Source organism: Streptosporangium sp. NPDC002524 (assembly GCF_040295985.1).
Taxonomy (GTDB): Bacteria; Actinomycetota; Actinomycetes; order Streptosporangiales; family Streptosporangiaceae; genus Streptosporangium.
In genome coordinates, this window is record NZ_JBEOWK010000038.1 from 1 (window position 1) to 57,671 (window position 57,671).

Genomic DNA, 57,671 nt, shown 5'->3' on the forward strand with positions numbered 1-57,671 from the left:
ACCGGCACATGCCCCACCTGCCACCGCGACATACCCGCCACCGCCGTACGACCAGAACACCACCCACCCGAACCAACCTAACGAAGTACTACTAGTACATCGAGATCTGATCCGTCATGACGGCTGACCTGCGGTGATCTCCTGGAAGGCCTTCTGAGCTGGGCTTTTGGCTTTCGCTGGTTCTCATCGTTTCGCGCTGCTTCTCGTGCCCATGTGCCCTGGATGTGCCCTGCGCTTCCAGATCTGCTGGGCTGTTACCGCCGGGCCCCGGCTGCGCGAAAACTGCTCGATCATGAGACTGAGCGATGGCTACGCTGGCGAGCGTCTCGCACTACCTGTCGCTGTCTTCGGTGCTTTCACGGCACAGAGACGAAACAAGGCAGGAGGCCGGTTCCGTGGCGATCCCCAAGAAGGGCTCCAGGCTGATCAGCGTCGACGGCACCGTCTATCGCTGGCGAATCCGCCACAACCCCACGTACTCCCAGGCAAACAGTTGGGGACCGCTGACCTATGCGGTGGAGCCGGCTGAGGGACATGGGCGGGTTCTCGTGGTGGAGCTTCCCCGCTCTCGACCGGACGCCTGGCTCGGGGAGCGAACGATGACCGTACGGCCGGCTCTCGTGGCGGCGACCATACGCGGAGCCCTTGACCGCGGCTGGGATCCCTCGCAGGCAGGCAGCGCCTTCACTCTCAATCTCACCGAAGATGAGCTGAGCGACGCGATGAACGGTCATCCGCCTTCTCGAATAGTCCCCTTCGTGCCCGTGTGGCCGATTTAAAAGACACCCGCTTTAGGAGAGCGGCGCTTCTGTGGTCCGGTGCGCTGGGTGACCTGCGGGGATGCAAGCATCGATAGAACCATGCTTTGATCATCTCGCGTATGTCCCACACCTGGAGGTTATCGGGAGGAGCAGCTCTAGCTTTGTGCTGCACGTGCAGCCGCCACTCGAAACGGGGACATCTTCTTCACAATGAGTGCCCAGTACGCATGGTCTGAACACTTCCCCGCAAGGCATCCGTGTGGAGCTGCAGCCGAGTTACCGGCAGTGTCTCCTGTTCGCCAACGGGTGGGGCAGTGACGATGCCTGCTGCCTGTTGCGTGTCGAAGAAGTCGGCTGACTCCGTGATGTCGACCCTCCGGTCACCGAGAGCTGGTCGGCACCCAAGCTCGAGAGCTCCTGGAGCGTGCCCGACGAGCTCTACTTCGTCTACGGACAGGAGCAGGAATCCATCTATTACAGGGGAGTATGTGCCCGACACCCTTCTGATCGGATACTAGGGTGATGGGGTGGCTCTCCTCAATCCCTACGTCAGCACCGGTGAAGGTGAGCGGGAAGCCTGGTATCTCGAACCGGGGCTGCCTGGGGCCAACCGTTACAGGTCCTTCGGGGACCTCGCAATGGGCGAGCTGCGAATGCGACATGCACGCTGATATCCCTTTCATTGTTGCAGTGCGACCTGCGCTCCGCATAACTCGTACTTGCTGGATCCAAAGCAGCCCTTGATCGATCATGGCCGATCGAGGCTTACACTGTGGCCGTCTGCCAGGCCGAGTACGCCAAGATGGCGTTAGCTGCGCGGGAGCATGATGGGTGTATGAGGGGCAAGCTTGTGTAACAGCGGGCGGCTGCATCGTCAGCGCGAGATCATCAATATTGCGAAGGTAATGCGGCTGCTCTGATCGCAGGAGTGGTGGGTTAATTCGTGCATTGCGTAGCACCAGCCCCAAGTGAGCGACGCATTTTCGGGCACCTACAGGTCTGAATAGGCCCAGGTCGGGCCAAGAATCGCAGTTTTCGTACGCTATATTCTCCTTTCCCGCGCCGATTTGTGCCAAGCCACCTGACCGCCGCCTAGTGAAGGTCGTCAGCGTGACGCTTGAAGGAGGCTTCTAGTTAACAAAGACTCTGGTGCTTCCGCGAGGATCGGAGGTTCACGAACACCTGAGTAGCAAAAGTAAAGTTCGCTCCTTGCGCGCGTGGTAAGCACGTAATACATCATTCTGATTTCAGCGGAAGTCGGGTCGTCTCGATCTAGGTGAGTATCGGGAATGATCACAGTGTCGAATTCGAGGCCCTTGATGCTTGCCCGATTAATTAACCGAATACCGGAACGGGTAGGATCGATGGTGCGGTGGCGGTCCGTGGGCGCTCCGCCAACATAGATCTGTGGGCGTAGTCCATGCCCTATTCGCTCAAGATCGGCAAGTAGCTCCTGCTGCATCCTCGTGTGTTTGAGGACGACTCCGACGCTCAGCCTTCGACGTGCAGAGGCGTAATCTGCAAGCCATTGAACAAAGGGCCGTCGCTGGTCGGGAAGATGGAGAAGGACAGGCGTGGGCCCGTTGCGGATTGGCAGAGGTAAGGTGTGGAAGCCGACGGAGTACCGTATCGCTAATTCTGCCACTGGCCTGGGGTTGCGTAAGTTCTCAATGATCTCGTGGCGGGTGCAGCGCCCGAGAGCGGTCTCGATCTCGTTAAGAGTGCTCTGAGTATCGGTAATACGCTGATACTCATCCGCGAACACGATGATTTGAGCCCCGATGAGACGGCACAGTTGATAGAACTGTGGCGGTAAGTCTTGCCCCTCATCTACGACGAAAGTCTGTTCACGGCGGCCAGCGTTCTGCAGCGAGGCTCTGACGAGTTCTGTCCAGTCAAACTGGCCTGATCGCACACTTAGAGAGCTTCCGGTCGATTGGCGATACCAGGCATGGACCCAGGCGTGGAACGTTAGGACCTCGATATCGGCCCCGAGCCCGGCCGCATCTGCATTGAGATGCTGCTTTAGCAGCTTGGAATGGGCGAGCAGAGTGGTGGGCTCGCCCATGAGGCGTGCTTGAGCCGCATGGTGCACTGCGAGAAGACTCTTGCCCGAGCCAGGAGGCCCGCTCACCACATGATGGCCGGGCTCCTTCAGCCGCTTCAAGAGGAGCTGTTGTTCGACGGTCAGGTCGAGGAAAGGGATGGTCATCGGCCGTTCCCGAGCTGATCCGCTATAACTGCGGCCTCCTTTCGGGCCGCCTCGACGACTAGTTCGAAGAACCCAGGAATGCCTGCACCGCCGACCACGAGCATCCGATCCAAGAGGACGTTCCCTACCTCGCAACTCGTCTCCGGGACGAGGGCGCACGCGTGGCAGGCAGCCAAGTTGAGTCCCGCGAACCCCTGGCCGGTGTGTTCGGAGCACAGTGGATCTGCGGAGCACCACGCCGCCTGTTCGAGCAGCCGCAGCAGGGTTTCGGCGAGTCGGTCGGATTCGCCTTGCCGAGCCAGGCCTCCTAGCGTTCCGTCCGCGTCGCCGGACGCCGTGTAGATCAAGAGGCCGTACTGAGCTTCGCCTGCCGAGGAGGATCTCGCGTAAACACGTTCACGCAGCGACGCCGCACTGTACCCCGATTCGAAAGAGAGCTGGCGGATCAGAAGATGCCCGAGCGTGTGCAAGAGCGGCAGCCTAGGCAGAAGGTTGGGCCCGGTGAATGCCGCGAGCCGGTCCTTCTGAAAGGAGGTGTCCAGGGCGTACGCTAGCCCGGCGGTACGCGCCCGAACGGCGTCTTGGTTTTCCCACGTCGTCAGCAGGCTTTCCTCAAGAGTAAGGAAGACGCCCTCGCCGAAGACCTCGACGGCGGGGAGCCAGCGCCGTGTGCGGGTGAGGTCTACCGGGACGAACTTCTGGTCTGGGGACAGCCGACTGAATCCGCGGAAGGCTCTGACCTCGCGCAGCCTGTCCGCCACGATGACTCGTGTAATCCGCGACGAGAGGTCCGTCCACGGGTGTTCATGGCCTTCGGCGAACTCGACCTCCCGGATCGCGAAGTGGCGGATCGGGTCAGTCAGCTTCCCGGTAAAAGCCTCCCACTCCTCCCAGCTCAGGTCGACGACGTCTGACGCTTCGGCCGAAGGTGCTGGATTCGCCGCAGAGCTGAGCACCTGGCCGGTTTCCTCTTCGATTAACGCGTGCATCAAGGCGAGGTCGGCCCCTGTTACCTCCGCGATCAGGTCGATCAGCGCCGACGCGTTGGAGCTGTTCAGGTTTTGGCAGAGCATCGGCCAGAAGTCATGGTTCCGGACCTTCTCCGCAATCTCCCCGTTGATCGACGATGGTGTGATCGGGGTAGGAATGTCGAGAGCAGAATGAACGACGGCGTAGTGAACATTGCCGGCGGTCCTCTGCACGACCTGAATACGTTGGGGACAGTTCACGCGGTCCTGCAGTCGTTGCCAGGGGTTGCGGCCGCCGCAGCGCATTGCCTGAGCGCCGAGAATGTCGAGAAGGTCACGGCGCGCGGCCTTGCAGGTGTCGTTGCGGCAACGCACCGCGAGTGCTTCGAGGCCGGTCGCGTTCTCACCCGCCTCGAAGCTCAACCGCTGTCTGTCGGGGCAACTCTCTCGCTCTTCTGGGCTGAGCATCGAATGCGCCCAATACCACCAGCTGACGTCGCCGAGATGCCCGTCGGCGCAGATCTGCACGAAGCGCATCGGGCTGAGCTTGTGCTTGGGATGGCAGAATGGACAGTTTGGCGGAGAGCCGAATTTCTCCATCTCGATGCGCCACCGTGTCATGCGGCGACACGCCCCGCAAAACAGCCAGCCGGGGAACCTGATGAAGGCCGGGCCGAATGCGTCAGGGACGTCGAAATCGGCCACTGGAGCTGATGGCGCCGAGTAGAGTCCTGTCGCTTTGAGCCGCTGGGCGAGCCGCGGAGCCGAGATCGTCTGGAGTTTGCCAGGGGCGGGCCAGTTCTCGATACCGGCTGCGACGAAGGACTCTCCCTGAACGTCGATGATTGCGCCTGGGCCGAAAGGGTGGATGGTCTGAGCTTGACGTACGCGCAGCCGACGCTCACTCATCAGCCAGCACCTTTCACAATCATTTGGCAGTCGGGATCGACGCTCCGCATGGAATGGTGGGTCACCCACACGCCGCCGACCCGGCCGAAGTCCTTGAGAAGGCTTAGGTGCTTCTTGCCAGCTGGCTTGTAGTAGAGCGACAGGCCCTTCTCTCGCGCTTCTCTAGCCCGCTCTCGCCAGTCTCGTAACAACTCATCAAGGTCGGCTTCGACCGCCGCCGCAGATTTCCGGTCGCAGCGTGCCGCCCAGTCAGCGATCTTCGCTGCGGCGTCGGCGAACTCCGTCGGGTAGTCGAGGATCAAGCCCGCCTGATTGTCGAGGGCCAGGCCCATCCCGTGCCGGACGAGAATCACTAGTACGGCGTGTAGTGCCCGACGGCGGGAGGGGATCGACCACGGAGTGACACTGGTCGGCTCGACGTTGCGGTACAGCGCACGGTGGAAGGGGCCGAATCCTTCGTAGTAGGAGCGGTCCCGCGATCTGGTCGCGTTGTAGAACGTGACGATGAGGCCCGGAACATCGTGGCGGCCGACTCGGCTGGTTGCCTGAATGTACTCGGTATTGGCCTTTGGCTGGCCGAGCATGAGCATCAAGGCTAGTCGTTTGCGGTCGACGCCGACTGAGAGCATGTTCGTGGAGACGACCAGCGACAGGCTTCCCCTGTCTGTGTAAGGAAGCTCCAAACGGTCCAAGAGTTTGGGCTGTTCAGCCCGTTCCATATTGCTGGACAGCTCCTCGACCTGGTTCCCGGGCAGGTCGCGGTGCTTGCCGTCCGAGCCGAAGGCGGCAAGCTGGGCGGGGATGTCGTCGCCCGCGGCGGTGTGCGTCCTTCCAAGCTCACGCATGCTGTGGTGGTAGGCGATCAGTGTCCAGTAATCATCCCTGTGTTCCTCCGACAGCTCCATCGGCGCTTGCAGGAGAGCTGCCGCAGCCACCGCAGTGGCGCGTCCGGCGGTGTGGCCCTGGGCCATCAGACCCGCATAGCTGCGGCCCGGAACACTTAGGTCCGGTTCAGCGAAGTAGGAGTACCGGGCGTCCAGACCGGCCGAGGGGAAGAGCTGAACGTCGCGGCCATAGATCTGGCGGACCTGTTCCCCGGCTCTGCGAATTGTAGCCGTGGAGGCGATAATCTTCGGCCCGCTGTCTTCGGTCTTGCAAAGCTCCACGACCGCAGATTCGTAGAGACCGGCGGTGGTGCCGAGTGGGCCGGTCAGCAAGTGCAGCTCATCTTGGATGACCAGTGACGGTGGCCGCCGACCGTCGGCACCGAACAGGCGCCCTGCCGAAGGTTCCCAGGCCAGACGGGCGAACTTGTCGACCGTGCCGAGAAGGAAGGTCGGCGGATTGTCGTAGATGTGGTCGTCGACGACCGCGACTGGCAGCTCATCGTGAAACCGGCAGTCGTCGCGGGGGCAGAAGAACTGGAATGAACTGTCCGAGGTTCGCACTCCATAGTCGCTGATGTCGGGCGATTTCGCTTCGGGCATGATGCGTGTCCCGCACCAGGGGCAGCGGTCGAGAATGAAGACGTCCTTAGGATGGCTCTCCCCGCGCAGCTGCCGGAAAGCGGCATTTGCCTTGTCGTATCGGTTTTCGGTGGTGCTCTGGCCCACCCAGAGCCCGATGGTGAACGGACCGCCCGGAATCGCGCCGTGGTTCTCCTGCCGGAGCCACTCAAGCGCGCATACCGTGGTGGCCGCCCGCTGGAACTGCTGGGTGGTCAGCAGGCTCAGCGTGTAGCGGCTCAGCACTGCCGTGCCTTCCCCGGAGGTGCCATACCTGAGCCTGCGCAGCACCATTTCGAAACAAGCGAGGAACAGATAGGCCTCGGTCTTCCCGCCGCCAGTCGGGAACCAGATCAGGTCAACGACCGTCCGGTCGGAGTGCTTCTCATCGATGAGTCCGCGCACAGAGAGCAGGAAGAAGGCGAGCTGGAACGGATGCCAGGAGGCCGTTTCCTTCGGCTTTGGATCGACGGGCGCTGCCTTGGCTCGCGGACGACGGCGCCCAGCGAGATCTGCCTCCGAGTGTCGCATCTGCAGGTGCATCGCATGGTTAGCCGCCTTGAAAGCGCGCAATGCATCGCCGGTAGGATCGGTAAACAGCTCCTCAACCCCTGCTTCCATGCGCTCGACCGCGACGCGCAGCCGCCACAGAATGCGGTCGGCGGCGTCCGCTCCCCATGGCGGAAGCTTGATCTTTATTTGCGCCTCGTACCAGGCCCGATAACCAGCTACGAACTCCCTCAGCTCAGCTTTGAGCACGTGATCGGGAAGGTCGAGATTGTAGAGTCGGGCGAGCCGCAGAGTCGGTGCTTTAAGCGGGCCGGCGGGCTTGACCTTCGGCACATCGGCGACTGGCAGCACTTGGCTGCGTAGGCCGACAGTCCGGCCCTTGGCGTCGGCTAGTTCATCGACGGCGCAGCTGTGGCCAACCGCGTGGGTCACAGCATGCAGGTACTGGAGCCGTAGTTCTTGTTCTTCCTCATCACGGCTAGTGAGTTGGACACTCGGATAGGGCAAGATCTCACCGTCAACGGGTCCGGCCTCGAGCGAGACCTGGAAGAGCATGTCGTCCCACTTCGGTGGCGTACGCACTCCCGGAATCTGTTTGATGGCTTCGGCCGCGTTGACCAGAGCGACGGTAACCAGACGTCGGCCCGCGAACACCCGCCAACGCACTCGCACGAGACCCCGCCCCCCGAACACCGGGCGCTCCCTCGTATCCAATGAGACAGTGATCTCCTCGTCCGGCAGGGGCTCGCGTTGCCATGTGCGCCGGCTGCCCGGATGAGTGACGTACCGAGCGGCCCTGCACACCACCTGTAGCTGCGTGGCATCGGTGAACAACGAAATACCCAGCGAGGACGGAAGCCAGGCGTTGGCGCCGGGTAGTGGGTCGGCTCCGTCGGCTACGTTCTCCTCGTTCGGCATCTCCGGCCCGGTGCCATCGGGCTCCTCTGCCGAGAACAGCGAGAGCTCTTGTCGATCTTCATCCTGTGGATAGAGGGTCCCCATTAGGTAGCGGCGGTCGGGGGGTACCTCAATCAGTTCCCTGTCCCCATCCGCTGGTCCAACCAACTGCCGTCGCAGATAGTCGAGCACCTCGTCGCGCGCCAACATCGGCCTTCCCTCCCGCGCATGCCTGGATACGGGAGACTAACAACGAAAGGCTCGCACGGTGACGAAATGCCGCCCGATGCTAGTGAACTGTAACTGCCTTCTGGCACTGTGCCTTTCATGACGCATTCCCCCGAGGTTTCCGCGACATCAGCGAAGCGCTTGGAGCAGACGCTCGACCTCGTCAAGCAGTGCGCGGCAGACAGAACGGTCACCCGGGACGTCCTCGACCAGGTGGCCGTCATGGCAGGGCTGACGGACGAAGAACTCTCGATGCTCCCTCAGACTGTACTGAGCGACGGCATCCTCATCATCGAGGCCGCAGTCGGCTCCTCGCCTGCGGAAGAGGCTCGAGAGCCTGCGACGGCTCCCCCTGCCGTGCTCGATCTAGAGGCCGCCGCGGCCGCAGCCTGGCGTGTTATGGAACGTGACAGGACACAGCTGCATCCGGAAAGGCGCCTGCTCACGGCCGAACAGGAAGTGGGCTTGTGGTTCCTGTTGCGCGGAGGGCACGAGCGCCTCGAGGAGGAGCCGGATGATGCCGTGTTCGCGCGTATCCCCGTGGACGATCCGCGTCGCCGCGCCCGTGACGCGTTCGTTCTACACAATCTGAGACTCGTCCATAGCCTTGTGCCGGGTTGGTGCGATCAGGGCCTGGATTATGAGGATCTCTTCCAGCACGGAGTCCTGGGTCTTATGCACGCAGTCTGCAAGTTCGATGGTCGCCGGGGTCTGAAGTTCTCCACCTATGCGACGTGGTGGATTCGGCAGTCGTTGAGCCGGGCCGTCGCCGACACCGGAGCGGCAATTCGTATCCCGGTCCATCTGCACGACTCCATGCGCAAGGTCTCGGCGACGGAGTCCCGGCTACGTCGCGAGGGCCGGAAGAGCTCGGCCGTTGATGTCGCGATGACCTGCGGACTGACGGTGCCGGAGGTTGAGAAGATCCGCAAGCTCAGCCGAGTCACCGATTCCTGCGACCGGGTAGTCAGGGATGGTGTGGCGCTCGGTGAGCTCCTCAGGGGTAACAGTGTTCTCGGTCCTGAAGATGTGCTGCGCCACAAGTGGTCGAGGGAGGCCATCGAGTGCCTTTTGGTCGAGCTGCCTCCTCGTGAGGCGGACGTCTTGCGCCGTCGGATAGGTCTCGTTGACGGTGACATCGAAACGCTGGATCGGATCGGCGTTAGCTATAACGTCACCCGCGAGCGGATACGCCAGCTGGAGGTACGCGCGCTAAAACACATCCGGCAACAGCATTCTCGCCTCCAATGAGGCGATAAAGGCCCCGACAGGCGCCGGATTTCGGTAAAGTCCGCACGAGTCGGCCCGTGCCTGACTCCCCCTATAAGGCCGGGCATCAGCGAGGAACATGGAGCACAACAACCAGCAGGGTTCATTCGGCGAGTCGGTGGTTGCGGTCCTCGCCGCAGCGGGCGGCTACTCGCACGGGAAGCCGGTCCCGGACAACGGAATCGATCTATACGTGGCGCGTCACGATCCCGACCCTGAGGTCGATGCCCGCATCGAGCTCCAGATTAAGACCACTCGGGTCCCCGACCCCATGAACATCGGAGACGGGGTGAGTGTCCGTCTCGACTTCAAGCGGTTCCGGCAGCTTACCGGGCTAAGACAGGTACCTGCGTACCTCGTCGCCGTCGTCACTCCCCCGCAGACCGCTCACTATGTGGCGGTGACGGCCGAGTGCATCCGGTTGAACCACTGTGCTTACTGGGTATCGCTGGCCGATAGCCCGGTCACGGCCGAAATGGCAGGGCAGAAGACCGTCAGCGTTCTCGTCCCGAGTAAGAACCTACTGACCGTGGAAACCATCGGCCAACTCTTAGACTTGGGCATCGGCTGATGATGTCAGATGAATTGTCTCTCGCCGAGCTCAGTCGGCTCCAACCACGCGACATCGCGCGCTACCTGCGGACCAGCGGCTGGGTTGAGGCAGGACGCGTCCGGTACGCCATGCGCTGGACACTCGAGACCGCCGACTCGCCCGCCAGGGTCCTCCTCCCCGCGCTCATTACCCTGACCGACTACGCGACTCGTGTCGCGGACTTGCTGTACGCCGTCGCTAGTGTTGAAAACCGTCCGGCGCGAGCCGTCTACACCGACATGGCGCTCATCGATGCCGACACCCAGCGCGTCATCGTCCGCACCAACGCCCCACCGGGGACGGTCGCTGTCGCCGACGGCTTGACGACGACTGCCGGCATCAACCATCTCCTCCTCAGTGCCGCTACCTCCGAGGCCTTGGGCGAAAACCGTTTTGTTCTGCCGGGGAAGAAACCAAAACGGGCGAGGGATCTTCTTGCTCAGGCCCTTTTGGAACCCGGAAGTGAGGTGTTCACTATCCGGATCCCGCTCTCCCCGATATCAGGCCAGCTTCCCCTTCGCCACATGAGTCTGCCGGAGCCACCGTTCGGTCGACGTGTCTCTCAACTCCTTTACCGGGCGGCCTGGGCAGCACACGACGCCGCCGCGCGATCATTGGCCACGCAAGACCTGAACGGCTTCGCGGCCGGTGTCAACTCTGGCGTGACGGCGGATTTGTGCGCGGCTCTGGCCGCACTGGGCAGCACGGCACGTGACGGTTTCGCCGTCCGGTTCGGCTGGGCCTCCAAGTGGTCTATCCCTCAGACCTACAACCGACCGACGATCACCTTTGGGCGTGCATTGCTGCCAGTCCTCACCGAGGCCGCAGACTTCCTGCGCATGCGGAACACCGCACACCACGCGCACGCGACGGTCACCGGGCCTGTCGTCGCGCTCCGCCAAGCCACCCAGAATAGTGGTGGCACGGTGACGATACTCGCAGGCCCAGGGTCTTCCTCTGACCTACTCGACCGGCGGGTGACTGTCCACCTGAGCGAGGACCGCTATCGGCAAGCGATTCGAGCCCACCTCCTCACGGAGTCCGTGACGTTCGACGGCGAGGTGACACAGCAGGGCAATGCGCTCGTCATGTCGGAACCGAACCCTCGTTAAGGCGGCGGCCTGTCATTGCCCCGGACTACGGTTGGCATAGATCGCAGACCCGCTGTAGGAGAGCGAGAGTGAATCCGTACGCATGCTCGGCTTGAACTGCAGATACTTCCCTGGCGGCTTCTCCGAAGTGCAAGATCATCCCGAATATGTCCCGGGCAGGAACGTACGCGGTCATGCGCATGCGATCCTGCTTGACAGCGGTGGCGTGGCTTCCCGCGCCAAGTGCCTCACTTCCGCTTTGCTTTTGCCCGACTTACGCGCTTTGCACCCGCTGATGCGGACAAGGCTCTGCCAGCCGCGTGAGCTCTGTAGATGGCTTCGTCGAACTCGGCGTCTGTGAGGCGGCGCGCCTCGATCTTGGTCGACGTTGCAGGGGTGGGCCAGGCGCCGCACGACCGGGCAGGGGCTGGCCCTGCGGGCGCGGATCGTGCTGGCCTACGCCGATGGCGGGAACAATATGGCGGTGGCCGGGCTGCTGGGCGTCCACCGTAGGACCGTGGCCCTGGCGCGGTCGATTCCTCCGCGACCGGCTGGAAGGCTTGAGCGACGAGCCTCGTCCCGGGGTGCCGCGCACCATCACCGATGCCCAGGTGGAAGACGTGGTGGTGCACACACTGGAGCAGGTGCCCGAGGGGGCACGCACTGGTCCAAGCGAGAACTGGCCGCTCAGGCGGGCATCTCACCCAGCAGTGTCCTGCGGATCTGGCGGGCCTTCGGCCTGCAGCCATGGCGGACCGAGACCTTCAAGATCTCTCCTGACCCTTTGCTGATCGACAAGATCAGGGATGTCGTCGGATTGTATCTGACCCCGTCGGCGAACGCGGTGGTGTTCGCGGTGGATGAGAAACCGCAGATCCAAGCCTTGGGCCGGACCGCACCGGTGATGCCGATGCTGCCGGGAGTGCCCGAGCGGCGCAGCTTCGGCTACATCCGGCACGGCACCATCGACCTGTTCGTAGTGCTGAACACCGCGACGGGCAAAGTGATCGGCACGCTGTCGGACCGCCATCGCTCCGTCGACTTCCGCGACTTCCTCGACGAGATCGACTGGCAGATCGAGCCCGGCCTGGCCGTTCATGTGATCTGCGACAACCTGTCGGCCTACATGGCGCCGGTGCTCCATGCCTGGCTGCCGACCCACCCGCGTTTCACCCTGCATTTCACCCCGACCTACTCCTCCTGGCTCAACCAGGTCGAGCGCTGGTTCGCCGAACTGCAACGCCGCTGCCTGGAACACGGCGTGTTCTGCTCACTCGACGCCCTCATGACCACCCTTGAGGACTGGATCAAGGTCTGCAACGACAACGCCAGACCCTTCAAGTGGACCAAGACCGCCGACCAGATCATCGACAGAATCTGCCGCTACTGCGACAGGATCTCCAGACTGGCTCACTAGAGGCGATGCACCGGCGCCCTCAGCGTGGGCTGACCCGCCGTGTCCCCGCGGCGGGCCCCGGGGCCGACCGCACAACCTTGGGGGGAACCCCCGTTATGCAAGGGCGATCTATCTGGGTGGTCGAGGTAGACCAAAGGCGATAGAACAGTGACATTCGGCTGACTGACGGGAAGATCGGTAAAGGAGGGCCAGCGCGTGGCTGCCGGTGAAGGGCGCTGGAACCAGGAGTTCCCCTCCCCGTTCCCGTGGGAGCAGGAGGGGCTCGACCATGTTCGGAGCCTCATGCCGGACGTTGAGCCATATCGGGCTTGGGCGACATTCACCTTCAGCACGCCCGACGGCAGGTCTCCTGAATGCGATCTTCTGGTCTGCGCGCCTGCCGGGCTGTTCCTGATCGAGATGAAGAGCCACCCGGGCAGGCTGGTCAACCACGGGGAGGACGGCAAGACGTGGATCTTCCACCGGCCGGGCGGCAAGACCAGCCGCATGACCAACCCGTTCCCGGCGACCAACCATAAGGCTAAGGAGCTGAAGGGGCGTCTGCGGTGGGCGGCCCGGGAACTCGGGGTGAAAGAGAACCTCATCCCGTTCATCGATGCAGCCGTCTTCCTCTCCGACCCCGGCCTGGTGGTCGACCTTGACCAGCAGCAGCGCATCAAGGTGTTCGGCAGGGAGGGAGGCACGAACGGCCTGCCCCAAATCTGGAGCGACCTGATCAACCGTCCGCCGCGAAGCCGGAACGATCAGGTCAAGCCGGAGTTCGATGTGCAGCTGTCCCGGTTGATGCGCAAGATCGGGGTCGAGGGGTCACGGCGCTTTCTCCAGATCGGCCGCTGGAAGATGGACAGCAAGCCCATCGACGCGGGCCCCGACTGGGAGGACCGGCTGGCGCGCGACGCGGACATGGCCGGAGATCAGCGCCGCATCCGCATCTACCTCTCGCGCAGGCTCGCCTCGGCCGAGGACCAGCGGACCACCGAGCGCGCCGCCCGGCGGGAGTACACGGCGCTGCTGGGCCTCACACACCGTGGCATCGTCCAAGTCGCCGACTACCAGGTGCACGAGGCCGGTCCGGCGGTGTTCTTCCGCCACAAAGAGAACGACGAGCGGCTTGACCGCTACCTCGACCAGTACGCCGAGACCATGGACCTCGCGGTTCGGCTCGACTTAGTGCGCCAGCTCGCCGAGGCGCTCAACTACGCCCACCAGCGACACCTCTACCATCGTGCCCTCGCCGCCCGCTGCGTGTGGGTGTCGGCGAAGCCGGACGGCAGCAGGCCGGTGCTCCGCATCGGCGACTGGCGCACCGCGACCCACACCTCCGACTCCACCGGGCTCGGCAGTCTGGAACCGACGTCGCTTTCCGGCCGGCAGGTATCGTCCGAGACTCACGTCTACCTCGCGCCGGAGTTCGACCAGCCTAACGCCGACCCACTTGGGATGGACGTGTTCGGGCTGGGTGCCCTGGCACATCTCATCGTCACGGGCAAGCCTCCGGCACCGGGCCGCAGGGAGATGGCCACGCGGCTGAAGACGGATTCCGGACTGCTGCTCAGCACATTGGCGGACGGCATCCCCGCGGCGCTGGACACGTTGGTGTGGCAGGCGACGCAGCCGAACTCGCAGAACCGTATCCACTACGTGCCCGATGTTCTGGCGTTCCTCGGGAAGCTCGACGAGGTCCAGCAGGAGTTCGCCCGAGCGGACGACGACGTTGATCCGCTGGACCTGGTCACCGGTCAGGTGATCGACGGGGAGTGGCAGGTCGTCCGGTCTCTCGGCACCGGCTCCACCGCCAAGGCGCTGCTGGTTAAACGGCTCGGCGAGATCACCGAGGAGGAGTTCAGGGTCCTGAAGGTCGCGCTGGACGAGGAGAAGGCCGAGACCTTGCGCGAGGAGGCCGCGGTGCTGCGTCTCCTACACGACTCCCACGTCGTGCGGTGGCTCGACGGCCCCATGCCGATCGCAGGACGCATGGTCATGGCCATCGAGCAGGCCGGTGAGGAGTCGCTCGGCCAGCGCATCCGTGACAAGGGCCCGTGCAGCATCCACGAGTTGGAGAGGTTCGGCGACGACCTCTTCGCCGCTCTGGACCATCTGGCGGGACGTCAGGTCTGGCACCGGGACATCAAGCCGGAGAACCTCGGCATCCGCCGCCGCCGCGACCGTTCGCAGGAACTCGTCCTCTTCGACTTCTCCCACTCCAGGGCCCCCGAGCGGGACGTGGCGGTGGGCACCCGCGCCTACATCGACCCCTTCATCGGTACCGATCGTCGCCCCGTCTACGACGGGCACGCCGAGTGGTATGCCGCGACGATCACCCTGCACGAGATGGCCTCAGGTGAGAAACCGGTGTGGGGCGGCGGCGACGCCGACCCGAAGTTCACCGATGAGGAACTGCCCGCGATCGCCGTCGAGGCGTTCGAAGCCGAGCTCCGCGACGGCCTGCACGGATTCTTCGCCAAGGCGCTGCACCGCGACACCGACAAGCGGTTCCAGACATTGCGGGAGATGCGCGACGCCTGGCGCGCGATCTTCACCCAGCTTGACGCCGAGCGTCCGCCCACCACGGCCGCCACCGCGACGACCGAGCCGGAGAGCACCGAGGAGGCGCGTGACCTCAACGCCGCCAAGGCCACCCTCACCACGCCGCTTCGCGAGGCAGGGCTGTCGCCGCGGGCCGTGGCGGCTGCGGCCGGTCTCGGCGCGCAGACGGTCGGCGAACTGCTGGCTGTGCCCGCCTACAAGGTGACGAAGGTCCGTGGGGTCGGCAGGACCATCCGCAACGAGCTGCTCCGCCGCATCCGCCAGTGGAAGCCGCTCGCCGACGCCGTCTCGGACACCGAGGCGGAACCGCCCCTGCGGATCAAGATCGGCTACCTCGACGACCTGGTCCTCTCCCTGCTGCCAGGGCGTGGTCACCGTACCTCGAAGGAGGCGGAGGCCGTACGGCTGTCGCTGGGCCTGCCCGATATGTCAGGCGGGTTCCCCGAGCTGGACCCCTGGCCGACGCAGAAGGCCGTGGGCGTGCTGATCGGGACCTCACAGGTGACCGTCTCCCGGCATTGGCGCACCTCCGGAGACCGATGGCTGATCGACGACCGCGTGACCGGGCTGCGTGAGGACGTCCTCGATCTCCTGAGCGAGGCGTCGCGCATCATGGAGGCCTCCGAGCTCGCGGCCGGGCTGCTCGAACGGCGTGGCGCGCGCGCCGAGGACGAGCGGACCCGGCTCGCGTACGCGTACGCGGCGGCGATGATCGCCGTGGAGACCGAGCGACGCACGGACAGACTCGGCGGTGACCAGCAGACCACGGAGCGGGCGGGCGGACCGGAGCCTCGTCTCGACCGGAGTCGGCACGGGACGAACATGATCATCGCGCTGGAGTCCCTGGACGACAAGTCGCTGCCCAACGGCATGGAGCTGATCGACTATGCGTCTCGCCTGGGCAGGCGCGCGGACGAGTTGGCCACGCTGGACCCGCTCCCCGGCCCGCTGACCGTGCTACGGGAGCTTCGCGGCAGCGTGAAGCCTCCGAGCGGCCTGCCGACGATCCCCGACAGTCGCCTGGTGGCCCTCGCCGCCGCGACCTCCGCCACGGCCGCGGCCACCGCCCGCCAGGAGCTCTACCCTCGTGATCTCGGCCTGGACCGGGCACTGAAACTCACTCAGGGCGCGATCAACCCGGGGTCCGACGGAATCGATCCCCAGAAGCTGCTGGCGCTCGTCAAAAGCCGCTTCCCTGAGTCCTCGTTCGGGCTAGGGCAGGACCCGACGCCGCGCCAGATCGAGGCGGCGCTGGTCACGGCGCTCGACAAGGCAGGGCTCGAGCTGATCCTGGAAGACGGCCGGTTTCACCGCAAGCCGGTTCCGGGAACGATCAGCGCGCTCTCGTTCTCGGCGAGTCGCACAAGGAGTGCGGTTCCCCGCCCGGCCGTGGTCGTGGATTCGGTCGCCATGCAGCGGCTCAGCGGTGCCGCCGGACGTGGCGGATTCCTCGCCCTCAACGTCGACCTGCGACGCGCCGACCTGGCCGTCCGGCTCCTTCCCGAGTCCCTTGAGGTGGAGCCGATCGACGTGGGAGGAGAATTCCTGCGCGCTCTGGCATACCTGGCGGGCGAGCGAGACCGGCCCTGGTCGGACCTGCTTCGCGCCGACGAACGGTTCAGCCGGGACGGTGTCATCCCGCGCGGGCTCGCCAGCTACGTGCGCGTGGCCTGGCAGCGAGTCGCCACGCGATTGGCGCAGCCATCGGGGACGGTGCTGTTGCACAATGCCGGAGTGCTCGCCCGTTATCCGGGCGGGCGGGAGCTTCTGGTCGACATCCAGCAATCGACGCGGTTCGGGCGCGGCGGGCCGCGCGGTGTGTGGCTGCTCTGCCCGACCGGTACGCCCAGACAGCGGCCCACCTTGGACGGTCTGGTGGTCGAGGTCATCGGCGAGAACGAATGGCTGGAGCTCACCGCCGACCTGCTCGGGTCGCTGAGTGAGAAAGCAGCGTAGGCGGAGTGGGGATGGAGCAACCAGTGGCAGGCGTCGATCGTGAAGCTTTGAAGAGCGACTTACAGCGGCAGGTCAAGCTGCTAGTCGACGACCTGCGCGAGCGCAGCGAGGAGAAGGAGTTCGCTGCCCGGCTGGACGCGGAGTACCAGGCCGCTCGTAAGGCGAAGCGGACGGCGAACGGCTACCCCGCCTGGCGAGAGGACCGGGTCGTCCAGTCGGCGGTGGCATGGGCGCTGGCAACCGTGTTCGTGCGGTTCTGCGAGGACAACGAACTGATCGACCTGCCGTTCATCGCCGGCCCCGGTGAGCGGCTCGCGCTGGCGGTGGAGCGTGCCGAGGAGCGGTTCCGCACTGCTCCCGCCAACGCCGACGAAGACTACCTGACCGCCCGCTCATGGCTCATCGCGTCGTTCGATGCCCTGTCGGAGTCGCCGGTGGCCGCCGGGCTCTTCTCCAAGCGACACAACCCGATGTGGTCGATCACGCCGTCCCACGACGCAGCCAAGGAACTTCTCGCCTTCTGGCGCCGCACCGATGCGTCGGGAGACGTCGTCCACGACTTCACCGACCCGGCGTGGAACACCCGTTTCCTCGGCGACCTCTACCAAGACCTGTCCGACCACGCCAAGGACGCCTACGCGCTGCTGCAGACGCCCGACTTCGTGGAGAGGTTTATCCTCGACCTGACGCTGACGCCCGCGCTGGAGGAGTTTCCGCTCACTGAGGACTTCCGGCTGATCGACCCCACCTGCGGCTCGGGCCACTTCCTGCTCGGTGCCTTCGACCGCCTGCTGGCGGCCTGGCGGAGGAAGGCGGAGGGCGTCAACGACTGGGAGTTGATCCGGCGAGCCCTGAACTCCATCCACGGCGTCGACAAGAACCCCTTCGCCGCCGCCGTCGCCCGCTTTCGCCTGCTGATCGCCGCGATGAAGGCTGGCGAGATCAAGCATCTCGCCACCGCGCCCGCGTTCCCCATCAACGTCGCCGTCGCCGACTCCCTGTGGCATGGCTCGACCGGCGGACGCACCGATGTCCTGTTCGCGATGCCGGAGGAGGAGGTTGAGGAAGACCGTCCCTTCACGTACGCCGAGGAAGACATTTACGACTACCCCGGCATCCTCCAGCGCGGCAGCTACCACGTGGTCGTCGGCAACCCTCCCTACATCGCTGTCGCCGACCAGGCCGAAAATGCGGCCTATCGGAAGGCATTCCCTGACGTCTGCTCGGGACTCTACACGCTCGCCGTTCCGTTCGCCGCGCTCTTCTTCGAGCTTGCCCGCACAGTCGTGGAAGGGCGGCCGGGTTACGTAGGGCAGATAACGGCCAACGCTTTCATGAAGCGCGAGTTCGGCGACAAATTGATCGGCGATTACTTCGCTCAGAAGGTACAACTCACTCACATCATCGATAGCTCTGGCGCATACATTCCCGGGCATGGAACCCCGACCGTGATCCTCGTGGGACGTAACCGTATCCCTCGCGCTGGAGAAACGGCACGCGCGGTTCGAAGCGTCCAGGGCGAGCCGAAGAAGCCAGAAGATCCTGTTCGAGGGCACGTCTGGAGCGAGATCGAGGGGCATATCAATGACTCACCGTTCGAAGGTAAGTGGATCACGGTTCATGATGTGGACAGATCTCGCTATTTTGGCAAGCACCCATGGATCCTAGCGGCAGGGGGACTGGAGCTCGTCGAGAAGATCCAATCAGCTGCCGTAGCCACGCTTGGTGCTGTGGCGCGTCAGCGTCGTAAGCGACCAGACGTTGGGTTCGGCGCGGTGACGCGCGAAGACAGCGCTTACATGTTGGGCGAAGGAGCTCTTCGTCGCCACAAGATCGACCGGTCGCTCCAGCGATATCTGGTGGAGGGGGATGCCATTCGCGACTGGCGCCTAGTCGAGCCCACGATTGCTTTGTGGCCGTACGATAGCGAGAAATTCGAACCGCGCTGCGACGATAATATCGAGAAGCTTTTGTGGCCTTACCGGGCAGTGCTTGAAAGGCGGGTGGCATATGGGGAGACTCAGCTTGAGCGAGGGTTGGCTTGGTATGAATATTCCATGTTCTTTGCCGTGCGACACAACACGCCTTTATCAATCGCATTACCTGTGATTCAAACACATAATCATTTCGTGTTGGATCGCGGGGGGAAGGCCTTCAAAGATTCCGCAGTGCTGATTAAGCTTGCGGATGACGCATCTGAGGATGACCATGTGAAGTTGCTTGGATTGCTGAACAGCTCGCTCGTTTGTTTTTGGCTGAGGCAGCGCTGCTTCCCTAAAGGTGGAAGTGGAATGGGTAGAGGTATCCAGCCGGAATCATGGATGGAGCGCTACGCTTTTAACAGTTCGAATGTAGAAAAGCTTCCGCTGCCAGGCACTAGGCCGGGCGAGTGGACGTGGGAGCCGGATGGGCTGGCGCGGGAACTGTCCGTGCAGGAGCCGGGGGCCGTTTGTGCGGCGGGGACGCCGACGCGGGGGCGGTTGGACGAGGCCAAGGTTGCTCACGACCGGATCCGGGGGCGGATGATCTCGTTGCAGGAGGAGTTGGACTGGGAGGTCTACCAGCTATACGGGCTGATCTCCGAGCGGGAGGCCGCCGAGGTGCGGGCCGACCCGGCGACGGTGCCGGATATCCAGTTCGGCGAGCGGGCCTTCGAGATCGTGCTCGCCCGCAAGCAGGCCGCGGACGAGGTCGAGACGCACTGGTTCCGGCGGCACAACGCGGAGCCGGTGATGGAGATCCCGACGCATTGGCCGGAGGCGTACCGGCAGGTGGTGGCGAAGCGGATCGAGATCATCGGGCGGCGGCGGGACATCGCACTGATCGAGCGGCCCGAGTGCAAGCGGCGCTGGCATCAGAAGAAGAGCTGGGCCGACCGTGAGGCGGGGGCGCTCAGGGGCTGGCTACTGGACCGCTGCGAGGACAGGTCGCTGTGGTTCCAGGACCGCGGAGGTCAGCCCGACCCCCGGGTGATGACGGTCAATCAGCTCGCCGACGTGCTGCGCCGAGACACGACGGGCCAGGGCAAGGACGTGCTGTCCGTCGCCGAGCTGTACGCGCGAGACCACCTGGGCAAGCCCGACATGGATCTTGCCGCCGTGCTCAAGACGATCATCGCCGACCAGCACGTGCCGTACCTCGTTGCGTTCCGCTACTCCGAGGCGGGGCTGCGCAAACGCGCGCAGTGGGAGGAGGTCTGGGACAGGCAGCGGCAGGAAGACGAATCGGGGGAGCGGCTCGACATCCCGGTGCCGCCCAAATACACGGGTAGCGACTTCACCGCCAAGTCCTTCTTCGATCTGCGCGGGAAGCTCGACGTGCCGAAGGAACGGTTCTTCTCCTACCCGCAGGCCGGGCCGGACGGTGACGAGTCCCTGCTGATCGGCTGGGCTGGGTGGGATCACGGCGAGCAGGGCCTGGCCCTGGCCAGGTTGATCGCCGGACGCGTCGACGGCGACGGCTGGTCCAGGGAACGCGTCGTCCCGCTGCTCGCGGGGCTGGCGGAGATCATGCCCTGGGTGTGGCAGTGGCACGCAGAGAAGGACGACTGGGGCGACTCGCTGGCGGAGGACCTCTCGTCCGTCCTGATGGATTACCAGTCCCGGTACTCCCTCAGCCAGGATGACCTCAAGGGTTGGCGGCCCGAGAAGACCCCCCGTACCCGCCGTGCCAAGAAGGAGTCAACCCTGTGAGCAGGCTGCTCCGCGACGTCATCGACATCCCGCAGCGCGTCGACCCGGGCGACCTGGTGATGGACATCACCGCGACGTTCGACGCGACCGGGCAGGCGGTGCGCGACTACGTGGTCACCGACCAGCTCTACGAGAAGCTGGACGAGGCCCTAGAGCTGATCCACACGGCGGTGCAGACACCGAAGTCGCTGGCGGCCTACCTGCACGGCTCCTTCGGCTCCGGCAAGAGCCACTTCATGACGATCCTGCACGCCGTGCTGAACCGCGAGCAGGCGGCCGAGGACAAGCCGCGGTTGCGGCCGCTGGTCGCAAAACACCAGGCGTGGATCCAGAACAGGCGCTTCCTGCTGGTCCCCTTCCACCTGGTGGGCGCGGAGTCGCTGGACGCGGCGATCCTCAGCGGATACGTCAAGCGGGTCCGCGAGCTGCACCCCGAGGCACCCACGCCTCCCGTCTACCGGGACGATCATCTGCTGGCCAACGGTGCAATGCTCCGCGAGCGGATGGGGGACCAGGCGTTCATCGCCGCCCTACCCGGCCGGGCCGCCGATGAGGACGATTGGGACGACGACGCCCCGGCGACGGAGCCGTCCGTCGCTCGCACGCCGTGGACCGGTGCGGAACTGGACGCCGCCTTCCGCGCCGCGCCCGGCGACCCGCTGCGGGGCGAGCTGATCAGCGCGCTGCTCGACAGCCTGCTGTCGGCGTACGGTGGCTCGGTCCACGGGGACCGCACCGCGTTCGTCCCGCTGGAGACCGGCCTGGCGGAGATCAGCCGCCATGCTAAGAGCCTTGGATACGACGCGGTGGTGCTGTTCCTCGACGAGTTGATTCTTTGGCTCAACGGGCACCTGGCGAACCTGGAGTTCGTCACCACCGAGGCCAACAAGCTGGTGAAGCTGGTCGAAAGCGGGGACGCGGGTAGGCCGGTGCCCATCGTGTCGTTCATCGCCCGGCAGCGCGACATCGCCGAGCTGGTCGGCAAGGAGGTCGCCGGCGCGGACGTGGTGAGCCTCGAGGACACCATCAAATACCTGGAACGCAGCTTCTCCACCATTACGCTCGCCGACAACAACCTGCCGGACATCGCCCAGGAGCGGGTGCTCAAACCCAAGGACGACGCCGCTAGGAGGGTCCTGGACGAGGCGTTCGCCCAGCTGCCCCGCGACCGCTCCGAGGTCTGGGACACCCTGCTGGACGCCAGCGGGCTGACCCACGCCGACGCTGGCGCGTTCCGCAAGTTCTATCCGTTCAGCCCCGCGCTGATCAACACGCTGATCGCCATCTCCGGCGCTCTCCAGCGGGAGCGCACCGGCCTGAAGGTCCTCCGGGAGATGCTCGTCGCCCGCCGGGACGACCTCGAAGTAGGGCAGCTCATCCCGCTCGGCGACCTGTGGGACATACTGTCCGACGGCGCCGTCCAGCCGTTCTCCAACCGGCTCAAGCACGAGTTCGAGGCGGCCAAGGAGTTCTACGACAAGAAGGTCCGGCCGTTCTTGCTGCAGACCCACGGGCTGACCGCGGCCAGCCTGCGCGGCCTTGACCATCAGCATCCGTACCGGATGGACGACAGGCTGATCAAAACACTGCTGCTCGCGGCGCTGGCCCCCGACGTTCCGGCGATCAAGAAGCTCACTGCCGGCAAGGTGGCCGCGCTGAACTACGGCTCGATCCGCACCCGGGTCGAAGGGATGGAGCCTTCCAAGGTCGTGGAGCGGCTCAAGCAGCTCTCCGGGCAGTTCGGCGAGATCCGTTACACCAAAGACAGCGACACCCCGGTCTTCAGCCTGCATCTCACCGGGATCAACATCGATGCGATCCTCAGCGAGCTGCCTGCGAACGTGGACACCGAGGGCAACCGGCAGATCCTGGTCAGGGACCTGCTGTGGAGCGAGTTCGACGTAGCCGACCGGGAGTCGTTCAACCCGCACATCGACGTGGTGTGGCGAGGCACCAAGCGCACTGTAGGGCTGGTCTTCGGCAATATCAGAGACTCCGGATCGCTCTCCGACACCCAGTTCGACACCGACTCGCCGGAGGAAGCGCGGATCGTCTTCGACTTCCCGTTCGACACCGGCACCCACGGCCCACATGAGGACCTTTCCCGGATCGGCGAGCTGCAGCAGCGGGGCAAGAACGGGCCGGTCATTTGCTGGCTACCGTCCTTCATTACCGACCAACGCCGCGACGACCTTGGGCGGCTACTGAAGCTGCGGTTCCTGCTGGGGAACGAGCGGCGGATCAACGAGTACGCCTCCGGCCTGTCCTCGGCGGATCGGCAGAAGGCCCGAAACCAGATCGAGTGGTTGCGCGACTCGCTCACCTCGGAGCTGAAAGGTGTGCTCAAGCAGGCGTACGGGACGTGGCAGCCGATGCCGGCGAATATCGGCACCGAGATCGAGGAACACGTGGTGTGCATGGACGCCACCCACCGCCCCCGGCTGCACGTCGGCCACAGCTTCTCCGACGCTCTCCTCTACCTGACCGACAACCTTTTCAACCATCTCTACCCCAAGCACCCCGACTTCGACCCGCAGAACAAGACCCGTACGGCGATCCGTGCGGCCGAGCTGCGCACCGTGCTCGACGTGATCACCGTGGTCGCCGCCGAGGGAGGCCGGGCCGAGGTCGAGCGCGGCTCCCGCAAGGTGATGTCCAAGATCGCTCATCCGTTGCGGCTGGGCGAGATGCAGCAGGAGGCGTTCTTCCAACTCGGGACCGAGTGGCGCGACCGGATCAACCAGCGGGCGGGCAACCTCCCCGTGCTCGACGTCAAGGACCTGCTGGCCTGGCTGGAGGAGACCGAACTGCGCGGCGCCGACCGTATGGTCCGCAATCTGGTCGTCGTCCAGTACGCCCTCACCGACAACCGCGTGTGGATCCGGCATGGCACACGAGTTACCGCCCCCACGCTGGACGGCATCGATACCACCTACTCGCTGCGGGCACAGGAGCTGCCGAGCCGGGACGACTTCGAAACCGCGCTGACGCGCGCCCAGCACCTGTTCGCCGTGCCCACTCGTAACGTCTACTCGGCGCCCAACGTCGCCAGGCTCGCCTCCGCGGTACGCGACAGCGCCGGACGCCTCGCAGACCCGGCCACCGGCCTGGTGCGTGCGCTGGAGAAGCGGGCGCCCGAACTGGGCCTCGACACCGAGGCCAGGGAGGGGCGCCTGGTCACCGCGCGGGCCGCCGCCGACCTACTCGCCAGGATCGGCAGGCTCGACGAGCCCACACCTCTGATCCGCTTCCTCGCCGGTGAGTCCCTGCCCGCCAGCGATGACACGGTCGGAACGAGCATGGCGCAGGCGGAGGCCGTGCGGCGGGCACTGGAGGACGAGACGGACTGGACCCTGATCGACGACCTGCGCGAGCTCAGCAAGCGGGAGGGGGATATCGGAGCGGAGGCGCGGCGAGTTCTCGGCGGTCTCGTGGACATCGCTGGCGCCGACGAGTCGGTCGGCTCCTCCCTTCCCCCCGTCCTCAAGAACGTGCGGGCCTCGGCGATCTCGCTGCTCCGGGAGGCCAGCAACACTACTGTCCGACCTGGGCCGGTCACGACGACCTCCGGATCACCGTCCGCTACCCCCGGTGGCACCTCGCCGCAGGGTCAGGGACCTACGTCGGCCGACCAGGTGCCGATCATCGTTGAGTCCGAGGACACCGGCCTGGCGGACGACGGCCGGCCGGGCGGCGCCGCCCGGCGCGGCGGCGGCACGCGCAGGGTGCGCGCCGCCAAGCTGGACGACCTGGTCGCGGAGCTGCGGCGGATGTACGCAGACTGGCCGGACGCCGAAGTGGAGATCAGCTGGCGGTTGGTGAGTGGCGAGTGACCGACGCCCCGCTCCTCAACGACCTGGTGGTCCGCGAGTTCGTCCGGAGCCTGCTGCGCCTCACCCAGCCGCCCACGCAGGACATCATCCTGCTGCACGGAAGGTACGAGCCGGGCGCGCCGACCGAGCTGAAGGTGGAGGAGCGGCAGGTGCGCGTGGCCGACTGCCCGTCGGTGCTCAGCGTGCTCGAAGCCGAGGTCGGCCACGCAGGCGGGTTGCTGGTCATCGTCACGCCCCGCTCCGACGACGAACTCGGGAACACCTTGCGCAGCCGCGCGGTGAAGCATCGGACGCTGCGGATCCACCGCTGGGAAATCGTGCTGCAGCGGTTCGGCGCCCGTGAGCGCGACCCCCGCCTGCGTGAGCTGGACTGGGTTGCGGAGGGCCTGCTGTCCATGGGCAGGCGTGACGGGCTGAAGGTGCCCGGCACGATGCTCGACTACGACACGGCGCTGCGCTGCCTGGTCCAGCATCGGCTCGGGCTCACCTCCGACGCGCCCGATGTCACAGACCTGCTGACCTGGACGCTGGAGCGCGCCAACGTGATCCGGCTGGACGAACTGGGAGCGGACGAGCGTGCGGGGCTGGAGGACTGGCTGGTCAGGACGGCCGGTCCCGCGGCGAACCCGCTGTTCGCGCTGATCCGCAACGGGAACGGACCCGACGCGCTGCCGTTCGCGCTGGTCGCCGAGATGTTGTGGAATCCCGACCTGTCACAGGCCGATCCGAAGGCCGGCGACCCGGCGGCGGCCCAGAGCCGGGCGATGGCCTTTGGCCGGGCTCAGGGCCGGGCGGAAGCCCATCTCGGCTGTTCTGCCGACCGGGGGGAGTTGCTGGCGCTCGCCAAGGCCGCCCGCGGCGTGGTCACCCTGTGGATCGCCAGGGCAGCCGACACCGACCCTGCCGCGGCGGCGACCGGGCAGTTGCTCGACTTCGTCCTGCGCCGCGCCGATCAGTTGCTTGCTCTGTTCGGAGCCGGGGCGCTGGCCGGGCACAGCTCGGTGCTCCCCTCCGGGCTGCGCGCCCGGATCGACGCGCTGGCGGCGCTGCTCCCCGAAACACCCCGGGAACGAGGATCGCGTTCCGCCAAGGGATACGAGCGGGCTTTGGACGCCGTCGAGCAGGCGTTGCGCGCCGTCGAGGATCACGAATTGGCGGTCCTGCGTGCCGAGGAGGTCAACCCGGCCCGGATGGCGGTGCGTCTGGTCCGCTGGATCGCCGCGCCCGACCTGCCGCCCGCCACGGTTGCCGACGGTATCAAGGCGCACGTGCGGACGCTGGGCTTCCTCGACCGGGCCCTTGCCGTGCTATGGCTCGGCGACCCCTCCGCGTCGCCTGCGACTGCGGAGGCGTACGCACGTGTACACGACTGGGCCCGAGTCTTGCGGGACCGGATCGACGAGGCCTTCGCCGGCAGGCTGGCCGCCTGGGCCCACGCCGCCGCCCCGTCCGAGGGGTTGCTGCTCGCGGAGAACACGATGGAACGGGTCGTGCTCCCGCTCGCGCGCGGCACCGACCCGGCGCCGCTGGTCCTGGTCCTGGATGGCATGAGCAGCGCTGCCGCCTCCCGGCTGGCCGAGCAGATCCGCCAGGCGGGCTGGGTGGAGGCGGCCCGTGAGGCATCGGGCCGCGAAGCGGCCCTGGCCGCCATCCCGTCGGTGACCACTGTCAGCCGGGCGAGCCTGCTTTGCGCGTCGCTGACAACCGGCGGCCAGGACATCGAGCAGGCCGGGTTCACCGCCTTCTGGCGGCGCCACCGGATTGACGCGGTGCTGTTCCACAAGGGCGACCTGGCCGGAGGTACGGCCCACCGGCTGTCGGCCCGGGTGAACGACGCGATCAGCCGGGCGGAGGGCGACGAACGCCAGGTGGTCGCGGTGGTCCTGAACACCATCGACGACTCGCTCGACCGCGGCCCGGCGAGGGCCGAGTGGGCTGTCGACGAGGTGTCGTACCTGCCTGAGCTTCTCACGGCCGCGCGCCTGCGTGGGCGCCCGGTCGTCCTGGTGTCCGACCATGGCCACGTGCTGGAACGCGAGCGAGGGCTGCCCTCGGGCGAGGACGCCACCTCCGCCCGCTGGCGGAGCGCGAACATCCCCGCCAAGGACGGCGAGATCGAGCTGAGCGGGCCCCGGGTGCTCCTCGGCGGCGGCACCGTTGTCGTGCCGTGGCGCGAGACGATCCGCTATACGCCCCGCAAGGCGGGGTATCACGGCGGCGCCGCCTTGGCGGAGATGACCATCCCGGTGCTGGTCTTCCTTCCCTTGGCGGACGCGTCGCTGCCGCGTGGCTGGCACCTGCTTTCCCCGGAACGCGCCGTCCCGGCCTGGTGGGAACACAGTACGCCCGTCCAGACCGCCGCGCCCGCCGCGTCGCAGGCCGAGATCAGACAGCGTAAGAAGGCACCCTCCCACGAGGACGCGCTGTTCGCCGTCGCCGAAATTGCACCCGTCCCCACGCTCGGAGGGAAGGCGGTCGACACCGAGACATATCGCGAGCAGCGCAGATACGTCCGTAAGCCGCCCAAGGACGACCTGGTCGCCTCGGTCGTCGACGCGTTGGTCGACGCCGGGGGGACCCTGTCGGTCGAGGCTGTCGCGGAGATCACCGCCACCCAGCCGGTTCGCGTGCCCGGCCTGCTCGCCACGCTGCGTACTCTGTTGAACGTGGAGAGCTATCCGATCCTCACGGTGATCGACGCCGGCCGCACCGTCACGCTCGACGCCGAGTTGCTGAAGACGCAGTTCGGGCTCCGGGAGCGCACGTGAGGCCCACGGTCAGTCCCGCTCGTCGCCGCGAGGTCATTGACGCGCTGCGGCGCGGCACCGTCCCGACAGCCGGTCTCGATCTGTTCGCGGTCGGGCTGGAGCGATTTGAGAAGGCGCTCAACGAGGAGCTCGGCAAGGTTGCCGAGCGGGGGGCCGCCTTCAAGGCGGTCCGGGGCGAGTACGGCTCCGGCAAGACCTTTTTCGCCCGATGGCTCGCCGAGCGGGCCCGCAGGGCCGGGTTGGCCACCAGCGAGATCCAGATCTCCGAGGCCGAGACGCCGCTGCACCGGCTGGAGACCGTTTATCGGCGGCTCGCCGAGCGGCTGGCCACGGCCGCGCATCCGCCCAGCGCGCTTCGCGACGTGGTCGACGCGTGGTTCTACACCCTCGAAGAGGAGGTCCTGGCCGCCACGCCGGACGCCGACCTCGCCGAGACTGTGGAGACGCTGCTCGAACAACGTCTCGCCGCCGTCGCGCGTACGACGCCGGCCTTCGCGGCGGCGCTCCGCGGCTATCGCCGCGCCATGATCTCCGGTGACGCGGCGACGGCCGAGGCGCTGCTGGCCTGGCTGGGCGGCCAGCCGAACGTAGCCGCCTCCGCGCGCAGGTTCGCCGGCGTGCGGGGTGACCTTGACCATTTCGCCGCCCTAGGGTGTCTGCAGGGCCTGCTGACGATCCTGCGCGACTGCGGGCATCCCGGCCTGCTGGTGGTGCTGGACGAGATCGAGACCCTCCAGCGGGTGCGCGGCGACGTGCGGGAGAAAGGGCTGAACGCGCTGCGTCAGCTCATCGACGAGATCGACTCCGGTCGCTTCCCCGGGCTGTTCCTGGTTATCACTGGGACGCCGCAGTTCTTCGACGGGCATCAGGGCGTGCGGAGGCTGGCTCCGCTCGCCCAGCGGCTCGCCACCGACTTCGCCACCGATCCGCGCTTTGATTCCCCACGAGCCGTCCAGCTGCGCCTTGGGGGCTTCGACCAGGAGAAACTGGAGAAACTGGGCCGGATCGTTCGCGACCTCTACGCGGCCGGTTCCGATGCCCCCGATCGCATCCTGTCATCGGTGGACGACGCCTACATCGCCTCGCTCGCCACCGCTGTCACCGGCGAACTCGGCGGTGCTGTCGGTGTCGCACCCCGGATCTTCCTCCGCAAGCTGGTCGCCGACGTGCTCGATCGGGTCGAGGAGTTCACGGATTTCGATCCGCGCCGACACTACGCGCTGACGCTGTCGTCCGACGAGCTGAGCGAGGTCGAGCGCAACGCAGTGGCGTCCCGGGCGGACGACGTCGAACTGGACCTCTAGCCATGGACGAGCTCCACCCGTCCCTGGTCCACCACATCGTCAACACCCTCGGCTGGCGATCACTGCGGCCCCTGCAAGCGGCGGCCGTCCGGCCGGTGCTCGACGGTGCGGATTGTCTGCTGCTCGCGCCCACGGCGGGAGGCAAGACCGAGGCCGCGGCGTTCCCGGTCCTGTCGGCTCTGGCCAGGGCGGACTCCCCAGGTCTGCGCGTGATCTACGTCTGCCCGCTTAAGGCGCTGCTGAACAACCTCCAGCCCCGGCTCGGTGAGTACGCCTCCTGGCTGGGGCTGTCCGTGGCCCTGTGGCACGGTGACGTGGGGGCGGGCCAGAGGGCGGCGATCCTTCGGGAACCGCCCGACCTGCTGCTCACCACGCCCGAATCGCTCGAGGCCATGCTGGTGAGCACAAAGGTGGAGCACACGACCCTATTCCGGGACCTGCGCACGGTGATCGTGGACGAGGTGCACGCCTTTGCGGGCGACGACCGTGGCTGGCACCTGCTGTCGGTGCTGGAACGCCTCACCCGGCTCGCCGGGCGTCCGATCCAGCGGGTCGGGATGTCGGCCACGGTGGGCAATCCGGACGAGTTGCTGGACTGGCTACAGGGGGGCAACCGGGGTATCTTGCCGGCCAAGGTCGTCAATCCCTCCTACGGTGACACCGATACTCCCGCCGCTCCTCCCAGATGGAGCGCTGCGCCGCTTGCCGACCTCGAGCTGGACTTCGTCGGCTCGGTATCCAATGCAGCCAAGGTGATCGCCGCGCTCCACAAGGGGGAGAAGCGTCTGGTGTTCTGCGACTCGCGCAAACGCGCCGAAGAGCTCGCCGCCGCGCTGCGGGCGCTCAACGTGACGACATATCTGTCACACGCGTCCCTCGCGCTGGACGAGCGACGCGGGGCCGAGGAGGCATTCGCCTCGGCACGAGACTGCGTGATCGTCTCGACCAGCACCCTGGAGCTCGGTATCGACGTCGGTGACCTCGACCGGGTGATCCAGCTAGACGCGCCAGCTACCGTCGCCTCGTTCCTCCAGCGGCTTGGCCGCACCGGGCGGCGGCCTGGGACCACACCGAACTGCCTGTTCCTGACCCTCTCGGACCAGAGCCTGCTCCACGCCGCCGGACTGCTGCTGCTCTGGTCGAAAGGATGGGTGGAGCCGGTCAAGCCGCCGCCCTCCCCGATGCACATCGTGGCGCAGCAGCTGCTGGCGCTCTGCCTGCAGGAGAATGCCGTGGGCGATCATCTATGGCGTTCTTGGTGGTCCGGTCTGGACTTCTTTGACGCTGCAGAGCCCGTCTTGGCCCACCTCGTCGATCAGGGATTCCTGGAGCGTGACGGTAACCTGCTCTTCATTGGTCCGGAGGCCGAGAAACGATTCGGCCGGCGCCACTTCATGGAGCTGACCGCCGTGTTCACTGCGCCGCCGGAGTTCACCGTGATCGCAGGGCGCGGCGAGGTAGGCACCGTTGATCCTTCGGTGCTGGCCGAACCAGTTGAGGGACAGCGGCTCCTGCTGCTCGGTGGGCGCAGCTGGAAAGTCACGGCGGTCGACTGGTCTCGCAAGCGTTGTTTCGTGGAACAGGTGGACGAGGGGGGGCAAATTCGCTGGTTGACCGGAGACAGAGGCCCCGACCGGTCGTTTCGCCTCACACGCGCTATGCGCACTGTGGTGCTTGGGGAGACCCCTCCGATGCGGTTGACCACGCGAGCCGTCCAGCGTCTAGCCCGGATCCGTGATGAACTGCGGCACACCGCCCAACCTGACGGCACGGTGCTGCTTCGCTCGGGTGACAGCGATGCCCGCTGGTGGACCTGGGGCGGCACACGCGCCAACGCTACGCTCATCGCCTCGATGCCAGGTATTGCCCGCGAAGAGCAGCGCGCAGATCCATTAAGCGTGCGCCTACGATACAATGCCACGCTTGACCCGTTGGAGGAGCACTTGAGGCTGCCACAGGTCGATGAGCAAGCACTTAATGGTCTCAAATTCAGCGCCGCGTTGCCCGTGGACATGGCGCACGTCGTTCTTGCTGAGCGACTCGCTGACGCCTCGGCCGCCCGCGCGATTCTGCGAGAGCCCCGACGAATGATCCACCTACCCTAGAGGGCCGCGAAAGCCCGAGGTTTGGGTATGACCGTCGGGCCGCACCCTCTCACCCGGTGGCAAGGCTTGAGGAACGAAGGCCGCGGCAGTCGATCGCCCAAACCACGTACGCCGAGATCCGTCTTGAGCTAGCGCACCCCCACCAACTCCCAAGTTTTCCCCCCGGGGGGGGGGGGGGGTGGGGGGCCCGCCCCGGCCGAAGAGCCGCAGCCGGGCACGCTTGCCGACCGGCGCGCCCGGCGGACCGCGCAGCGGGCCGCCTTTAAAGACGGACAGATAAGTTTCTTTCGATCATGGAACGAGGGCTGTCAGACTGCCGATCGTGGCAGTGACGCAGCAGCTTGCCAGGATCTCGGCAGCGCAACTTGAGGTTTGCCGGCAGTCGGTCGATGAGCTGGACCGGCTTTGTTCCTTTGTGATGGCTCCGCAGCCTGATCACCTTGATTTGGATTGGGCTCCCGGGCCGCTGCTGCGGGTCTGTGCTCTGACCTGTGCCGACGATGCTCTTGCCGTATTGAGGCGTGCGCTCAGCGGAGACGGAGAAGTGAACGGCGCCTACCGGGATCACCCGGGCTCCGTATGGGGACAACCGGTTACCTTCCTGAGCCCTGTCGCCGTCGCCGCGATTGCCCTGGCGCTGCGAGAGATGAACTTGATATTGGTGGCCGCTCTCTCATCGCACGGCGCTGAAACGTCAGCTGTGGCCGTTGAGATGCTGCCAGGTGTGGAGGAGCCGCAGGCGTATCTGACCCGGTGCTTTGCTGTGTTGCTCGCCTTCTACACCGAAGCTGCACGTCGTGGTCTAGCTGTCGTGCTGTGGTGGGACTGATCGCCTGGTCTTCGAGGACGATCGAAGCCTGCGACGCTTGTTTGTGTGTCAGGTGTGTTTGCTGGCCGTCATGGCATTTCTCCAGACGCGTTCGAAGCTGTCGAGGTAGGTCGTCGCCGTACTGTCGCGCTCGGTCTGTGTCACGTAGATGACGGGCGCCTCGGGGGCTCGGGTGCCGTAAGCGTGCAGGTTGACCAGGAGCTCGTCGTCCGCGCGGTAGATGGAGTTGTAGAGCACCGTGCGGTGCAGGCGGATCTCGACTCCGTCGACATCTTGGAGCGGCCGGTAGAGGGTGAGCGCGTTCTCGACCCGGGCGGCCATGACATCGCCACCGGTGCCCTCCTCGACTCCGCGGGCGGCTACGTGCGGGCTCTCGGGGTCGCCGAGCAAGATGCGGACCCTCACCCCGACCGCTGCTCGTTCGGCCAGGATCCGGAGAAGTCCGGCGTCTTCGGCGAGGAAGAGTCCGCTGTAGACGAGGATGCAGATCTCCTTGCTTGCGGATTCGAAGAAGCTGCGCCAGGTGTCTGCGGGCACGGTCCAGCGGTGTGGGTAGACGGCTTTGATCTCGTTGGAGAGTCCTCGGCGCTGGCGGATGCTGTCGGGCCACAGGTCGTTCTCGTCGACGTGGAGGAGGTCGGCGACGGCCAGGCGGTGGCGGGGGTGGGGGATGCGGCCAGCCAGCCAGCGGGTGACGGTTTTGGGGTCGACGGTCAGGTGGGTGGCGACGTCGAGGGGTTGGAGCCGCGCGCGGATGAGGGCGTGGCGCAGGTTCTCGTTCATGGGATGGCACCTCCCGTGGCACGGTCAGTGCCTGCGACGTTAACATAAGACGTCCCTAGACGTCCCTAAGTTGCAGTGTCGATCTCCGACCCCGGAAGACGAAGCTCGTCGGCACGGGCTCCCACCCAAGGGACTACGCCCTTCACGCTGACAGGAGCACATCCATGACCACCGCACGAGAAAGACAGCGCGCCCACCAGCAGGAGCTGCTGACCCTGCTGCGCGAGCAGCTGTCCTCGCTGGAGATCACCACCGTCCTGATCGTCGACAACACCGGACAGCCCTGCCTGGAGGTCGTCGACCGGCACTTCCGTATCCGACGGGTCTATGTCCAGACGGCGTTCCACTGGTTCTACTGGGGCGACCAGTTGGACGAGCGGACCTCCTCGCTGCGCCTGGCGAGTGCGGCCAAACGGATCTCCACCGCGGCCCGGGAAGGCTGGCGACAAGGCGAGCAGGAGCCGCTGACCGTGGATCTGAACAAGATCGCCGACGCGTACCGCACCTGAGTCGATGATCTCTGAAACGAGCAGGTGGCTGACCGGCGGGCTGGTCTATCCCCAGATCGCCGACCGGCTCCGCGAAAAGATCACCTCCGGCGAGTATCCGGCCGGCGGGGCTCTGCCCTCCGAGGCGGCCCTTGTCGCGGAGTTCCATGTGGCCCGCACGACCGTCCGTCGCGGTCTGGCCATGCTGGAGAGTGAGGGGCTGATCGTCACGATGCCCGGCAAGGGGCGCGTGGTGAAGGAGGAGGGGCGTCAGGATGATGCGGCGGAGTACCGGTATCAGGTGATCGCGGGGGATCTGCGGACGCAGATCCTCGGCGGCGTCCTGGCCGTCGGGGCGGCGTTGCCGAGTGAGAACGCGCTCCGGCGGCAGTACACGGCTTCGCGCAACACGGTGCGCCATGCCCTGGATGAGCTGGAGCGCGAGGGGCTGATCGTGACCGCGCATGGCAAGGGCCGGTTTGTCCGTCCTCTCCCGGACTGAGACGTCCTGGGACGTCTCGGTTTGCGTACTGGATTCGCCTCGGGGGACGGCGTCTATCGTGAACCGCATGGGACAAGCTGAGTGGGCACGTGACCTGGCCAAAGAGCTGCTGGAGCAGCCGTTGCCGCGCCGGTGGGCGCATACGCAAGGGGTGGCCGCGCGCGCCGAGTCGCTGGCGCCGATCCTCGGGCAGGAATCCGACCTGCTGACCGCTTCGGCCTGGTTGCACGACATCGGGTACGCGCCGCAGCTGGTCGACACCGGGTTTCATCCAATCGACGGTGCCCGCTACCTGCGCGATGTGCACCAGGCCGATGACAAGATCGTCCGGTTGGTGGCGCATCACTCGTGCGCGGTTTATGAGGCCACCGAGCGCGGCCTGCTGGACGTGCTGAACGAGGAGTTCAACCGGGAGCGTCCGGAGTTGGTGGAGGCACTGACCTACTGCGACATGACCACCAGCCCGGACGGGCTCCCTCTGGAGGTCGATGTTCGGCTGGCGGAGATCCATTCCCGGTACGGTCCCGAGCATCTGGTGAGCCGGTCGATCACCAACGCGACACCATGTATTACGTCGGCCGTGCGCGCCGTACAGGCTGCGTTGCAAGAGCTGTAAGCCCTGCTTCGAGCTGTACAGTGCTGGCCCGGTCAGCCATGTAGTGGTCGATCCGCAGGCGCATCAAGCGGTCCGTGATCAGTGGGTTGACCTGGCCACGGAGCACCCACTGAACTTCGTGAGACCCATCGCTCACCATCGACGGCGCGGTTAACTGGTCAGGATGTGCAGTCGCGGAACTCGTCCGCCATCAGATCCCAGAACGACCGGAAGCGGGTCACGCCTGGTTTCCAGGTTGCGAAGGACCACGCCTCCCACTCGCCATCGGACATGACGATGTGGGGATTGAGCAGGTAGACCTGGCCTTCGAGGTATTCGGAGATGTAGAGGGTGCCGGGCATGTACTCGTCGCGGATGTGCATCGGGTCCTGCCCCGCGCCATAGACGAAATAGTCCTCGTCAGAGATGTCCGGGGAGCTCGGCTTGGGGCCCCAGACCTCAGCGAGGTAGGGGTCGACGTCACGAGTCCAGCCAAGCTCGGCCACAGGCAACAGGTGGAGGCTGGAGTAGGTCTTCTTGTCCCAGCCGTTGGTGACCTGAAGAAACTCCCGGTAGCTCGGCGGCAGGCGCACGCCAAGTCGTTCTTCGTGCCGCGCGAGCTCGGTTTCACTGGCGCCGGTCGCGCCCAGCCAGCCGGGGGGAGGATGCTCGGCCACCAACTGCGCCGACTCCGGCGGCGTGGACGCCACGCTCTGCCCATTCCTTTCATGGACTGCGCGGTTGACGATGTGGAGCAAATCGAGCCAAGGGTAACGGGAGGCGTCTAGGGCACTCATGGGCCATACGGTACGGGATGCGATCAAGAGAACTCAGCCGATGTAAGGCACCGCTCCACCGGTCAGGTAGTGGCCGATGCGCAGGCGCATCGAGCGGTCCATGGTCAGTGAGTCGACCTTCTCGCGCGGCACCCATCGCACTTCGCGGGACTCGTCACTCGGTGTCGGTTCGCCGGAGAGTGGGCGGCCGGTGAGGACGATGGAGAATTCCTGTCGGGCTTCGCCGTCGCTGGTGTAGAGGATGACGTGCCTGGGATCGGTGTAGGTGCCGACGATGCCGGTGATCTCGCACGTGATGCCGGTTTCTTCCAGCGTCTCGCGGATGGCTGCGGCCGGGAGGGATTCGCCGAGGTCGATGGCTCCGCCGGGGACGGCCCAGTTGTCGTTGTCGGTGCGGTGGATCATCAGGATGTCCCCGGCGTCGTTGGTGACGACGACGTTAACCGAGGGAACCAGGCTGTTGGGTGCGGGCGCGGAGGGGTCGTCGTAGAAGTCGATCCGGCGGGCCATGGGTCAGGACTCTACCGGGGTGGCGCCGGCCCAGACGGCTTCGAAGCTGTCGAGGTAGGTCGACACCATGCCGCCGCCCACTACCTTGCGCAGGTGTAGGACGGGTGCGTCTCCGGCGGGCATGCCGTACAGGTGGGTGTTGGCCAGAAGCTGGTCATCACCGCGGTAGATGGAGTTGTACAACACCGTGCGGTGCAGCCGGATCTCCACCCCTTCGAGTCGGCGCAACGGCCGGTACAGCACCAGCGACATCCTGATTTGGGCGGCCATGCCGTCGCCGATGCCCTCATCCGCGCCGCGCTGGGCGACTTCGGGTGAGTCGGGGTCGCCGAGCAGGATGCGCACCCGTACGCCCGCCTTTGCCTTGTCGGCGAACAGGCGCATCAGGCCGGTGTCCTGGGAGATGAAGGTGCCGCTGTAGACCAGCACGCCGATCTCTTCTCTGGCGGCGGAGAACAGACGTCCCCAGGCGTCCCGGGGCACGGCCCAGCGGTGCGGGTAGACGGTGACGATCTCGGTCTCCGAAACCGCGGCGGCCTGCTTGGGCGTCAGAGCGTTGGGCCACAGGTAGGCCTCTTCGGCATTGAGGTACTTGGCGACGGCGAAGCGGTGCTTGCGGTAGGGGGTGCGGTTTTGGGTGATCCACCGCTCCACGGTCTTGGCGTCTACCTCGATGGCTTCGGCCAGTTCGGCGATCGTCGTTCCCCGCTCCAGCAATGCCGTGCGCAACCGCTCGTTCGCCATCTCACCTGCCCGTAAGAAGGGACGTCCAGGGACGTGGCAATCGTAGACCGGACGTCCTGAACATGTCCCATCCTGTAGTGATCTCGTCTTGCCTCTCTGTCGCACTCTCGATATCGCAAGGCAGCAACAGCAGCGATCGAGAGGAGAGACACAGTGATCAACGACATTCGGCCGATCGGCGAGAGGCCCGCCTGCGTGTGCGGCGCGGCCCTGGAGGAGGGGCGGATCGCCTGCCGCAAGTGCCTGGCCCGGGATCGGTGGATCCGGCGTCAGGGGCAGGCGGCCAAGCGCCGGACGAGCAAGCGGCGCGGGCAGAGCAGGCGCCCGGCCGGCCGTCCGCGTAACCTCGCCGAGGCGGGGGTGAGCTGGACGTGACCACGATCCCGTTGATCATCGGACTCGTCCTCGGGGCGGCCGTGCTGGTCGGCTACGTGCTCGTCATGGTCGGCATGCGCCAGGAGGACCGGCGGATGTCCTTGAGTGGCGTTCCTCCGACCCGGGCGGCGGGCCTGGCGCGGCGGGTCACCGGCTGCCATGTACGCGGATGAGTGGCGACCTACTCGCGCTCGGCCAACCTCGACTCCACCCGCTCCAGGCGCTGCGACAGATCCCGCAGCGTGGCCCGCATCTCGGCCAACTCCTCCGCAGCCGGCGGCAAAGCCGGTGCGGCGTCGTCGCGGACGAAGACGCCCTTGCCCTGCTGGCCGATGACCAGCCCTTCGTTTCGTAGCACCCCGACGGCGAGTTTCACCACGCTCAGCGACGCCTCGTACGTCGTGGCGAGCTGGGTGGTGGACGGCAGCGGATTTCCGGGTGCCAAGGTGCCGCGCCGGATCTGCTTGCGCAGGTCGTCGGCGATCTGCAGATAGCCGGGTCGCCCGGTGTTCTTGACCATCGCCCCTCTTCTGTCGCGAGTGCCCCCTAGTTCAGCACAAAGGCGCGACCAAGCCAACCACGCGACCATTGACACCCATTCCAACTAGGCTGACTATGTTGTCCTAGCCAAATAAGGAGGTACATCCATGCGCAACATACCGATCCCCGTCGATGTCCACCGACTCCGCTTCACCTGCGTCAAAGCCGCCCGCCCTCGCGTGGTCGACCAGGACACCGGCAAGATCAAGACAGACAAGGAGGGCAACAAGATCTACGAGTCCGTCCTGCTCGCCGAGGACGAGTTGGGCAGGATCGAACTGGTCAAGGTCGGAACCTCCGGACAACCCCCGATCGCTCCCGGACAGGACGTCGTGCCGACCGCGATGGTCGGCTACGTCTGGGAGATCCCGCAGAACGGCGCCTCGCGATGGGGCATCAGCTACAAGGCCACCTCCATCGTCCCCGTCTCCGGCATCCCCGCAGGAGACCAGGGTGCCTGACTCCCTGAGGCTCGCCCTCATCGTCCTGACCTGCATCGCGGTCACTCTGTGGGCGTGGCGGCGCTTGCATCGCCGGTCGTTCTGGCTGGTCGCCGCCTACCCGCTCACCGCGCTCAGCGTCCGCGCCACCTGGCGCAAAGTGGCCCTCGGGTGTGGGCTGACGAAGAAGCGGGCGCGCTGGGCCTTCACCCTCACCCCCGGCGCCCTCGTCTCCACCGGCACCGTCAAAGTACGGCGCCGCTTTCGCCGGGTCGCCGTCGACACCAAACCCTGGATGTGGCTGCCCATGCCGACCCGGCACGGCTGGCGCGCCACCCTGCGCCTGCTGGAAGGCCAGATCCCCGACGACTACGCCCAGGCCGCCGAACGCCTCGCCCACTCCTGGGGCGTACACGCCGTCCGCGTCTCCTCACCCCGCCCCGGACGCCTCGTCCTCAACACCACCATCCGCGACCCCCTCGTCCAGGTCGACCGGCTGCCGCCTTCCACCGAACTGCTCAAGGTCACCGTGGGACGGCTGGAGACCGGCAAACCGTGGGTGATCGACTTCCGTACTGTGCCGCACTGGATCAACGCCGGAGCCACCCAGTCCGGCAAGTCCAACCTCGCCAACGCCCTGCTCGTCGGCCTGGCCCCGCAACCGGTCGCGCTGGTCGGCTTCGACCTGAAAGGCGGCGTGGAGTTCACCCCCTACGCCGCCCGCCTGTCCGCGCTGGCCACCGAGCGCTCCGAGTGCACCCGGCTGCTGGCCGACCTGATCGGCATGATGATCGACCGGATGGGCCTGTGCCGGATGGCCGGCGCTCGCAACATCTGGCAACTCCCTGCGGCGGTGCGCCCCGTCCCGGTCGTGGTGCTCGTCGACGAGCTGGCCGAGCTGTATCTGATGGCCGACAAGTCCGAGAAGGACGACATCGCCAGGACCTCCACCGCGCTGCTGCGCATCGGACAGCTCGGTCGCGCGTTCGGGATCTATCTGTTCTGCTCCGGCCAGCGCATCGGCTCCGACCTCGGCCCCGGCGTCACCGCGCTGCGCGCTCAGTGCTCGGGACGGATCTGTCACCGGGTCAACGACCCCGAGACCGCGACCATGACCCTCGGCGACCTCGATCCCGCCGCCCTGGTCTCCGCCCGCGCGATCCCCGCCGAAACCCCCGGCGTTGCGATCGTCGCCTCCCAAGATGGCCAGTGGTATCGGGCGCGCTCCTTCTACGTCGCCGAGAACACCGCCGAACACGCCGCCAAGACCTACGCCCACCTGACCCCGTCCTGGGACGACCTCACCGCCGCCCAACCGGTCGACGTCCCCGCCTGATCCCCTGTCCCCACTGACTTCTGAAGGGAGGAACCATGACGCGAAACCTGCTCGCCGTCCTGCTCGACTCCGGACCAGTGATCGTCCTGGCCGCGATCGCCGGGGCCGGCTCGTTCACCCACATCCGCGACACCGCCACCGAACACGGACAGAGCGGCTGGATGGCCTGGGCCGTCGCCGTGTGCGTCGACCTCACCTGTGTCATGGCCGCCCGCGAACGCCAGCGCGACAAGAAAACCGGACGCGTCCGGGACGGCCTGGCCTCCTGGCCCACCCTCGTCCTCATCCTCGGCATCGTCCTGTCCCTGTCCGCCAACCTCCACCAAGCCGAAGCCTCCGCCTGGGGCTGGATCACCGCCGCCACCCCGGCGGGCGCATTCCTGATCGCCGTCTCCATGCTCGAACGCCGCGCCTCCGGCCCTCGTCCCGAACCGTCTCCGGCCCCGTCCTCCGAGCCGGTTCCGGTGCCCGCGCTCGTCCCCGCCACCCAGGACGACCAGGACGAGGCCGCGGACGGCCCGTCCTCAGAACTCGTCGACTACGCCCGCCGCGTGGCCACCGAGTACCAGAACGCCCAAGGCAAGCCGATCAGCCGCGACACCCTGCGCGCCCGCCTAGGCGTGTCCAACCAACTCGCCTCCGACCTGCTGCGCACCCTGCGCACCACCTCCGAGGCCGCCCGATGAAAGAAGACCTCACCCCCGCGCACGACGGCGAGCAGGAACCGCCCGCGCTGATCGCGCCCAAGCGGTGGCGGTGCTGCGAGTGCGGAGCCACCGGCCTCGACAGCCACGGCATCACCTGCGAGTCCTGCGACGGTCTCGGCTTCTGCTGAAACCATCGGCGCCCCCGGCCTGGCCGTACATCCGCCAAGACGCCTGCCAGGTCGGGGGCCATCCCCCCTCACCCAACGAGTGAAAGGAGGAGACCATCTTGCCCACAACACGCCCCGACACGCACGCGATCGCAGGCATGATCACCCGCCTGAACGATCCGAAGTACCCCCGCTGGGCCGCCCGGCTCCGCGCCACCGGCGGCTGTCGCCAGCCCATCCACATGCGGGGCCGCGTCCTGCACGTCGACCGCGCCACCGGCCGGCTCCTGCACCGCTACACCACCGCCACCGAACCCGAAGGTGTCCTGCACCTGCCGTGCAAGACCCGCCGAGCCTCCCGCTGCCCGGCCTGCGCCGAGGTCTACCGCACCGACACCTACCAACTGATCCGCGCGGGCCTGGTCGTCGGCAAGGGCGTCCCAACCTCTGTGACCGCACACCCGTGCCTGTTCATCACCCTGACCGCTCCCTCCTTCGGCGTCGTCCACACCCGGCGAGAGAAGAACGGCAAGACCCTGCCCTGCCACGCCCGCCGCGACGCGCAGACCTGCCCGCACGGGGGCGTCATGTCCTGCACCGCCCGACATGGCGTAGACGAATCGTGTCTCGGTGAGCCGCTGTGCCCGGACTGCTACGACTACACCGGCTCGGTGCTGTTCAACGCGGTCTCCCCGAAGCTCTGGCAGCGCTTCACCGACGCTCTGCGGCGACGCGTCGCCAAGACGGCTGGTCTGACCCTGCGGGAGCTGCGCGAGCGCCTGACGATCTCCTTCGCCAAAGTCGCCGAGTACCAGAAGCGCGGGGTCGTCCACTTCCACGCCGTCATCCGCCTCGACGGCCCGGACGGACCCGGCTCACCGCCTCCAGCCTGGGCGACGGCGGAGATGTTGACGCATGCCGTGCAGCACGCTGTCCGAGCGGTGACCGTGACCGTTCCCGCGGCAGGCGACGAACCCGCGCGCATCCTGCGCTGGGGCCGGCAGCTCGATGTCCGTCAGATCACCATGGACGGCGAACTCTCCGACCAGGTCGTGGCCGGCTACATCGCCAAGTACGCCACCAAGGCCGCCGAGTGCGTCGGCACCCTCGACCGACGTATCAACCCCCTCGACGATCTGGCCGCTTTCAACCTCCGTGACCATCCTCGCCGCCTGATCGCCGAATGCCAGCGCTTGGGCGCCCTGGACGAGTTGGCCGATCTCCGTCTTTCCCATTGGGCCCACATGCTGGGCTTCCGTGGCCACTTCTCCACCCGCTCGCGCCACTACTCCATCACCATTGGCTCCATCCGCGACGAGCGCCGTGACTTCGCCCGCACCGAGGAGATCACCACCGGACGCCTGCCCCTCTTCGACGAGGACACTGTCCTCGTCATCTCCAACTGGGAGTACGCGGGCAAGGGGTTCTCCGTCGGTGATGCGCTTCTGGTGAGCGCCCTTGCCGGTACGCCGCATCCCTGGGGGCCGCATGACCCTCGATGACAGTCTCTGGGGCGTGGCTGAGGCGTCGCGCTTCCTCCGAGTACCCGTCGCCACGCTCTACCAGTGGCGTCACCTCGGCACCGGTCCGGAAAGTCACAAGGTCGGCCGTCACGTCCGCTACCTACCGGAAGACGTCGTGGCCTGGGTGCGGAGGCAGCCGTGACCGTCTACGACCGCTGGCACAAGATGGTGAAACAGCCTGACGGCACCACGAAGAAGGTCCGCAGCTCCGAGTACGGCATCGGCGACCGCTGGCAGGTGCGCTGGCGCGACGAGTCCGGAAGCCAGCGCAAGAGGAACTTCGCCAAGAAGGCCGGCCAGGACGCGAACACCTGCGCGGAGGCGTTCGACGCGCAGGTCACGAGTGACCTGAACCGCGGGACCTACATCGATCCCAATGCCGGAAAGATCACTGTCAGGGAGTACGGCGAGCAATGGCTCGCCGCGCAGACCTTCGACCGGTCCACCTACCAGCTCGTCGAACTCCGGCTTCGTCTGCACGTTTATCCGGCCCTCGGCGAGCGGGAGCTGCGTTCCCTGCGTCCCAGCGTTCTGCAGGCTTTCAGCCGCGGCCTTCAGGTCAAGCTCTCGCCGAACTACGCGCGAGCCGTCTTCTTCCACCTCTCGACCGTTCTCAACGCCGCCGTGGACGACGAACTCATCTCCAAGAACCCCTGTCACGCGGGATCGGTGAAGGCGCCCAGGGGAGAGGCCAAGAAGATCACTCCATGGACGGTCGAGCAGGTGCGGGCGGTCGCGGACGGCATCGCCCAGCACTACGAGGTGATGGTGTTGACCGCCGCCGGTCTCGGTCTCCGCCAGGGGGAGGCGTTCGGCCTGGCCGTCGACGACGTCGACTTCCTGCGTGGCGTCGTCCACGTACGCCGGCAGGTCAAATTGCTCGGTGGCAAGCAAGAGCGCGTCTTCGCTCCCCCGAAGGGGGGCAAGCTGCGTGACGTCCCGCTCCCGGAGAGCGTGGCGCTGCGGCTCGCCGCCCACATCGAGGCCGTGGACCCGCCGGAGCTGACGCTGCCCTGGCGCACGCTGGACGGCTCACCGCACACTGCGCGGCTGTTCTTCAGCACGCGGCAGAAGACCGTGATCGCCCGCAACGAGTTCAACAAGTTCGCCTGGAAGACGGTCCTCACCAAGGTCGGCATCCCGGCCACGAGAGAGAACGGCTTCCACATGCTCCGCCACCACTTCGCCTCGGTGCTGCTGGAGGACGGCGTGTCCATCAAGGCCGTCGCCGAGTTCCTCGGGCACGCGGATCCCGGCTTCACCTTGCGGACCTACACACACCTCATGCCGTCCAGCGAGGACCGCATGCGCAGGGCGATCGACGGCGCTTGGGGGAGTGCCGCAGATCCGGGATGTGCCCTGGATGTGCCCTGAGAGGGGCGTCCGATGGAGAAACCGCAGGTCAGCCCCTCGTGGCGCTAGTACATCGAGATGTGCGGATGGTCGAAGTGGTTGGCCGTGACGCCGCCGCGGTTGGACATGAAGTTCCAGCCGGAGCCGTGGTTGATGCGCTGGCGCCAGATCACGTACTTCACGCCGAGCCTGGCCTTGTTCTTGATGGCCCAGGCGGCGATCTCGTCGCCCAGCGCGACGTTGGCGGCCGAGGGCATCGTGCCGCCGGTGCTCATCATGAAGTCGCAGGCGCGGCCCAGGGGGTGCTCGCCGCCGTCGTTGGCGGACCGGTAGCAGCCGACGGAGTACGGCAGGCTGAAGCGCCGCATGACGGCGTCGCGCATGATCCGGGTGCGGTCGGTGATGTTGTCGGCGCCGGTGGGCAGCTGCGGGGCCCAGCTGCCGTCGGAGCGGCGGCCGGAACCGGTGGGGGCGAGCCGGTCGAGCTTGTCCTTGACGTCGCGGATCACGTCCTCGGCCTTCTCGCGCTGGCCCTCCACCTCCTTGGCCTCGTCGCGGATCTCGTCGGTGAGCCTGGACGCCGTCTCCGACGCCTTCTTCCTGCGTTCGAGGCTGCCGGCGAAGCCCTCCAGGTAGGCGCTCTGCTGGGCGGTGAGCTGCTCCATCACCGCCGCGGCGCCCATGTCGCCGGAGAACATCAGCGCGGGCAGCCCCCCGCTGCTGCTGGTCTGGTAGCGGAGCTGGACGATGGAGTCGACCTGCCGCTTGGCCTCGACGTAGATTTCCTCGGCCTTGCCCACGTTCTGCTTGGCGACGGCCTCGGCCTTCTGCGCCTTCCTGAGAGACTCGCGCTTGGCCGCGTAGGTCTCGATCAGCCCGTCGAGTTTCTTGCCGAGTTTGGCCAGGTCGGCGCGGAGCTTGGCCTCGGTCGGCTTGGGTTCGGCGCTTCCCGCGGTGGGGGCGCCGACGGTGAACGCCACGATCGAGCTCAGACAGAGGGCCAGAGCGGCACGCCGACGGAACGTGGGGGACGGGGCCGCCACGAACTCTCCTCTCCTTCCGCCTACCGGGTTAGCTGACGGGTTCGGGCTGGAGGAAGCCCTTCCACCGAAGTGGTCTCACCCCAGGTGCGGTGGTTCCCCGGCTCCCGGGCAAGGTGCCCGGGATTAGGCAAATCAGCGTTTACAGCCGATGTGGGAAGGATAGTAGTGGTAAACAGCAGGTCACGCGACCTCAAGACGAGACCGAGCGGTAATCAGTTCGTGATAACAGAGCGCAGAAGATGTGCAGTCGCCTCGGGCGACACGTCGTTCACGAAGGCGCCCATGGCCGACTCCGACCCCGCGAGGTATTTCAGCTTGTCCGGCGCGCGGCGGACGCTGAACAGCTCCATGTGCGCGTACGACAGGTTGCGGCCGGTGGAGACCGGCGCCTGGTGCCAGGCCGCGACGTACGGCATGGGCACGCCGAACAGCCCGTCGAGGCGGCGGAGCACGTCGGTGTAGAGGGGCCCGAACGCCACGCGTTCTTCGGCCTCCAGCGCGACCAGGTCGGGGACCCGGCGGTGCGGGTAGAGGTGCACTTCCACCGGCCAGCGCGCCGCGGCCGGGACGAACGCCGTCCAGTGCTCGTTCGAGCCCACCACCCGCACCCCGGCCTCCCGCTCCGCGGCCAGGACGTCGGCGAACAGGTCGCCGCCGGTCCGCTCCCGGTGGCGCCCGGCCGCCCCGAGGGTGAGCCTGGTGCGCGGGGTCACGTAGGGGTACGCGTAGATCTGGCCGTGCGGATGGGCCAGGGTGATGCCGATCTCCGCCCCCCGGTTCTCGAAGCAGAACACCTGCTCCACGCCGGGCGTCGCCGACAGCTCCGCCGTGCGGTCGACCCAGGCCTCCATGACCAGCTCGACCCGCTCGGGGGAGAGCCGCGAGAACGACGAGTCGTGCTCGGAGGTGAAGCACACCACCTCGCACCTGCCGGTCCCCGGGCGGACCTCGCTCAGCCCGCCGATCTCCCTCGGTTCGCCCGGCTGGGCGGAGAACGACGGGAACCGGTTCTCGAAGACCACCACGTCGTAGTCGGGGGAGGGCACCTCGGTCAGGTTGCCGGGGGTGGAGGGGCAGAGCGGGCACTCGCCGGCCGGGGGCAGGAAGGTACGGTCCTGGCGGTGCCCGGCCACCGCGATCCACTCCTCGGTGAGCGGGTCGTAGCGCAGCTCGGAGGCGGCGGGCCGGGGCGGCAGGTCACGCCGGTCGACGGCTCCGCGGTCGGCGTCGTCGCGCCGGTCGAAGTAGATGAGCTCCCGGCCGTCGGCCAGGTGGGTGGTCGTACGCTTCATCGGCCGGCGATCTCGCTCTCTCGCTGGGGTTCCGTGACGATCAGCTCGCCCACCGAGGCGGCGAGCTCCTCGCGGGCCTCCTCGGTCAGGCCGGAGTCGGTGACCACGATGTGGGCCTCGGCCAGCTGGGCGATCGTGCTGATGCCGACCGTGCCCCACTTGGTGTGGTCGGCGGTCACCACGAGACGGTGCGCCGAGGCGACCAGCTCACGGTCGGTCTCGGCCTCCATCAGGTTGGGGGTGGTGAACCCGGCGCGGGTGCTGATCCCGTGCACGCCGAGGAAGAGGGTGTCGACGTGGAGCCCGCGTATCGCCGCGACCGCGATCGGGCCGACCAGCGCGTCGGAGGGGGTGCGGACCCCGCCGGTCAGCACGACCGTGCGGTCGGCCCGGGGGGAACGGTGGAAGACGTCGGCGATCCGGACCGAGTTGGTGATCACGGTCAGCTCGGGCACGTCGGCCACGTGGTGGGCGAGCGTCCAGGTCGTGGTCCCCGCGGAGAGCGCGATCGCGGTGGCGGGCCGGACGAGCCGGGCGGCGTGCTGGGCGATCGTCTCCTTCTCCGCCTGCTGGCGCGCCGACTTGGCGGCGAAGCCCGGCTCCTCGGTCGAGCCGGGCCCGGCGGCGGTGGCGCCGCCGTGCACCTTCTCCACCAGGCCGCGCTCGGAGAGCACCTCAAGATCGCGCCGGATCGTCATGTCGGACACGCCGAGCTCGCGGACGAGATCGGCGACCCTGACCCCGCCGCTGCCGCGCACCCGCTCCAGGATCGCCTGCTGCCGCTGCTGGGCAAGCATGCCTCGCCCCCTCACTCCCCGTAATCCACCAGATTCCCCCAAATTACCACGGTCAGCAGGCGATACGGTGTTTGGTCTTGGTGACTAGCCGCTCACAGTCGCTCAAGCTCCGCCGCGATGTTCGCCCTCGCCGCCTCCTCCAGATCGGCGACACGGAAGATCACCGGAAGGTCGAGCAGCGAGCGCAGCACGGCGGCCCGCCCGGCCCTGAACGCGTCGTCGGGCACGAAGCCGTACTCCTCGCGCACGGCCGCCGCGTAGCGGGCGTAGACCTCGGGGGACGCGCCCAGGATCGCCAGGTCCGCGTCGGACAGCACGGCCCCGTCCGCGTCGCCGGGCGCGGGGTCGTGCGTGACGGTCAGCCTGACCAGCCGGGCGACCGTCGCCACGGCCTCCGCCGGCAGCCCCAGCTCCGGCAGCGCCCGCTCGGCCAGCGCGGCGCTCCGCTCCTCGTTGTCGCCGCGCCGGGGGTCGTAGACGGCGTCGTGGAACCAGGCCGCCAGCCGTACGAGGTCCGGATGCTCGGCGTGGCCGGCGAGGGCGTCGACGTGGGTGAGCACGGCCTCCAGGTGGGCGGTCGTGTGGTACCTGCGGTGCGGCTCGTCGTACCGGGTGATCAGTTCGCTGCCGAGGGGGTCGGCCCCGAGACCGGCCAGGGATCGCCAGCGGGCCATCAGCTTCTCGCTCATGTGACGGAGCCTAGGACCGGCCGGTGCCGTGCCGCGGGGGCGGGGCGCGGAACGCCAGAGCCGGGGAAGGGCCGGGGAAGAGGCAGGGAAGGGCCGGGGAAGAGGCAGGGAAGGGCCGGGGAAGAGGCAGGGAAGGGCCGGGGAAGAGGCAGGGAAGGGCCGGGGAAAGGCACGGGAAACACGGTTCACCGGAGCGGGACGGATCGCCGTCCGGGCCTTGTGCGAGCGCCGTTCCGGGAGGAATGTGAAGGTCTGAGCCGGTGAGATCGGGTCCCGTACGGCCCCCGGGAGACCGGGAGAGCGGGAGACGGGACCGGACCTCGCGGGGCCCGGAGGAACCTCGGAGAACCTCAGGGAAGGGGTGGTCGGCATGGGCAGGCGAGCGCGTAAGGCCAAGGCCCGGAGGAAGCGCAAGGCGAACCACGGCAAGCGTCCGGCCTAGCGGCCCGGACCTCCCCGCGTGAGCCGGGCGCGGGCGCCCGGGGAACGGGGAACGCACGCTCAGGCGCGACGGCCCCAGGAGGCCAGCAGCCGGGCCTGCGCGTCGGTGTCGTCAATGTCGTTGTCGTTGTAGGCGGCGGTGTCGTCGATGTCATCGGCGTCGTCGGCGTCATCGGTGCCGGGGGGCGCCTCCGGGGGCTCTCCGGCGCCCGCGGCCTGCCGGTGACCGGGCTCCGCGTGGCTGAACCAGGCGGCGCAGGCCTCGACCAGCTCGGGGTCGAGCCGCTCGTCGGCTCCGATGGCGCGGGCCAGGTCCCAGGTGTGGATGAGCGCGTCGGCGAACAGCTCGGTGACGTACTCCCGGCCGGGCACGTCGCCGAACGGCAGGTGGACGAGGCTGTCGAGGGCGTGGACGCCCGTCGCCGCCTGGACGGCGGGCACGGCGGAGGTGTCGAACGCCTTGATGGGGTCGTCGCCGAGCAGGTCCCCCTCGAAGGCGTCGCCGACCTCGGCGGAGGTCCCCCCGGCGAGCAGCACGGGTGCCCACAGGTTCTCGCCGACCACGTGGTTGACCAGGGCGTGCACGTCCCAGTCGACGCACGGCGTCGGGTTGTCCCACTGATCGGGGCCGACCCGGTGGACGAGAGCGCCGAAGTCGTCCAGCGCGCGCCGGTAAGCCTCGGGTACGTCGATGGTCATCATGCCCCTCCCGATGCCCTCCCGGGTTTCCTCCCGGCTCTCATCTTGACCGTAACCCCTGGACCGCCAGTAGTCATCGCGTCAACGGACATGACCGGCATGCCCGGAGTGCGGCGGTGGGTACGTCCGGGGTACATCTGACCGTGGGGCTTCATTCCGTGGTCATCTCGACGTCAGTAGGAAGTCACGATATTTCGTGAAAATTCGTCTCATGCGCACCACGACTTTCACCCGGGCGGCCGCCGCGGCGGTCACCGGCCTGCTCCTCCTGCCCGCCTCCGTGACCCCGGCCACCGCCGAGTCCGCCAACGGCGGTATCAAACTGACCTTCCTCGGCCGCTACACCACCGGTACCGTCGCCGCCGGAGCCTCGGAGATCACCGCGTACGACGCCGCGACCCGCCGGGTCTTCGTGGTGAACGCGCAGGCCGGGACCGTCGACGTGCTCGACATCCGCGACCCGCGCAAGCCGCGCAAGGTCGCCACCCTGGCCACCCCCGGCGCCAACAGCGTCGCGGTGCGCCGCGGCCTGGTCGCCGTTGCCCAGCAGGCCGCGGTCAAGACCGACCCGGGCACCGTCGCCTTCTTCGACGCCCGGAGCGGGAGGAAGCTCAGGCAGGTGACCGTGGGCGCGCTGCCCGACATGCTGACCTTCACCCCGGACGGCAAGCGGGTGGTCGTGGCCAACGAGGGGGAGCCGACCTCCTACTGCGAGGGCGAGGTGGCCGACCCCGAGGGTTCGGTGAGCGTCGTCGACCTGAAGCGCTGGACGGTGCGGACCGCGGGGTTCGCGAAGTTCGACGCGGAGCGGCTGCGGGCCAGGGGGGTGCGGATCACCGGCCCCGGTGCCACCGCCGCCCGTGACCTGGAGCCGGAGTACGTCACCGTCGAGGGCGACACCGCCTACGTGACCCTCCAGGAGAACAACGCGCTCGCGATCGTCGACCTGGACCGGGCCTCGGTCCGCGACGTCGTCCCGCTGGGGCTGAAGGACTGGTCGAAGACCGGGTTCGACGCCTCGGACAAGGACGGGAAGATCGACATCAGGCCCCGGCCGGTGAAGGGCATGTACCAGCCCGACGCGATCGCGCACTTCCGCGACCGCGGGCGGACCTACCTGGTCACCGCGAACGAGGGCGACGGCCGAGACTGGGACTGCCACGCCGACGAGGTGCGGGTGAAGGACCTGACCCTCGCGCTGCCCGACGCCGAGAACCTCAAGAAGGACACCGAGCTCGGGCGGCTGAACGTGGCCGCCGACTCGCCCAAGGACGCGAGCGGCGCCTACACCGAGCTGCGCGCGTTCGGCGCCCGCTCGATCTCGATCAGGTCCACCTCGGGAGCGCTCGTCTGGGACTCCGGCGACCAGCTGGAGCGGCTCGTCGCCAAGGAGCTGCCCGCCGCCTTCAACGCCGACAACGAGGAGGACGACTCCTTCGACAGCCGCAGCGACAACAAGGGCCCCGAGCCCGAGGGCGTCACGGTCGGCGAGGTGCGCGGCCGGGCCTACGCCTTCGCCGGGCTGGAGCGGGTCGGCGGGATCGTCGCCTACGACCTGGGCGACCCCCGGGCGCCGCGCCTGGCCGGGTACGTCAACACCCGTGACCTCACCGGCTCGATCGAGGACGGCACCGCCGGGGACGTCGGCCCCGAGGGCGTGCTGTTCGTCCCCGCCTCCGACAGCCCCACCCGCCGCCCGCTCCTGGTGGTCGGCAACGAGATCAGCGGCACCACCGCCATCTACGAGGTCCGCTGACCCTCCGCCCGATCCCCTGCCGAATCCCGCCCGGCGACCGCGCCGGACCACCGAGCCCCCCGCCGCGAGAACCTGCGCGGCGGGGGACTCGCCGTCGTACGGGCCCCAACGCCACGGCGGCGCGGGCCCCGCCGCACGAGCTTCGAAGCCTGGTCGTACGGGCCCCGGCGACACGGGGCACGCCGCTAGAAAGCACGGCTCCGGTGCCGCGGGAGGCGGCGCCGGAGCCGTAAGAGGGGCCGGAGCGGGGCCGCCGGGTCAGGGCAGCCGCTGCTCGATCCAGACGATCTTTCCCTTCGGGGTGAGGCGGGACCCCCAGCGGTGGGCGAGCCAGTTGATGAGATGCAGGCCGCGGCCGGTGTCGCTGGTGGTGGACGCCTCCCGCATCACCGGCTCGGACGCGGAGCTGTCGGACACCTCGCAGACCAGCGTGGGCCCGCGCAGCAGCCGCAGCTCGACCTCGCCCTGACCGTGCTCGACCGCGTTGGCGACCAGCTCGCTGACCATGAGCTCGGTGTTGTCGCAGAGCGAGGACAGCTCCCACTTGTCGAGCGTGGTCCGGACGAAACGGCGGGCCTGGGAGGCGGAGCGGCGGTCGGAGGGCAGCGACGTCTCGACGAACTCGTTCTCCGTCAGCTCCGACACCCTGGCCAGCAGGAGGGCGATGTCGTCACGCTCGTGCCCGGGGCGCTGGGCGCTGATCGTGAGGTCGCAGACCTCCTCCAGGTCGTGGTCGGCGCCGGAGAGCAGGCCGCGCAGCGCGCCGATCCCCTCCTCGATGTCCCGGTCGCGGCTCTCCACCAGGCCGTCGGTGTAGAAGGCGAGCACGGTCCCGCCGGGAAGCGTGAACTCCCGCATCTCGGCCGGCTCGTTGCCGATGCCCAGGGGGAGCCCCGGCGGCAGCTCCAGCAGCTCGGTCTCGCCGCCGGGCCGTACCAGGATCGGCGGCACGTGCCCGGCGCAGGCCATCGCGCACCGCCGGGTGACCGGGTCGTAGGTGGCGTACACGCACGTGGCGATCTGGCTGGCGTCCAGGTCCTGGCTCATCAGGTTGAGCCGGAACAGCACGTCGGCCGGGCTCAGGTCCATGCTGGCCAGCGTGCGCGCGGCCGTGCGGAGCTGGCCCATGGTCGCGGCGGCCCTGATGCCGTGCCCCATCACGTCGCCGACGACGAGGGCGACCCGGCAGCCGGGCAGCGGGATCACGTCGTACCAGTCGCCGCCCACCCCGACCAGGTCGCTGGCCGGAAGGTAGCGGGAGGCGATCGTGAGGCCCAGCGGCTGGGAGAGGTCGACGGGCAGCAGGCTGCTCTGCAGGGTGAGCGCGGTGCGGCGCTCGCGGTTGTAGAGCCGCGCGTTGTCGAGGCAGACGCCGGTCCTGGCCGCGAGCTCCTCGGCCAGGTTGACGTCCTGCTCGTCGAAGGGCTGGCTGGTGGGCCTGCGGGTGAAGATGACGAAGCCCAGCACCCGGCCGCGCGCCTTCAGCGGCACCACCAGGAACGAGCTGTCCTCCAGCACCTTCGACACCGTGTCGCGCTTCCAGAACCGCCCGATCTCCTCGGCGGTCCTGCGCCCCAGGCGGGGATAGAGGATCGGGTTGCCGGTGGCCATGCACCGGGCGTAGGGGGTCCAGGCCTCGTAGACGGCCACCTCGTCCACGGGGAAGGCCTTGGCGTACTCGCCGGGGGAGGGGTCGGCCACGCCGACCGCGATCCGCCGCACCAGCGCCGAGCCGTCGGTGGTCTCCTGGGGGAACTCCCCCTCGGTCACCAGCCGGTCCTGGACGAGGATGCCCGCCGCGTCCGCGAAGCGCGGCACGGCGACGTCCATCAGCTCCCTGCCGGTCTCGAACATGTCGAGCGTGCTGCCGATGCGCTTGCTGGCCGCGTTGAGCAGGGACAGCTGCTCGTGCATGGACGCGGGACTGCCCATCCTGAACCCTGGCGTGGCTGGATTCTTGGTGACGAAACGGGACTTCACTCGCTCCACCGGGGTGCGGGAACCGGCGTCCACCAGGTTTCCAGTTCGAGGTCTTCTGCGATGGCGTTGGCGCCGTTGTACCCGGGCGCCGCGGAGACCGAGCCGCCCGGGTGGCTGCTGGCGCCGCAGAGGTAGAGGCCGTCGACGGGGGTGCGGTACTGGCCCATCTCGGGGACCGGCCGGTTGCCGCCCAGCTGGGACGGCTCGTAGGCCCCGACATGATGGCTGCCGCGCACCATGTTGACGCAGTGCCGCTCGATGTCGAGCGGTGTGAAGACCCGTTTCCCCAGGACGGCGCCGTTCGCCAGGTTGGGGGCGTACTCGGCCCACTCGGCGAGCAGCCGCTCCCCGACCTCCTCGCGCCGCGTGTCCCAGCTCGCCGGATCGCCCCCGAGGTCGTACGGGGCCCACGGCCACCAGAACGCCACGTGTTTGCCGTCCGGCGCGTACGAGGGGTCGAACAGCGAGGGGCACGCGCCGTTGCCGGCCAGCCGGTCGGGCAGCTCCCCCCGGTGGATCTGGTCGAAGGTGCGGCCGAGCTGCTCGCTGTCGTCGGCGCCGAGCACCACGAGGAAGGCCCGGTCCACGTCGGGCTCGAACTCGGCGGCCCGGTAGCGCGGCGCCTCGCCGAGCGCCAGATGGAGGGTGACGAGACTGTGCCCGGCCCACTTGTAGCCCTCGACCTTGGCCGCGATCTCCGCGCCGAAGTTCTCCGGGCCCGCCAGCCGCACGGTCTGCGGGGCGTCCACCGCGCTGGCCACGAACCGGCGGGCGGTGAGCACGTCGCCGGTGGCGAGCCGCACCCCGGTGGCCCGCCCGTCGTCGACCAGGATCCGCTCGACGTGGGCGCCGGTGACCACGGTGCCGCCGTGCTCCTCGATGACGGCGCGCAGCGCGGTCGCGACGTTGCCCGCGCCGCCCACGGGCACCCCGAGCCTCGCGATGCGCGAGAGCAGCCGGGGGAAGAAGCTTCCGGTGCCGGGCACGTTCTCGATGGAGATCGCGTGCAGGAAGGACTTGAACAGCACCCTGACCTGGTCGCTCTCGAAGTTCCTGTCGACGGCCTCGTACAGCGACAGCGGCATGTAGCTCAGCATGTCGCGGCCGAGGTCGCCCTTGAGGCGCTCGGCGACCACCGGCGGGGGCAGCGGCCTGGAGTACAGGAAGCCGTTCACCAGGCCCCTGGCCGCCTCGGCGTAGCGCTCGTACAGCTCCAGCCAGCGCGCGGCGTCGGCCTTGGAGAAGCGGGCGAAGGAGTCGGCGGTGCGCTTGGGGTCGGTGTAGACCGTGATCGCCCGGCCGTCCCTGAAGACCGTGGCGTGCTGGGTCTCGGGGTAGACGTAGCGCAGGCCGTATCGCTGGAGCTCCAGGTCGGCGGGGACCGGGCCCTCCTCCAGGAAGTGGTAGCTGCTGTGGGTGTTGTGCCGGAACCCGGGCAGCGTGAGTTCCTGGGTGCTGCACCCGCCGCCCGCGACGTCGTTGCGCTCGACGACCGCGACCGACAACCCCGCCTTCGCGAGGTAGGCGGCACAGGTGAGGCCGTTATGGCCCCCGCCCACGATGACGCCGTCGAACTCCGTCACTTTCCCTCCAGGGGGCCCTTTGACTACTGGTATGGAGGATTGTAAAGAATGATCTATATGCAAACCTCGTGTTTAACAGAGATTTGCCGATATTTCCAGACGAACTAGGACTTCGCGGCGCCGACATGGCGGAGCAGCCGCGCCGGCTGCTCCCCGTACCGCTCCCCGAACTCCTCCGACGCCGGGTCCTCCCCGCAGATCGCGCGGGCCGGCCGGGGGAAGGTCACCCCGGCGTCGGCCGCGGAGAAGAGGGCCGGCAGCAGGCAGGCGGGATCGAGGTCGGCGGGGAACTCGCCCTCCGCCTGTCGCCTGCGCATGTCCTCGACGTCGCCCCGCATGTCCTTCGGCAGCGCGGAGTCCCCCTCGCCGCCGTCCTGCGGCCCGTCCCAGATGAGGATCCGGGCGAGATCGCGGTCGCGCACGGTCGTGGCGACATAGCCGCGCACCGGTTCGGGCAGCGACGGCGAAGGCGACGTTTCGGCGAAGGTGCTCTCCCCGCTCCGCCACTCCGTTCCCGCGTCAGGCACCAGTACCTGCCGCACGCGCGCCGCGTCGACACCGGCATCGCCACGATCGCCGGAAAGTCCCCGCTCAATGCCGCCACGCGCACCCTGGTCGGCCCCGGTCTGTACGAGGCCGTCAACCTGGTCGTCTTGCCGAGGGGCCGGGGCATGTTCATCGCGCCGCACGACCTCGAAGGCGTCCTCGAAGGCGCCTTCGGAAGCGCGGCCCTGCCGCCGCCGCCGGGGATCGGCAGGACCGAGCGGGAGGGCGCCCTGTTCGACAACACCGGCGGCTACGGCATGTGGGCCTTCGGCGCCGAGACCGGCCGCTTCCCCGGCGGCCTCGCCGCGATGAGCGGTGAGCGGCTCGGGGACACCGTGGCCCGGATGGCCGCGGGCCGGCACCCGGACCCGCGCACGCTGGTCACTGTCTCTGCCCCCGAGACCGTCTCGCCGTTGCCGATCCGCACCCCGGTGCCGATCGGCCCCCGGCCCGCCACGACCATCACCCTGCTCGGCGACGCGATCCACAGCATGACCCCGACGCGGGGCATCGGCGCCGACATCGCCCTGCGCGACGCCCGGTCACTCTGCCGCGCCCTCGCCGGCGCCCTGACCGGCGGCGGCGACCCCGTCGCGGCCATCGCCGCCTGCGAGACGGAGATGCGCGAGTACGGCTTCGCGGCCGTGCGCGACTCCCTCAGGGCGGCCCGGCGGTTCGTGGACGAGAACCCGGTGGCCCGGGCCGGATTCAGGACCTTCCCGCGCACCGCCCGGCGCCTCCCGGCCCTGAGGCGCAAGGCCTTCTCGTGAACCCGCGCCCGGCCCCCGGGACGCGGGCCCTTCTCTCCGGGAGGGGCGGCTCACACCCTCCCGGTCACGGCACTAGGCCCTCAGCTGGGTGAAGCGGAGGTGGTTGCCGAAGGGGTCGCGAAGGCCGCAGTCGATCCCGTACGGCCGCTCGGTGGGCTCCTCGGTGAACTCGACGCCCAGGCCCAGCAGCGTCTCGTACGTCTTGCGGCAGTCGTCCGTGCTGAGGATGAGCTGGCCGCCCATCGCTCCCTTGGTCACCAGCTCGCGGACCTGACGCGCCGTCTCCTCGGACATCATCGGGCCGCCCGGCCTCTCCAGTAGGATCTGGCGCTCCGGGTGGCCGGGGACGTTGACGGTCAGCCAGCGCATGCCGCCCAGGTCGATGTCGGCGTTGACCTCCAGGCCGAGTTTGCCGACGTAGAAGTCGAGGGCCTCGTCCTGGTCGAGGACGTATATCTGCGAGTGCGTGATTGCGGTGAACATGCGAATCACGTTACTGGGCGGGCCGGCGGAAAACTTATCCAAAACCGCTGAGTAGGCGGACGCCACGAGCGGCGCGGACGGTCATGCCGGTCACTCGTTCGGCCGCGTCCACGCCATCGTGAAGCACGTCGGCACGCCCACGGCCGCCGCCTCCCTGCGGTACGTCCTCGGTGACCGGCCGACGATGTCGCGGAACGTGCGGCTGAAGGTCCCCGGGCTGCCGAAGCCGACCTGGAAGCAGATGTCCGTCACGCTGCGGTCGGTGTCCCGTAGCAGGGCCATCGCCCGTTCCACCCGGCGGCGCTGCAGGTAGCGGTGCGGCGTCTCGCCGAACGTGGCCCGGAAGGTGCGCGTGAAGTGCGCCTCCGACACATGGGCGATCCTGGCCAGGGCCGGGACGTCCAGCGGCTGCGCGTACGCGCGGTCCATCGCGTCCCGCGCCCGAAGCATGCGTCGGTTGCTCTCCTCCACGGCACGGCTCACGCCGCCATCACACCACGGTTCCGCCCGTCGGGCAGCCTCGTCCCCGCGGCCCCGGCGACGATCTTCCGCGACGCGCGCGATCCCGCCGGAGCCGCCACGCCAGCCGGTGAACGACCAGGAGGGAACTTCCACGGAGACCGTGACACACAGCCCGTCCGAGGATGTCTACGAGGCCACCGGCGACTATGCGCTCCGAGGTCGTCCGAGGCGGGCGATGAGGCCGGAAAACCGGCCGGGAACCCCGTTGACCTCCGATGGATCGGTAACACCTTGGCATCGGACGGAGGGACGGGCGCCGAAAGGCCGGAGGCCCGCGTGGGGCACTCCTCCGCACGGGCGGCGCCCACTCCCGGCACGCCGGCGGGACCGTGACCAGGCCATCGTCCGAACGCCCGGGAAGGAATTCAAGAAAGTCCCGGAAAACGGGCCGGGAAACCATCGGGCACGCAATGGGCGCGGAAGTTCCCGAAGTTTTGGCAAAAGCTGAAAGGCCAGGTCGCCGCATATGGGCTGACCTGGCCTTTCATCATCTGAGCGGACGACGGGAATCGAACCCGCGTAGCCAGTTTGGAAGACTGGGGCTCTACCATTGAGCTACGTCCGCGCGAGCCGGCGTCAGTCTGGTCTAGACTTCATCCGTTCGTCAGGGCGTAAGCGTACCGGAGTTCCGGAGCGTGCGCGCACTCGACTTACCGGGGTGTGGCGCAGTTTGGTAGCGCACCTGCTTTGGGAGCAGGGGGCCGCAGGTTCAAATCCTGTCACCCCGACGCATGCCGGGCATCGGTTCAGACCGATGCCCGGTTCTTCGCGTAAAGGGGCCGAGAGCTCCACGCCGCGCGGACACGTGGGCCGGCGTACGACCGGCGTACGAGACGCGGACCGGGGGGTGCCGTCCACGACCGGTCCCGCCGCGAGTGGCCGATCCCGCGCACGCGACCGATTCACCCGCCGGAAACGTTGCGGCGGGGGCAGAAAGAGGGCCGAAAAAACGGGCGAGCCCGGAGAGTGAGCGCCGGGGAAGGTCAGCGGCGGGGGCTGAAGAAGGCCCAGACGGCCTTGCCGCCGCAGTTGAGGTGGTCCCAGCCCCATCCCTGGCTGTAGGTCTCCACGATGTAGAGGCCCCGGCCGTTCTCCGAGATGAAGTCGGGCTCCTTGGGGGTCGGGACCTCGTCGCTCGGGTCCGTCACGGCCAGGAGCACGTGGGGCGACAGGTGCACCAGGACGAGCGTGATCGGGGTGATCTGCGTCTGACTGGGCGGACACAGCGCGTAACGGACCGCGTTGGTGACGAGTTCCGAAACCACTAGCGCTGCGTCATCGCTGAGCTCCGCCAGCCCCCAGTCGTGGAGCGTCGAGCGTGTCACGTCCCGGGCGGTCTTCACCGAGTCGGCCTGGCTGGGCAGGGGGCACGCGGTGGCGCCGGAGTGATTGGCGTCCAGTAGCTCGTCAAAGCCCACCTGGCGGGTCGCCTGCAGGTAGTCGGCAGCCGATTTTGGCTCCTCCACCATCCTGCCGGTACCTCCCGCTGTCATCGTGAGTCTCCGTACCACTTGAGAGTTTTCAGAGCTTGTGCACCATAAGCCCAATATGCACTAAGCCATCATGGGTCACCGGAACGTCTGCTGCAAGACCCAAATGCACGTGCAGTTGCAGTGTGCAGCCGCATGGGCGGTTAAGACGACGACTTGGCGAATTGGGCAGGGAGTTGAGACCTTGTCATAGCGGCCGGAAGTAGTGACACTGTGTGCGCTGGCCCAAGTACAGAGGGAGGCGAAGTGACGCAGGTTCAACCGGGATCGGGTCCCACAGCTCTGCGTATCCTCTTAGGCTCCCAACTGCGTCGCCTGCGCGAGGCCAAGGGGCTCTCGCGCGAGGAGGCGGGCCATCTGATCCGCGGCTCCGAGTCCAAGATCAGCCGGATGGAGCTCGGCCGCGTCGGCCTGCGGGAGCGCGACGTGGCGGACCTGCTCACCTTCTACGGGGTGGAGGACGAGCACGCCCGGTCGGCGGTGATGGACCTGCTGCTGCGGGCCAACGAGCCCGGCTGGTGGCACCGCTTCAACGACCTGCTGCCCTCGTGGTTCCAGACCTACGTCGGCCTCGAGGAGGCGGCCTCCCGGATCCGCACCTACGAGGTGCAGTTCGTGCCCGGCCTCCTGCAGACGAAGGAGTACGCCAGGGCCGTCATCACCGCGGGGAGCGCGGGCATCGCGCCCGAGGAGATCGCCCGCCGCGTCGACCTGCGGATGCAGCGCCAGCAGGTGCTCGGGCGGCCCGACGGCCCGTTCTTCTGGGCCGTCATCGACGAGGCCGCGCTCCGGCGCCCCATCGGCGGCGCCGACGTCATGCGAGCCCAGCTGGAGCACCTGCTCGACCTCATGCGGCAGCCGAACATCACCATCCAGGTCATGCCCTTCAGCTTCGGCGGCCACAGCGCGGAGGGCGGGGCCTTCAGCGTGCTCCGCTTCAACGACAACGAGCTCCCCGACGTCGTCTACGTCGAGCAGCTGGCCAGTGCCCTCTACCTGGACAAGCGCGAGGACGTCGACCGCTACAGCGAGGTCATGGAGCGGTTGTGCGCGGTCAGCACCACGCCCGGGGAGACGAACGACATCCTGAGGCGGATCATCAAGGAGGACTGAGCGGCCATTGGTCGCTCGATGGTGCCGCTCTGCCCTAGACTGGCCAGCGGCGCTGAACACCCGCCGCTGTGGAGCATGCCCTGATCTCGCGTGTCTCGACGGCTGTGCCAGGTGCCGCTCATGTGGGCGCGGCGCGCGAGCTTGCCGCGGTAGCCGTTACGACTTGACGCGCCCGCGATCACTCAAAGCTTGATCAAGGAGACGACCCCGTGAAGACCGCTGTGGAGGAGCTCAGCCCGACCCGGGTGAGGCTTACCGTCGAGGTGCCGTTCGA

The 57,671-nt window shown here is 67.5% G+C and carries 47 protein-coding genes, 2 tRNA genes, 1 pseudogene and 1 riboswitch (1 of these 51 running past the window's edge); of the genes and pseudogenes, 30 read left to right on the forward strand and 20 right to left on the reverse strand.

Annotated elements, in window-relative coordinates:
- Positions 1-305: 305 nt before the first annotated feature.
- Positions 306-779, forward strand: coding sequence for a hypothetical protein (locus ABT053_RS39580; protein ID WP_350976505.1), 474 nt, complete (start codon positions 306-308; stop codon positions 777-779).
- 1,087 nt (positions 780-1,866) lie between these two features.
- Here the strand turns inward: ABT053_RS39580 and ABT053_RS39585 are convergent.
- From ABT053_RS39585 to ABT053_RS39595, 3 genes are read right to left on the reverse strand one after another with little or no spacing between them, the layout of a single operon-like run.
- A complete protein-coding gene (locus ABT053_RS39585; protein WP_350976507.1) occupies positions 1,867-2,973 on the reverse strand; it encodes a DEAD/DEAH box helicase in 1,107 nt (368 codons plus the stop codon).
- Positions 2,970-4,850 carry a DrmB family protein gene (gene drmB / locus ABT053_RS39590; protein ID WP_350976510.1) on the reverse strand — a complete coding sequence of 627 codons (1,881 nt, stop codon included), beginning with the start codon at positions 4,848-4,850 and terminating at the stop codon, positions 2,970-2,972. The genes ABT053_RS39585 and drmB overlap by 4 nt, the downstream gene beginning before the upstream one ends.
- A complete protein-coding gene (locus tag ABT053_RS39595) occupies positions 4,850-7,972 on the reverse strand; it encodes a helicase-related protein (RefSeq protein ID WP_350976513.1) in 3,123 nt (1,040 codons plus the stop codon). The genes drmB and ABT053_RS39595 overlap by 1 nt, the downstream gene beginning before the upstream one ends.
- 117 nt (positions 7,973-8,089) lie before the next feature.
- Between ABT053_RS39595 and ABT053_RS39600 the strand changes: the two genes are divergently transcribed.
- The 11 genes and pseudogenes from ABT053_RS39600 to ABT053_RS39650 all read left to right on the forward strand — a co-directional run bounded on the left by ABT053_RS39600 (position 8,090) and on the right by ABT053_RS39650 (position 31,393).
- Positions 8,090-9,241 (forward strand): sigma-70 family RNA polymerase sigma factor, encoded by a 1,152-nt coding sequence (locus tag ABT053_RS39600; protein WP_350976514.1) that lies wholly within the window; start codon positions 8,090-8,092, stop codon positions 9,239-9,241.
- 97 nt (positions 9,242-9,338) lie between these two features.
- Positions 9,339-9,830, forward strand: coding sequence for a DUF4365 domain-containing protein (locus tag ABT053_RS39605; protein WP_350976515.1), 492 nt, complete (start codon positions 9,339-9,341; stop codon positions 9,828-9,830).
- A gap of 110 nt (positions 9,831-9,940) precedes the next feature.
- Positions 9,941-10,963 (forward strand): hypothetical protein, encoded by a 1,023-nt coding sequence (locus ABT053_RS39610; RefSeq protein WP_350976518.1) that lies wholly within the window; start codon positions 9,941-9,943, stop codon positions 10,961-10,963.
- Between the two features lie 367 nt (positions 10,964-11,330).
- Positions 11,331-12,359, forward strand: a pseudogene (locus tag ABT053_RS39615) (IS630 family transposase).
- A 195-nt stretch (positions 12,360-12,554) separates the two neighbouring features.
- Positions 12,555-16,862, forward strand: coding sequence for a BREX system serine/threonine kinase PglW (gene pglW, locus ABT053_RS39620; protein ID WP_350976521.1), 4,308 nt, complete (start codon positions 12,555-12,557; stop codon positions 16,860-16,862).
- Positions 16,863-16,885: 23 nt separating this feature from the next.
- Entirely contained in the window at positions 16,886-20,554 is a 3,669-nt protein-coding gene (pglX, locus tag ABT053_RS39625) for a BREX-2 system adenine-specific DNA-methyltransferase PglX (protein ID WP_350976523.1), read from the forward strand.
- Positions 20,551-24,387, forward strand: coding sequence for a DUF6079 family protein (locus tag ABT053_RS39630; RefSeq protein ID WP_350976526.1), 3,837 nt, complete (start codon positions 20,551-20,553; stop codon positions 24,385-24,387). The genes pglX and ABT053_RS39630 overlap by 4 nt, the downstream gene beginning before the upstream one ends.
- Entirely contained in the window at positions 24,384-27,155 is a 2,772-nt protein-coding gene (gene pglZ / locus ABT053_RS39635; RefSeq protein WP_350976528.1) for a BREX-2 system phosphatase PglZ, read from the forward strand. The genes ABT053_RS39630 and pglZ overlap by 4 nt, the downstream gene beginning before the upstream one ends.
- Entirely contained in the window at positions 27,152-28,459 is a 1,308-nt protein-coding gene (gene brxD, locus ABT053_RS39640) for a BREX system ATP-binding protein BrxD (RefSeq protein WP_350976530.1), read from the forward strand. The genes pglZ and brxD overlap by 4 nt, the downstream gene beginning before the upstream one ends.
- A 2-nt stretch (positions 28,460-28,461) precedes the next feature.
- Positions 28,462-30,564, forward strand: a complete 2,103-nt coding sequence (locus ABT053_RS39645; protein ID WP_350976532.1) for a DEAD/DEAH box helicase — start codon at positions 28,462-28,464, stop codon at positions 30,562-30,564.
- 322 nt (positions 30,565-30,886) lie between these two features.
- Positions 30,887-31,393, forward strand: a complete 507-nt coding sequence (locus tag ABT053_RS39650; protein ID WP_350976535.1) for a hypothetical protein — start codon at positions 30,887-30,889, stop codon at positions 31,391-31,393.
- 48 nt (positions 31,394-31,441) lie between these two features.
- Here the strand turns inward: ABT053_RS39650 and ABT053_RS39655 are convergent, their stop codons facing one another.
- On the reverse strand, positions 31,442-32,176 hold the full coding sequence (locus ABT053_RS39655) for an XRE family transcriptional regulator (protein WP_350976538.1): 735 nt from the start codon (positions 32,174-32,176) through the stop codon (positions 31,442-31,444).
- A 164-nt stretch (positions 32,177-32,340) separates the two neighbouring features.
- Here ABT053_RS39655 and ABT053_RS39660 point away from each other — a divergent pair, with 164 nt between their 5' ends.
- From ABT053_RS39660 to ABT053_RS39670, 3 genes are all read left to right on the forward strand, one after another.
- On the forward strand, positions 32,341-32,685 hold the full coding sequence (locus ABT053_RS39660) for a hypothetical protein (RefSeq protein ID WP_350976540.1): 345 nt from the start codon (positions 32,341-32,343) through the stop codon (positions 32,683-32,685).
- 4 nt (positions 32,686-32,689) lie between these two features.
- A complete protein-coding gene (locus ABT053_RS39665; RefSeq protein WP_350976542.1) occupies positions 32,690-33,166 on the forward strand; it encodes a GntR family transcriptional regulator in 477 nt (158 codons plus the stop codon).
- A gap of 67 nt (positions 33,167-33,233) precedes the next feature.
- Positions 33,234-33,782: an HD domain-containing protein gene (locus ABT053_RS39670; RefSeq protein WP_350976544.1), complete on the forward strand. Its 549-nt coding sequence runs from the start codon at positions 33,234-33,236 to the stop codon at positions 33,780-33,782.
- Positions 33,783-33,940: 158 nt separating this feature from the next.
- On the opposite strand, the gene ABT053_RS39675 is transcribed toward ABT053_RS39670, so the two are convergent.
- The 3 genes from ABT053_RS39675 to ABT053_RS39685 are packed head-to-tail and all read right to left on the reverse strand — an operon-like array spanning position 33,941 to position 35,812.
- Positions 33,941-34,558, reverse strand: a complete 618-nt coding sequence (locus tag ABT053_RS39675; RefSeq protein ID WP_350976547.1) for an SMI1/KNR4 family protein — start codon at positions 34,556-34,558, stop codon at positions 33,941-33,943.
- 33 nt (positions 34,559-34,591) lie between these two features.
- Entirely contained in the window at positions 34,592-35,068 is a 477-nt protein-coding gene (locus tag ABT053_RS39680) for an NUDIX hydrolase (protein ID WP_350976548.1), read from the reverse strand.
- A 3-nt stretch (positions 35,069-35,071) separates the two neighbouring features.
- Positions 35,072-35,812, reverse strand: coding sequence for an XRE family transcriptional regulator (locus ABT053_RS39685; protein WP_350976550.1), 741 nt, complete (start codon positions 35,810-35,812; stop codon positions 35,072-35,074).
- Between the two features lie 153 nt (positions 35,813-35,965).
- Between ABT053_RS39685 and ABT053_RS39690 the strand changes: the two genes are divergently transcribed.
- Entirely contained in the window at positions 35,966-36,187 is a 222-nt protein-coding gene (locus ABT053_RS39690) for a hypothetical protein (protein ID WP_350976551.1), read from the forward strand.
- Entirely contained in the window at positions 36,184-36,360 is a 177-nt protein-coding gene (locus ABT053_RS39695) for a hypothetical protein (RefSeq protein WP_350976553.1), read from the forward strand. Before ABT053_RS39690 ends, ABT053_RS39695 begins: the two co-directional genes overlap by 4 nt.
- 8 nt (positions 36,361-36,368) lie before the next feature.
- Here the strand turns inward: ABT053_RS39695 and ABT053_RS39700 are convergent, their stop codons facing one another.
- Positions 36,369-36,707 carry a winged helix-turn-helix domain-containing protein gene (locus tag ABT053_RS39700; RefSeq protein ID WP_350976555.1) on the reverse strand — a complete coding sequence of 113 codons (339 nt, stop codon included), beginning with the start codon at positions 36,705-36,707 and terminating at the stop codon, positions 36,369-36,371.
- A 127-nt stretch (positions 36,708-36,834) separates the two neighbouring features.
- On the opposite strand from ABT053_RS39700, the gene ABT053_RS39705 reads away from it, so the two are divergent.
- From ABT053_RS39705 to ABT053_RS39735, 7 genes are all read left to right on the forward strand, one after another.
- Positions 36,835-37,188, forward strand: a complete 354-nt coding sequence (locus ABT053_RS39705) for an SCO3933 family regulatory protein (RefSeq protein WP_350976558.1) — start codon at positions 36,835-36,837, stop codon at positions 37,186-37,188.
- Complete coding sequence (locus ABT053_RS39710; RefSeq protein WP_350976560.1) at positions 37,181-38,503, forward strand: FtsK/SpoIIIE domain-containing protein; 1,323 nt, start codon at positions 37,181-37,183, stop codon at positions 38,501-38,503. The genes ABT053_RS39705 and ABT053_RS39710 overlap by 8 nt, the downstream gene beginning before the upstream one ends.
- Positions 38,504-38,538: 35 nt before the next feature.
- Complete coding sequence (locus ABT053_RS39715; RefSeq protein ID WP_350976562.1) at positions 38,539-39,189, forward strand: DUF2637 domain-containing protein; 651 nt, start codon at positions 38,539-38,541, stop codon at positions 39,187-39,189.
- On the forward strand, positions 39,186-39,338 hold the full coding sequence (locus ABT053_RS39720) for a hypothetical protein (RefSeq protein WP_350976564.1): 153 nt from the start codon (positions 39,186-39,188) through the stop codon (positions 39,336-39,338). Before ABT053_RS39715 ends, ABT053_RS39720 begins: the two co-directional genes overlap by 4 nt.
- A gap of 98 nt (positions 39,339-39,436) precedes the next feature.
- Positions 39,437-40,819, forward strand: coding sequence for a replication initiator (locus ABT053_RS39725; RefSeq protein ID WP_350976567.1), 1,383 nt, complete (start codon positions 39,437-39,439; stop codon positions 40,817-40,819).
- Positions 40,806-40,982 carry a helix-turn-helix transcriptional regulator gene (locus tag ABT053_RS39730; protein ID WP_350976569.1) on the forward strand — a complete coding sequence of 59 codons (177 nt, stop codon included), beginning with the start codon at positions 40,806-40,808 and terminating at the stop codon, positions 40,980-40,982. The genes ABT053_RS39725 and ABT053_RS39730 overlap by 14 nt, the downstream gene beginning before the upstream one ends.
- Positions 40,979-42,214 (forward strand): tyrosine-type recombinase/integrase, encoded by a 1,236-nt coding sequence (locus ABT053_RS39735; protein ID WP_350976572.1) that lies wholly within the window; start codon positions 40,979-40,981, stop codon positions 42,212-42,214. The genes ABT053_RS39730 and ABT053_RS39735 overlap by 4 nt, the downstream gene beginning before the upstream one ends.
- A gap of 44 nt (positions 42,215-42,258) precedes the next feature.
- Here ABT053_RS39735 and ABT053_RS39740 read toward each other — a convergent pair whose 3' ends face one another.
- From ABT053_RS39740 to ABT053_RS39755, 4 genes are all read right to left on the reverse strand, one after another.
- Complete coding sequence (locus ABT053_RS39740; protein ID WP_350976574.1) at positions 42,259-43,236, reverse strand: coiled-coil domain-containing protein; 978 nt, start codon at positions 43,234-43,236, stop codon at positions 42,259-42,261.
- A 3-nt stretch (positions 43,237-43,239) separates the two neighbouring features.
- A riboswitch (cyclic di-AMP (ydaO/yuaA leader) is annotated at positions 43,240-43,376 on the reverse strand.
- A 72-nt stretch (positions 43,377-43,448) separates the two neighbouring features.
- Positions 43,449-44,528 carry a galactose-1-phosphate uridylyltransferase gene (gene galT, locus ABT053_RS39745; RefSeq protein ID WP_350976575.1) on the reverse strand — a complete coding sequence of 360 codons (1,080 nt, stop codon included), beginning with the start codon at positions 44,526-44,528 and terminating at the stop codon, positions 43,449-43,451.
- Entirely contained in the window at positions 44,525-45,325 is an 801-nt protein-coding gene (locus ABT053_RS39750; RefSeq protein WP_350976578.1) for a DeoR/GlpR family DNA-binding transcription regulator, read from the reverse strand. The genes galT and ABT053_RS39750 overlap by 4 nt, the downstream gene beginning before the upstream one ends.
- A 92-nt stretch (positions 45,326-45,417) precedes the next feature.
- Positions 45,418-46,014 carry an HD domain-containing protein gene (locus ABT053_RS39755; protein ID WP_350976580.1) on the reverse strand — a complete coding sequence of 199 codons (597 nt, stop codon included), beginning with the start codon at positions 46,012-46,014 and terminating at the stop codon, positions 45,418-45,420.
- A gap of 370 nt (positions 46,015-46,384) precedes the next feature.
- Between ABT053_RS39755 and ABT053_RS43540 the strand changes: the two genes are divergently transcribed.
- Positions 46,385-46,456 carry a 50S ribosomal protein bL37 gene (locus tag ABT053_RS43540; protein WP_389916033.1) on the forward strand — a complete coding sequence of 24 codons (72 nt, stop codon included), beginning with the start codon at positions 46,385-46,387 and terminating at the stop codon, positions 46,454-46,456.
- Between the two features lie 59 nt (positions 46,457-46,515).
- On the opposite strand, the gene ABT053_RS39760 is transcribed toward ABT053_RS43540, so the two are convergent.
- A complete protein-coding gene (locus ABT053_RS39760) occupies positions 46,516-47,154 on the reverse strand; it encodes a TIGR03086 family metal-binding protein (protein ID WP_350976582.1) in 639 nt (212 codons plus the stop codon).
- Between the two features lie 211 nt (positions 47,155-47,365).
- Here ABT053_RS39760 and ABT053_RS39765 point away from each other — a divergent pair, with 211 nt between their 5' ends.
- The gene (locus ABT053_RS39765; RefSeq protein WP_350976584.1) at positions 47,366-48,910 is read left to right on the forward strand and encodes a choice-of-anchor I family protein; all 1,545 of its coding nucleotides are present in this window, start codon (positions 47,366-47,368) and stop codon (positions 48,908-48,910) included.
- Positions 48,911-49,168: 258 nt separating this feature from the next.
- Here ABT053_RS39765 and ABT053_RS39770 read toward each other — a convergent pair whose 3' ends face one another.
- From ABT053_RS39770 to ABT053_RS39780, 3 genes are all read right to left on the reverse strand, one after another.
- Complete coding sequence (locus ABT053_RS39770; RefSeq protein WP_350976585.1) at positions 49,169-50,842, reverse strand: ATP-binding SpoIIE family protein phosphatase; 1,674 nt, start codon at positions 50,840-50,842, stop codon at positions 49,169-49,171.
- Positions 50,843-50,886: 44 nt separating this feature from the next.
- The gene (locus ABT053_RS39775; protein ID WP_350976588.1) at positions 50,887-52,473 is read right to left on the reverse strand and encodes a phytoene desaturase family protein; all 1,587 of its coding nucleotides are present in this window, start codon (positions 52,471-52,473) and stop codon (positions 50,887-50,889) included.
- 104 nt (positions 52,474-52,577) lie between these two features.
- Entirely contained in the window at positions 52,578-53,015 is a 438-nt protein-coding gene (locus ABT053_RS39780) for a hypothetical protein (protein WP_350976590.1), read from the reverse strand.
- A 129-nt stretch (positions 53,016-53,144) separates the two neighbouring features.
- Between ABT053_RS39780 and ABT053_RS39785 the strand changes: the two genes are divergently transcribed.
- Positions 53,145-53,789 carry an FAD-dependent oxidoreductase gene (locus ABT053_RS39785; protein ID WP_350976593.1) on the forward strand — a complete coding sequence of 215 codons (645 nt, stop codon included), beginning with the start codon at positions 53,145-53,147 and terminating at the stop codon, positions 53,787-53,789.
- 72 nt (positions 53,790-53,861) lie between these two features.
- Here ABT053_RS39785 and ABT053_RS39790 read toward each other — a convergent pair whose 3' ends face one another.
- From ABT053_RS39790 to ABT053_RS39800, 3 genes are all read right to left on the reverse strand, one after another.
- Positions 53,862-54,272 (reverse strand): VOC family protein, encoded by a 411-nt coding sequence (locus ABT053_RS39790; RefSeq protein WP_350976595.1) that lies wholly within the window; start codon positions 54,270-54,272, stop codon positions 53,862-53,864.
- Between the two features lie 90 nt (positions 54,273-54,362).
- Positions 54,363-54,722, reverse strand: a complete 360-nt coding sequence (locus ABT053_RS39795) for a helix-turn-helix domain-containing protein (RefSeq protein ID WP_350976598.1) — start codon at positions 54,720-54,722, stop codon at positions 54,363-54,365.
- A 566-nt stretch (positions 54,723-55,288) separates the two neighbouring features.
- Positions 55,289-55,359 (reverse strand) — tRNA-Gly (locus tag ABT053_RS39800).
- Between the two features lie 89 nt (positions 55,360-55,448).
- Here ABT053_RS39800 and ABT053_RS39805 point away from each other — a divergent pair.
- A tRNA-Pro gene (locus ABT053_RS39805) sits at positions 55,449-55,522 on the forward strand.
- A gap of 255 nt (positions 55,523-55,777) precedes the next feature.
- Here ABT053_RS39805 and ABT053_RS39810 read toward each other — a convergent pair.
- Complete coding sequence (locus tag ABT053_RS39810) at positions 55,778-56,287, reverse strand: ATP-binding protein (RefSeq protein ID WP_350976600.1); 510 nt, start codon at positions 56,285-56,287, stop codon at positions 55,778-55,780.
- A 243-nt stretch (positions 56,288-56,530) separates the two neighbouring features.
- On the opposite strand from ABT053_RS39810, the gene ABT053_RS39815 reads away from it, so the two are divergent.
- Positions 56,531-57,397, forward strand: a complete 867-nt coding sequence (locus tag ABT053_RS39815) for a Sco1979 family transcriptional regulator (protein WP_350976603.1) — start codon at positions 56,531-56,533, stop codon at positions 57,395-57,397.
- 209 nt (positions 57,398-57,606) lie between these two features.
- Positions 57,607-57,671, forward strand: the 5' portion of a protein-coding gene (gene tig / locus ABT053_RS39820; protein ID WP_350976605.1) for a trigger factor. It continues 1,315 nt past the right edge of the window; only the first 65 of its 1,380 coding nucleotides appear in the window; its start codon is at positions 57,607-57,609; its stop codon lies beyond the right edge, outside the window.

Excerpts from the sequence above, each read along its gene's own strand:
- ABT053_RS39580 (WP_350976505.1), top strand. The coding sequence starts at position 306 with ATGGCTACGCTGGCGAGCGTCTCGCACTACCTGTCGCTGTCTTCGGTG.
- ABT053_RS39585 (WP_350976507.1), bottom strand. The coding sequence starts at position 2,973 with ATGACCATCCCTTTCCTCGACCTGACCGTCGAACAACAGCTCCTCTTG.
- drmB (WP_350976510.1), bottom strand. The coding sequence starts at position 4,850 with ATGAGTGAGCGTCGGCTGCGCGTACGTCAAGCTCAGACCATCCACCCT.
- ABT053_RS39595 (WP_350976513.1), bottom strand. The coding sequence starts at position 7,972 with ATGTTGGCGCGCGACGAGGTGCTCGACTATCTGCGACGGCAGTTGGTT.
- ABT053_RS39600 (WP_350976514.1), top strand. The coding sequence starts at position 8,090 with ATGACGCATTCCCCCGAGGTTTCCGCGACATCAGCGAAGCGCTTGGAG.
- ABT053_RS39605 (WP_350976515.1), top strand. The coding sequence starts at position 9,339 with ATGGAGCACAACAACCAGCAGGGTTCATTCGGCGAGTCGGTGGTTGCG.
- ABT053_RS39610 (WP_350976518.1), top strand. The coding sequence starts at position 9,941 with ATGCGCTGGACACTCGAGACCGCCGACTCGCCCGCCAGGGTCCTCCTC.
- ABT053_RS39645 (WP_350976532.1), top strand. The coding sequence starts at position 28,462 with ATGGACGAGCTCCACCCGTCCCTGGTCCACCACATCGTCAACACCCTC.
- ABT053_RS39655 (WP_350976538.1), bottom strand. The coding sequence starts at position 32,176 with ATGAACGAGAACCTGCGCCACGCCCTCATCCGCGCGCGGCTCCAACCC.
- ABT053_RS39660 (WP_350976540.1), top strand. The coding sequence starts at position 32,341 with ATGACCACCGCACGAGAAAGACAGCGCGCCCACCAGCAGGAGCTGCTG.
- ABT053_RS39665 (WP_350976542.1), top strand. The coding sequence starts at position 32,690 with ATGATCTCTGAAACGAGCAGGTGGCTGACCGGCGGGCTGGTCTATCCC.
- ABT053_RS39670 (WP_350976544.1), top strand. The coding sequence starts at position 33,234 with ATGGGACAAGCTGAGTGGGCACGTGACCTGGCCAAAGAGCTGCTGGAG.
- ABT053_RS39675 (WP_350976547.1), bottom strand. The coding sequence starts at position 34,558 with ATGAGTGCCCTAGACGCCTCCCGTTACCCTTGGCTCGATTTGCTCCAC.
- ABT053_RS39680 (WP_350976548.1), bottom strand. The coding sequence starts at position 35,068 with ATGGCCCGCCGGATCGACTTCTACGACGACCCCTCCGCGCCCGCACCC.
- ABT053_RS39685 (WP_350976550.1), bottom strand. The coding sequence starts at position 35,812 with ATGGCGAACGAGCGGTTGCGCACGGCATTGCTGGAGCGGGGAACGACG.
- ABT053_RS39700 (WP_350976555.1), bottom strand. The coding sequence starts at position 36,707 with ATGGTCAAGAACACCGGGCGACCCGGCTATCTGCAGATCGCCGACGAC.
- ABT053_RS39705 (WP_350976558.1), top strand. The coding sequence starts at position 36,835 with ATGCGCAACATACCGATCCCCGTCGATGTCCACCGACTCCGCTTCACC.
- ABT053_RS39715 (WP_350976562.1), top strand. The coding sequence starts at position 38,539 with ATGACGCGAAACCTGCTCGCCGTCCTGCTCGACTCCGGACCAGTGATC.
- ABT053_RS39720 (WP_350976564.1), top strand. The coding sequence starts at position 39,186 with ATGAAAGAAGACCTCACCCCCGCGCACGACGGCGAGCAGGAACCGCCC.
- ABT053_RS39730 (WP_350976569.1), top strand. The coding sequence starts at position 40,806 with ATGACCCTCGATGACAGTCTCTGGGGCGTGGCTGAGGCGTCGCGCTTC.
- galT (WP_350976575.1), bottom strand. The coding sequence starts at position 44,528 with ATGAAGCGTACGACCACCCACCTGGCCGACGGCCGGGAGCTCATCTAC.
- ABT053_RS39750 (WP_350976578.1), bottom strand. The coding sequence starts at position 45,325 with ATGCTTGCCCAGCAGCGGCAGCAGGCGATCCTGGAGCGGGTGCGCGGC.
- ABT053_RS39755 (WP_350976580.1), bottom strand. The coding sequence starts at position 46,014 with ATGAGCGAGAAGCTGATGGCCCGCTGGCGATCCCTGGCCGGTCTCGGG.
- ABT053_RS39760 (WP_350976582.1), bottom strand. The coding sequence starts at position 47,154 with ATGACCATCGACGTACCCGAGGCTTACCGGCGCGCGCTGGACGACTTC.
- ABT053_RS39765 (WP_350976584.1), top strand. The coding sequence starts at position 47,366 with ATGCGCACCACGACTTTCACCCGGGCGGCCGCCGCGGCGGTCACCGGC.
- ABT053_RS39770 (WP_350976585.1), bottom strand. The coding sequence starts at position 50,842 with ATGGGCAGTCCCGCGTCCATGCACGAGCAGCTGTCCCTGCTCAACGCG.
- ABT053_RS39785 (WP_350976593.1), top strand. The coding sequence starts at position 53,145 with ATGTTCATCGCGCCGCACGACCTCGAAGGCGTCCTCGAAGGCGCCTTC.
- ABT053_RS39790 (WP_350976595.1), bottom strand. The coding sequence starts at position 54,272 with ATGTTCACCGCAATCACGCACTCGCAGATATACGTCCTCGACCAGGAC.
- ABT053_RS39795 (WP_350976598.1), bottom strand. The coding sequence starts at position 54,722 with ATGCTTCGGGCGCGGGACGCGATGGACCGCGCGTACGCGCAGCCGCTG.
- ABT053_RS39810 (WP_350976600.1), bottom strand. The coding sequence starts at position 56,287 with ATGACAGCGGGAGGTACCGGCAGGATGGTGGAGGAGCCAAAATCGGCT.